Source organism: Cryobacterium sp. TMT3-29-2 (assembly GCF_004564305.1).
In the GTDB taxonomy this organism is placed as follows: Bacteria; Actinomycetota; Actinomycetes; order Actinomycetales; family Microbacteriaceae; genus Cryobacterium; species Cryobacterium sinapicolor.
On the sequence record NZ_SOGK01000074.1, the window covers coordinates 1 to 51,565 of the forward strand.

Annotated in this window: 50 protein-coding genes, 2 tRNA genes and 1 pseudogene; 22 read left to right on the top strand and 31 right to left on the bottom strand. The window is 67.3% G+C overall.

Going from position 1 to position 51,565, the window contains the following annotated elements; translation table 11 throughout:
• From E3O67_RS09145 to E3O67_RS09180, 8 genes are all read right to left on the bottom strand, one after another.
• On the bottom strand, nt 1–2,506 hold a 2,506-nt coding region (locus E3O67_RS09145; protein WP_198418965.1), incomplete at its 3' end, for a non-ribosomal peptide synthetase.
• Nucleotides 2,507–2,627: 121 nt separating this feature from the next.
• Complete coding sequence (locus E3O67_RS09150) at nt 2,628–3,485, bottom strand: Cof-type HAD-IIB family hydrolase (RefSeq protein WP_166786918.1); 858 nt, start codon at nt 3,483–3,485, stop codon at nt 2,628–2,630.
• A gap of 212 nt (nt 3,486–3,697) precedes the next feature.
• Nucleotides 3,698–4,774, bottom strand: coding sequence for a YihY/virulence factor BrkB family protein (locus E3O67_RS09155; protein ID WP_134428347.1), 1,077 nt, complete (start codon nt 4,772–4,774; stop codon nt 3,698–3,700).
• Between the two features lie 260 nt (nt 4,775–5,034).
• A tRNA-Arg gene (locus E3O67_RS09160) sits at nt 5,035–5,109 on the bottom strand.
• A 150-nt stretch (nt 5,110–5,259) separates the two neighbouring features.
• On the bottom strand, nt 5,260–6,096 hold the full coding sequence (locus E3O67_RS09165) for a CHAP domain-containing protein (protein WP_134428345.1): 837 nt from the start codon (nt 6,094–6,096) through the stop codon (nt 5,260–5,262).
• A 293-nt stretch (nt 6,097–6,389) separates the two neighbouring features.
• Nucleotides 6,390–6,887 (bottom strand): HNH endonuclease, encoded by a 498-nt coding sequence (locus E3O67_RS09170; protein WP_134428343.1) that lies wholly within the window; start codon nt 6,885–6,887, stop codon nt 6,390–6,392.
• Between the two features lie 346 nt (nt 6,888–7,233).
• On the bottom strand, nt 7,234–7,926 hold the full coding sequence (locus E3O67_RS09175; RefSeq protein WP_134428341.1) for a C40 family peptidase: 693 nt from the start codon (nt 7,924–7,926) through the stop codon (nt 7,234–7,236).
• Between the two features lie 435 nt (nt 7,927–8,361).
• Nucleotides 8,362–9,069: a metal-dependent transcriptional regulator gene (locus tag E3O67_RS09180; RefSeq protein WP_134428339.1), complete on the bottom strand. Its 708-nt coding sequence runs from the start codon at nt 9,067–9,069 to the stop codon at nt 8,362–8,364.
• 73 nt (nt 9,070–9,142) lie between these two features.
• On the opposite strand from E3O67_RS09180, the gene serC reads away from it, so the two are divergent.
• Nucleotides 9,143–10,261 carry a phosphoserine transaminase gene (serC, locus tag E3O67_RS09185; protein ID WP_134428337.1) on the top strand — a complete coding sequence of 373 codons (1,119 nt, stop codon included), beginning with the start codon at nt 9,143–9,145 and terminating at the stop codon, nt 10,259–10,261.
• An 8-nt stretch (nt 10,262–10,269) separates the two neighbouring features.
• The gene (locus E3O67_RS17155; protein WP_194088563.1) at nt 10,270–10,503 is read left to right on the top strand and encodes a DUF2530 domain-containing protein; all 234 of its coding nucleotides are present in this window, start codon (nt 10,270–10,272) and stop codon (nt 10,501–10,503) included.
• A gap of 273 nt (nt 10,504–10,776) precedes the next feature.
• Here the strand turns inward: E3O67_RS17155 and E3O67_RS17620 are convergent.
• Together E3O67_RS17620 and E3O67_RS09195 are read right to left on the bottom strand one after the other, a co-directional pair.
• Nucleotides 10,777–11,106: pseudogene (locus E3O67_RS17620) on the bottom strand (DUF3027 domain-containing protein); the annotation flags it as partial.
• Nucleotides 11,099–11,479 carry a cold-shock protein gene (locus E3O67_RS09195; RefSeq protein ID WP_134428333.1) on the bottom strand — a complete coding sequence of 127 codons (381 nt, stop codon included), beginning with the start codon at nt 11,477–11,479 and terminating at the stop codon, nt 11,099–11,101. The gene E3O67_RS09195 and the pseudogene E3O67_RS17620, both read right to left, overlap by 8 nt.
• Before the next feature lie 93 nt (nt 11,480–11,572).
• Here E3O67_RS09195 and E3O67_RS09200 point away from each other — a divergent pair, with 93 nt between their 5' ends.
• Genes E3O67_RS09200 through E3O67_RS09210 form a run of 3 tightly spaced genes read left to right on the top strand, consistent with a single transcriptional unit; the run spans nt 11,573 to nt 15,423 of the window.
• On the top strand, nt 11,573–11,848 hold the full coding sequence (locus E3O67_RS09200) for a hypothetical protein (protein WP_134428331.1): 276 nt from the start codon (nt 11,573–11,575) through the stop codon (nt 11,846–11,848).
• Between the two features lie 2 nt (nt 11,849–11,850).
• The gene (locus tag E3O67_RS09205; protein ID WP_134428329.1) at nt 11,851–13,728 is read left to right on the top strand and encodes a helicase-associated domain-containing protein; all 1,878 of its coding nucleotides are present in this window, start codon (nt 11,851–11,853) and stop codon (nt 13,726–13,728) included.
• A gap of 39 nt (nt 13,729–13,767) precedes the next feature.
• Nucleotides 13,768–15,423, top strand: coding sequence for a DNA repair helicase XPB (locus E3O67_RS09210; RefSeq protein ID WP_134428327.1), 1,656 nt, complete (start codon nt 13,768–13,770; stop codon nt 15,421–15,423).
• Between the two features lie 7 nt (nt 15,424–15,430).
• Here the strand turns inward: E3O67_RS09210 and E3O67_RS09215 are convergent, their stop codons facing one another.
• Entirely contained in the window at nt 15,431–16,144 is a 714-nt protein-coding gene (locus E3O67_RS09215; RefSeq protein WP_134428386.1) for a pyrimidine reductase family protein, read from the bottom strand.
• Between the two features lie 2 nt (nt 16,145–16,146).
• Nucleotides 16,147–17,055, bottom strand: a complete 909-nt coding sequence (gene folP, locus E3O67_RS09220; RefSeq protein WP_134428325.1) for a dihydropteroate synthase — start codon at nt 17,053–17,055, stop codon at nt 16,147–16,149.
• A gap of 158 nt (nt 17,056–17,213) precedes the next feature.
• On the opposite strand from folP, the gene E3O67_RS09225 reads away from it, so the two are divergent.
• The 3 genes from E3O67_RS09225 to E3O67_RS09235 all read left to right on the top strand — a co-directional run bounded on the left by E3O67_RS09225 (nt 17,214) and on the right by E3O67_RS09235 (nt 20,087).
• Nucleotides 17,214–17,906 carry a response regulator transcription factor gene (locus E3O67_RS09225; protein ID WP_134369100.1) on the top strand — a complete coding sequence of 231 codons (693 nt, stop codon included), beginning with the start codon at nt 17,214–17,216 and terminating at the stop codon, nt 17,904–17,906.
• A 30-nt stretch (nt 17,907–17,936) separates the two neighbouring features.
• Complete coding sequence (locus E3O67_RS09230) at nt 17,937–19,652, top strand: HAMP domain-containing sensor histidine kinase (RefSeq protein ID WP_134428323.1); 1,716 nt, start codon at nt 17,937–17,939, stop codon at nt 19,650–19,652.
• A gap of 144 nt (nt 19,653–19,796) precedes the next feature.
• Entirely contained in the window at nt 19,797–20,087 is a 291-nt protein-coding gene (locus E3O67_RS09235) for a WXG100 family type VII secretion target (RefSeq protein ID WP_134428321.1), read from the top strand.
• A gap of 162 nt (nt 20,088–20,249) precedes the next feature.
• Here the strand turns inward: E3O67_RS09235 and groL are convergent, their stop codons facing one another.
• From groL to E3O67_RS09260, 5 genes are all read right to left on the bottom strand, one after another.
• Nucleotides 20,250–21,869, bottom strand: coding sequence for a chaperonin GroEL (gene groL, locus E3O67_RS09240; RefSeq protein ID WP_104100131.1), 1,620 nt, complete (start codon nt 21,867–21,869; stop codon nt 20,250–20,252).
• Between the two features lie 131 nt (nt 21,870–22,000).
• The gene (locus E3O67_RS09245) at nt 22,001–23,080 is read right to left on the bottom strand and encodes a DUF3048 domain-containing protein (protein WP_134428319.1); all 1,080 of its coding nucleotides are present in this window, start codon (nt 23,078–23,080) and stop codon (nt 22,001–22,003) included.
• Nucleotides 23,081–23,203: 123 nt separating this feature from the next.
• On the bottom strand, nt 23,204–23,407 hold the full coding sequence (locus E3O67_RS09250; RefSeq protein ID WP_134362230.1) for a cold-shock protein: 204 nt from the start codon (nt 23,405–23,407) through the stop codon (nt 23,204–23,206).
• 211 nt (nt 23,408–23,618) lie between these two features.
• Nucleotides 23,619–24,197: a LytR C-terminal domain-containing protein gene (locus tag E3O67_RS09255; protein ID WP_134428317.1), complete on the bottom strand. Its 579-nt coding sequence runs from the start codon at nt 24,195–24,197 to the stop codon at nt 23,619–23,621.
• Nucleotides 24,198–24,256: 59 nt separating this feature from the next.
• A complete protein-coding gene (locus tag E3O67_RS09260; RefSeq protein WP_134428384.1) occupies nt 24,257–24,553 on the bottom strand; it encodes a DUF3263 domain-containing protein in 297 nt (98 codons plus the stop codon).
• A 199-nt stretch (nt 24,554–24,752) separates the two neighbouring features.
• Here E3O67_RS09260 and msrB point away from each other — a divergent pair, with 199 nt between their 5' ends.
• Together msrB and E3O67_RS09270 are read left to right on the top strand one after the other, a co-directional pair.
• Nucleotides 24,753–25,154: a peptide-methionine (R)-S-oxide reductase MsrB gene (msrB, locus tag E3O67_RS09265; protein ID WP_134428315.1), complete on the top strand. Its 402-nt coding sequence runs from the start codon at nt 24,753–24,755 to the stop codon at nt 25,152–25,154.
• Between the two features lie 3 nt (nt 25,155–25,157).
• On the top strand, nt 25,158–25,715 hold the full coding sequence (locus tag E3O67_RS09270) for a nitroreductase family protein (protein WP_135102518.1): 558 nt from the start codon (nt 25,158–25,160) through the stop codon (nt 25,713–25,715).
• 83 nt (nt 25,716–25,798) lie between these two features.
• Here E3O67_RS09270 and E3O67_RS09275 read toward each other — a convergent pair.
• Nucleotides 25,799–25,871, bottom strand: a tRNA-Thr gene (locus tag E3O67_RS09275).
• 72 nt (nt 25,872–25,943) lie between these two features.
• Complete coding sequence (locus tag E3O67_RS09280; RefSeq protein ID WP_134428311.1) at nt 25,944–26,858, bottom strand: thioredoxin domain-containing protein; 915 nt, start codon at nt 26,856–26,858, stop codon at nt 25,944–25,946.
• Between the two features lie 246 nt (nt 26,859–27,104).
• Here E3O67_RS09280 and E3O67_RS09285 point away from each other — a divergent pair, with 246 nt between their 5' ends.
• Nucleotides 27,105–28,202 carry an ABC transporter ATP-binding protein gene (locus E3O67_RS09285; RefSeq protein ID WP_134428309.1) on the top strand — a complete coding sequence of 366 codons (1,098 nt, stop codon included), beginning with the start codon at nt 27,105–27,107 and terminating at the stop codon, nt 28,200–28,202.
• Between the two features lie 93 nt (nt 28,203–28,295).
• Nucleotides 28,296–29,624 (top strand): DUF4032 domain-containing protein, encoded by a 1,329-nt coding sequence (locus E3O67_RS09290; RefSeq protein WP_134428307.1) that lies wholly within the window; start codon nt 28,296–28,298, stop codon nt 29,622–29,624.
• Between the two features lie 28 nt (nt 29,625–29,652).
• Here E3O67_RS09290 and rlmB read toward each other — a convergent pair whose 3' ends face one another.
• The 4 genes from rlmB to E3O67_RS09310 all read right to left on the bottom strand — a co-directional run bounded on the left by rlmB (nt 29,653) and on the right by E3O67_RS09310 (nt 34,050).
• Nucleotides 29,653–30,759 carry a 23S rRNA (guanosine(2251)-2'-O)-methyltransferase RlmB gene (rlmB, locus tag E3O67_RS09295; protein ID WP_134428305.1) on the bottom strand — a complete coding sequence of 369 codons (1,107 nt, stop codon included), beginning with the start codon at nt 30,757–30,759 and terminating at the stop codon, nt 29,653–29,655.
• The gene (cysS, locus tag E3O67_RS09300) at nt 30,759–32,174 is read right to left on the bottom strand and encodes a cysteine--tRNA ligase (RefSeq protein WP_134428303.1); all 1,416 of its coding nucleotides are present in this window, start codon (nt 32,172–32,174) and stop codon (nt 30,759–30,761) included. The genes rlmB and cysS overlap by 1 nt, the downstream gene beginning before the upstream one ends.
• Nucleotides 32,171–33,409 (bottom strand): 2-C-methyl-D-erythritol 4-phosphate cytidylyltransferase, encoded by a 1,239-nt coding sequence (ispD, locus tag E3O67_RS09305; protein WP_135102519.1) that lies wholly within the window; start codon nt 33,407–33,409, stop codon nt 32,171–32,173. Before ispD ends, cysS begins: the two co-directional genes overlap by 4 nt.
• A 158-nt stretch (nt 33,410–33,567) precedes the next feature.
• Entirely contained in the window at nt 33,568–34,050 is a 483-nt protein-coding gene (locus tag E3O67_RS09310; RefSeq protein WP_104100144.1) for a CarD family transcriptional regulator, read from the bottom strand.
• 163 nt (nt 34,051–34,213) lie between these two features.
• Here E3O67_RS09310 and E3O67_RS09315 point away from each other — a divergent pair, with 163 nt between their 5' ends.
• Nucleotides 34,214–34,690 (top strand): hypothetical protein, encoded by a 477-nt coding sequence (locus tag E3O67_RS09315; RefSeq protein WP_134428299.1) that lies wholly within the window; start codon nt 34,214–34,216, stop codon nt 34,688–34,690.
• A gap of 187 nt (nt 34,691–34,877) precedes the next feature.
• On the opposite strand, the gene E3O67_RS09320 is transcribed toward E3O67_RS09315, so the two are convergent.
• Nucleotides 34,878–35,558, bottom strand: coding sequence for a response regulator transcription factor (locus tag E3O67_RS09320; protein ID WP_134428297.1), 681 nt, complete (start codon nt 35,556–35,558; stop codon nt 34,878–34,880).
• Complete coding sequence (locus E3O67_RS09325; RefSeq protein ID WP_134428295.1) at nt 35,555–36,709, bottom strand: cell wall metabolism sensor histidine kinase WalK; 1,155 nt, start codon at nt 36,707–36,709, stop codon at nt 35,555–35,557. The genes E3O67_RS09320 and E3O67_RS09325 overlap by 4 nt, the downstream gene beginning before the upstream one ends.
• A 181-nt stretch (nt 36,710–36,890) precedes the next feature.
• On the opposite strand from E3O67_RS09325, the gene phoU reads away from it, so the two are divergent.
• Complete coding sequence (gene phoU, locus E3O67_RS09330; protein ID WP_134428293.1) at nt 36,891–37,547, top strand: phosphate signaling complex protein PhoU; 657 nt, start codon at nt 36,891–36,893, stop codon at nt 37,545–37,547.
• Nucleotides 37,548–37,634: 87 nt separating this feature from the next.
• Here the strand turns inward: phoU and E3O67_RS09335 are convergent, their stop codons facing one another.
• From E3O67_RS09335 to E3O67_RS09350, 4 genes are all read right to left on the bottom strand, one after another.
• Complete coding sequence (locus E3O67_RS09335; protein ID WP_134428291.1) at nt 37,635–38,387, bottom strand: phosphoglyceromutase; 753 nt, start codon at nt 38,385–38,387, stop codon at nt 37,635–37,637.
• 41 nt (nt 38,388–38,428) lie between these two features.
• Complete coding sequence (locus E3O67_RS09340) at nt 38,429–39,616, bottom strand: folate-binding protein YgfZ (RefSeq protein ID WP_135102521.1); 1,188 nt, start codon at nt 39,614–39,616, stop codon at nt 38,429–38,431.
• Nucleotides 39,617–39,681: 65 nt separating this feature from the next.
• Nucleotides 39,682–40,296 carry an FABP family protein gene (locus E3O67_RS09345; protein WP_135102523.1) on the bottom strand — a complete coding sequence of 205 codons (615 nt, stop codon included), beginning with the start codon at nt 40,294–40,296 and terminating at the stop codon, nt 39,682–39,684.
• A gap of 216 nt (nt 40,297–40,512) precedes the next feature.
• Nucleotides 40,513–40,776 (bottom strand): hypothetical protein, encoded by a 264-nt coding sequence (locus E3O67_RS09350; RefSeq protein ID WP_134428285.1) that lies wholly within the window; start codon nt 40,774–40,776, stop codon nt 40,513–40,515.
• 74 nt (nt 40,777–40,850) lie between these two features.
• Between E3O67_RS09350 and E3O67_RS09355 the strand changes: the two genes are divergently transcribed.
• From E3O67_RS09355 to pstB, 8 genes are all read left to right on the top strand, one after another.
• Nucleotides 40,851–41,543, top strand: a complete 693-nt coding sequence (locus E3O67_RS09355) for a response regulator transcription factor (protein WP_134428283.1) — start codon at nt 40,851–40,853, stop codon at nt 41,541–41,543.
• Entirely contained in the window at nt 41,518–42,441 is a 924-nt protein-coding gene (mshD, locus tag E3O67_RS09360; protein WP_241982091.1) for a mycothiol synthase, read from the top strand. The genes E3O67_RS09355 and mshD overlap by 26 nt, the downstream gene beginning before the upstream one ends.
• 56 nt (nt 42,442–42,497) lie before the next feature.
• Nucleotides 42,498–44,672 (top strand): RNA degradosome polyphosphate kinase, encoded by a 2,175-nt coding sequence (locus tag E3O67_RS09365; RefSeq protein WP_134428279.1) that lies wholly within the window; start codon nt 42,498–42,500, stop codon nt 44,670–44,672.
• Nucleotides 44,669–45,607 carry an NUDIX hydrolase gene (locus E3O67_RS09370; protein WP_135102526.1) on the top strand — a complete coding sequence of 313 codons (939 nt, stop codon included), beginning with the start codon at nt 44,669–44,671 and terminating at the stop codon, nt 45,605–45,607. Before E3O67_RS09365 ends, E3O67_RS09370 begins: the two co-directional genes overlap by 4 nt.
• 174 nt (nt 45,608–45,781) lie before the next feature.
• Nucleotides 45,782–46,870 carry a phosphate ABC transporter substrate-binding protein PstS gene (pstS, locus tag E3O67_RS09375; RefSeq protein ID WP_134428275.1) on the top strand — a complete coding sequence of 363 codons (1,089 nt, stop codon included), beginning with the start codon at nt 45,782–45,784 and terminating at the stop codon, nt 46,868–46,870.
• Nucleotides 46,871–47,014: 144 nt separating this feature from the next.
• Nucleotides 47,015–47,959: a phosphate ABC transporter permease subunit PstC gene (gene pstC / locus E3O67_RS09380; protein WP_134428273.1), complete on the top strand. Its 945-nt coding sequence runs from the start codon at nt 47,015–47,017 to the stop codon at nt 47,957–47,959.
• Nucleotides 47,959–49,059, top strand: a complete 1,101-nt coding sequence (pstA, locus tag E3O67_RS09385) for a phosphate ABC transporter permease PstA (protein WP_135102527.1) — start codon at nt 47,959–47,961, stop codon at nt 49,057–49,059. Before pstC ends, pstA begins: the two co-directional genes overlap by 1 nt.
• A gap of 42 nt (nt 49,060–49,101) precedes the next feature.
• Nucleotides 49,102–49,881: a phosphate ABC transporter ATP-binding protein PstB gene (pstB, locus tag E3O67_RS09390; protein WP_134428269.1), complete on the top strand. Its 780-nt coding sequence runs from the start codon at nt 49,102–49,104 to the stop codon at nt 49,879–49,881.
• A gap of 239 nt (nt 49,882–50,120) precedes the next feature.
• Here pstB and E3O67_RS09395 read toward each other — a convergent pair whose 3' ends face one another.
• Nucleotides 50,121–51,008 (bottom strand): aminodeoxychorismate lyase, encoded by an 888-nt coding sequence (locus E3O67_RS09395; RefSeq protein WP_134428267.1) that lies wholly within the window; start codon nt 51,006–51,008, stop codon nt 50,121–50,123.
• A gap of 52 nt (nt 51,009–51,060) precedes the next feature.
• The coding region (locus E3O67_RS09400; protein WP_135102529.1) for an anti-sigma factor at nt 51,061–51,565 on the bottom strand (505 nt) is incomplete at its 5' end.

Here is a 51,565-nt window from a genome sequence, read left to right on the forward strand (position 1 = left end):
AGGAGCCTCGGGCTGCGCCCACTCGGGCAGCCGGGGAACCGGCCCAGCGCTCGCCCGGCGGCACCGGCCCGGAGACGGCCGAGCCGGGCTCGATCACGGCGTCACGCCCGATGTCGGCGCCGCCGAGCAGGGCGCTGCGGGAGCCGACCGTGGCGCCCGTGCCGATCCGAACCGGCCCGATCCGCAGCACGTCGCCGTCGATCCAGTAGCCGGACAGGTCGGTCTCGGGTTCGATGGCCGCGCCCGCGCCGATGTCCAGCATCCCGGTGACCGGCGGCAGGGAGTGCAGGTCGACGTCGGTGCCGATGCGGGCGCCGAGGGCCCTGGCGTAATAGCTGATCCACGGAGCGCCGGCCAGGCTCACGGCATCCGAGAGAAGTGCGACCTGCTCGGCGAGCCAGAGCCGCAGGTGCACCGACCCCCCGCGCGGATAATCGCCCGGTTCCACTCCGCGAAGCAGCAGCCGGGCGGCGACGACGGAGATGGCCATCTTGCCGGGCGGGGTGACGAAGAGCACGAACCCGAGCGCCACCCACCACCAGGAGATCGTGGGGGCGAAGGAGGCACCGGCCCAGCCGGCGAGCAGATTGTTCGCCGCCGAGAGGTAGACCAGCCAGCGTGCGCCGACCAGCACGTGCAGCGGCACGCCCAACAGGGTGAGGGCCAGGCGGCTGCGCCGGGGCACCGGCAGAACCTCCCGCACGATGCTCGGCGCCGCGGGCGCGCGGCCGTCGAGCTCGTCGGCGAGGGAACCGATCCGGGGGTAGTCGTAGATGTCGGAGACGCGGGTGTCGGGGAACCGCTCGCGGACGGTGGACACGAACTGGGCCGCGGAGAGCGACCCGCCGCCGTGGGCGAAGAAGTCGGCGTCGGGGCCGCCGGCGGGCACCCCGAGGATGGCGGCCCAGCCGGAGGCGAGCCACGCCGCCGTCGGCGTGAAGGCCTCGGCCTGCTCACCGCCCGTGGCCGGAAGCGGCCAGGGTAGGGCGCCGCGGTCCACCTTGCCGGAAGTACGCGTGGGCAGCTCGTCGACGACGTGCAGCAGAGGCACGAGCGCGGCCGGCAGCTCTTCCCGCAGACGGATGTTGGCAGCCGTCCGATCGAAGACGGTCCCCTCGCCCTGGGAGAGGTAGCCGACCAGGATCTGGTTGCCGGCCGGGGTTCTCTGCACGACCGCGGCCGCTCCGGCCACCCCCGGGAGCGCGCGCAGGGCAGCCTCGACCTCGCCGAGTTCGATGCGGCGACCGCCGAGCTTGACCTGGTCGTCGGCCCGGCCGACGAACACGAGACCCTCCGGTTCGAAGCGCACCAGGTCGCCGCTGCGGTAGGCGCGATGCCAGCCGAGCTCGGTGTGGGGGGCGTACTTCTCGTCGTCCTTGCCGGCGTCGAGGTAGCGGGCCAGTCCGACCCCGCCGATGATCAGTTCCCCGGTCTCGCCGGGGGCCACCCGGACGCCGTCGGCATCCACCACGGCGAGGTTCCAGCCGGCGAGGGGAAGCCCGATCCGCACCGGCCCCCGGCCGTCGAGCAGGGCGGCGCAGGCGACGACGGTGGCCTCGGTCGGGCCGTACGTGTTCCAGACCTCCCGGCCGCGCACGGTGAGGCGGGCGGCGAGCTCGGGCGGGCAGGCCTCGCCGCCGAAGATCAGCAACCGCACCTGCTCCAGCGATTCCTCCGGCCACAGGGCCGCGAGGGTCGGCACGGTCGACACCACGGTCACGCCGTGCTGGATCAGCCACGGGCCGAGGTCGACGCCCGAACGCACCAGTGAGCGCGGCGCCGAGACGAGGCAGGCGCCGTTCCGCCAGGCCAGCCACATCTCCTCGCAGGAGGCGTCGAAGGCCACGGACAGGCCGGCCAGCACCCGGTCCGCGGGCCCGATCGGGTCGGCCCGGAGGAACAGGTCGGCCTCCGCGTCGACGAACGCGGCGGCGGAGCGGTGGGTTACCGCCACACCCTTGGGCACCCCGGTGGACCCGGACGTGAAGATCACCCAGGCATCGTCGTCGGGAGCAGGCATGGCCCCGACCGTGCCGGCGAGGGCCAGGTCGTCGCCGGGCGCCAGCATCCGCTCGGCGAACATCTCGGCGTCGATGCCGCTGCGCACCTCGAACACTCCCTGCGGCCCGATCACACCCACGACACGGGCCTCGCCGAAGACGAGCCGGGCGCGTTCCTCGGGGTCGTCCGCGTCGACCGGCACGTAGGAGGCGCCGACCAGGAGGGTCGCCAGGATGGACAGGTACAGCTCCCGGGTTCCCGACGGGATCCGAATGCCGACGGTGTCGCCGCGGCGCACCCCGCGGTGACTGAGCTGTTCCGCCTGCTCGGTGACCAGGCGCACCAGATCCCGGTAGTTGATCGCCCCGTCGACGTCTTCGAGGGCGAGCGCGCCCGGATGCCGGTCGGCCGTCTCGAGCAGGATGTCGACAAGGGTGCGGGCCGGCGCCGCGCGGTGTCCGGCCTCGAGCACGGCCTGGCCGGGCTGAATCGGGGTCAGGGTCACGGAGGCTCCTCGTCCGGGTCGCGGTGCCAGCCACCGCGCCACCAGTTTAGAACCCGAAGGTAACGGAGAGGTGTCCGGTTATGGGAACCCCGATGCCGCCGCCCCCCGGGGATGCCGTCGGTCAGATCAACCCGTGCCGGCGGAAGGCGTGCCAGACGCCGTCGGCCTGTACCGAGGTGGTGACCTCGTCGGCGTGGGCCTTGACGGCATCCGTGGCGTTGCCCATGGCGATGCCGACCCCGCAGACCTGCAGCATCTCGATGTCGTTGCTGCTGTCCCCGATACCGAGGGCGGATGCCGCGTCGAGGCCGAGCCGGTCAAGCAGCCGCAAGATCGTGGAGCCCTTGTTCACGCCGCTCAGCGTCACCTCGCCGCTGCCGTGACCCATGTGCGGGATGGTGCCGGTGATGACATGGAATTCGCCGCTGAGCGCGTCCGACACCCGATCGTACGCCCGGAGGTCGCCGGCGAGGAACACCGACTTCGCGATTCCCGCGAGACTGTACGGGCGCACATCGGCGAAGGCCTTCAGTGCCGGGTGTGCGACGGCGCCGGTGACGGATGCCCCCTCAGACCCGGCTCCCACCTTCCGTTTCTCGTCGGAGGCGTAGTACTCCGCGAAGCGGTCATGCACGCCCGGGCTCGGGTACAGCTCGTCGAAGGACTGCAGGTAGAAGTCGTACCCGGACTCCTCGTAGAAGCCGATCATCCGGGCCACGGCCGCTTCGGGCATGGTGCGTTCGATCACAAGCTCATCGCCGATCTCGGCGAATCCGCCGCCGGAGCTGATGACACCGTCGAATCCGATGTCGCGGATCGCCGGGTAGATCTCCACCGACGCCCGCCCGGTGCTGAGGTACACCAGGTGCCGGTTGCGCCGTGCGGCGCGCACCGCGTCGATCGCCGACTCCGCGATCGCCGAGCCGGTCTCCATCAGGGTTCCGTCGACGTCGACGAACGCGATGCGGGGGGAAATCATGAGGCACTCCAGTCGAGGTGGTCTCCGGGACGTGTGCATCATCGGAGACGACCGGAGCGATGTGATCGTATACATCGACGCTAGCCGCTGAGGCGTGCACCGCGTGACCGGAAGGCCTCGGCGAACCGGCCGACCGATCCGTCGCCGAGCCTGAAAGGGCCCGGATGATCGTCTGATTGACACCGTCCGAGCCACGGGTCAACAGTGCCGGCCTATTTTCTCTTCGACTTGCTGTCGTCACGCGTTCGTCTGCTCAGCCGCAAACGTCGGCCGAGCGTGACGTCCTCACGGTCCTTAACGGCGGCCTTGTCGCTCTTGCGGGTGTCCCGCGGCGGCAGCTGAAGCTCCTCTTCGGCGACGATGCCCGCCTGCAGCTGACGGCCCCGTTCCAGCTCGGCATCGAATTCGGCGCCGAGAAGCAGGGCGAGGTTGGCTATCCACAGCCACAGCAGGAACACCACGATGCCGGCCAAGGAACCATACGTGCGGTCGTAGCTGGAGAAATTGGTGACGTAGAGGCCGAACAGGACCGAGGAGATCACCAGGGCGAGAAGCGCGAGTAGGGCGCCCAGGCTGACCCAGCGGAACTTGGGCTGCTGAGCGTTGGGGGTCGCGTAATACAGGATGGCGATGATCAGTACGGCGGCTACCGCCAGGATGGGCCACTTGATGACGGACCAGACGAGCTGCACCACCGGCCCCAACCCGAGTGCGCTGCCGAGCGCGTCGGTGACCGGACCCGACACGATCAGAACGACGAGCGCCACCAGGATGAGCAGAATGCACACCACGGTCACGCCTAGCTGCATCGGGCGCAGCTTCCAGAACGGCCGGCCCTCGTCAATCTCGTAAATGCGGTTCATGGCCCGGCTGAACGCGCCCACATACCCGGATGCCGACCACAGTGCCAGCAGGATGCCCGCTACGAGGGCGACGCCCGCGGCCTCCGACGAGCTGAACTGCTCGATCGGGCCGCGCAGGGTGTCGACCGTGCCGCCCGGAGCTATCTCGTCGACGAGTGAGAGGATCGCATTCGTCGAGTTCTCCCCCTGACCGAACACTCCCAGGAGCGAGACGAGGGCGATCAGTGCGGGGAAGATCGACAGCACGGCGTAGTAGGTGAGGGCAGCAGCGAGGTCGGGGCACTGATCGGCCGTGAACTCCCGCAGGGTCTTGCGCAGCACATACTTCCAGGACGGCTTGGCGATCTCGCCCAGCGAATCGGGTTTGCGGGCGTCGTCGGGCGCCGGTGCCCGCTCGCTCTTTTCGCGCGTGCGGTTTGTGAACATGGGTGCTCTCCTCGGCTTCGCCAGCGGTCAATTCGCGCGCGCAGCTATTGCGGCGCCGCTGAGTGAATCCGATCAGTTTCGTTCACTCCGGAACGGAATTCAAGCCGACCGAGCAGATCACGCCAGTCCCACGGATTCCGTGACGAAAAGCGAAATTTCCCGTCTTAAAGTAGGTACGCCGGTCGCCCCGGGAGAACACGTCGAACAACATGTCGACGATAGGGCGAGGCGGTGGTCAGCCGCCATCGGCAGCTGACTCGTGGTGCCCCTGGAGGGATTCGAACCCCCAACCGTTTCCTTAGGACGGAACTGCTCTTCCGTTGAGCTACAGAGGCTGGCCCCACGAGTTTAGCGGTTGCTCGTCGACACCGCAGCGCATCCCGCCTTCTTCCGGCGTACGCTACAGAGCGCTGCGCACGTTCTTGCACGTGCGCCCCTGTCACAGGGTGCGCCGCGACGCCCGCCCCGAGCGAACCCGAACGGGACTACGCCGGCGGGTACAAGAAGAGTGGAACCTCACTGGCCGACACGGTGCGCGTGTGGTAGGCGTGGCTGCTGTTCCAGTTGTATTCCTCGAGGATGACCGAACCGTCGCTGTTGACCGACTGCACATAGGCCACGTGGTTGTAATTGAACCAGGCGACGGCGCCGACGACGGGAGTGTCGCCGGTGGCCCAGCCGTGATCGGCCCAGGCGCTGGCCCAAGCGCTCGCGTTGCCGCCGCCGGGGGTGAGCTTGCTCCAGGTCCAGGTCCACGGGGAGCCGGTGGAGCCGGCGTCGCGGTTGAGCCGCCACGCCACGAAGTCGACACATTCGCGGTAATAGTAGCCGAGCGGAGACAGCCCGCCACCCTGGGTGTCGGTGGCGCGGTCGTACCAGGGATAGTCGTCGCCCTTGGCGCGCACGCTGTAGACGGCGAAGTCCGATGCGGCCGAACGAGCAGCCTCAGCGGACTGCTGAGCAGCCAGCACGCGCTTGGCCTCGGCATCCCGCTCGGCGAGTTCCTCGCTGGTGGTCGCCGAGAAGCCGTCGCGGGCCACGGTGATGGCTGCGGCGCCATTGGCCACCGTGACACCCTGCGCATCGACTTCCCGCGCGGTCGCGGTGACGGTGTCGTCCGCGCCGGGGGCGAACGCATAGGCCGGAAGTCCGGCGGTGAGGAACAGTCCGGGGATGGCCAGCAGGGTTACGGCGATCTTCAACGGGCGCCGGCGGCGCGACCGAGGCACCGGGCGACTGACTGCCGGAACCGCTCGCGGCGGCGCGACCGGATTGAGCCGGTTGCTCCGGGTCACGATGGAGGCCAGGTCGGAATCCGACATCGGAGTTTCTACAATCGCCACCGGAACGGGCACGGCAGCCGACGCGTTCACGCCCACCGGAATGTTCACGGTGACGTCGACTGGGTTCTCTGCCGCCTCGCGCTGCGCACGCAGTTCGCGGCGCGTGGGAACCGAATTCGGGGCCTCTGGCGAACCAGAAGTGCCGGGTGGGCCGGATTGGGGCAAAAGATGATCCTCTAACGCACCAAGATCGGGGTTCGGCGCCCTTCAATCTTAGGCGACGGCGACCAGTAAGTCACTTTCTGGCGTTACATCTCCGTTATATTTCTCACTCAGGCCGCGGGAGCCAGGAACTCGTCCCACTGCGGCAGCGGTCGCTCGGCGCCGCGCACCACCCAGGTCGTACCGACCGGCAACCCTGGGTGGAACAGGAGTTTCCAGCCCATCTCGGCCGGCGTGCGGTCGCTCTTGAGGTTGTTGCAGCGCAGGCAGCAGGCCACGAGGTTGTCCCAGGTGTCCCGCCCTCCTCGCGACCGAGGCTGCACGTGGTCGATCGTGCTGGCCGTCTTGCCGCAGTACCCGCAGCGGTGCTCGTCCCGACGCAGCACGCCCCGCCGGCTGACCGGCACGGCCCGGGACCGCGGGATGCGCACATAGCGCGTGAGCAGGATGACGCTCGGCCGTTCCCAGGAACCGGAGGCGGCGTAGATCGGATGCCCCTGGTCGGACTGCACGATCGTTGCCTTGTGATTCATCACCAGCACGAGTGCTCGTTTGAAAGACACCACGGCGAGGGGCTCATATCCCGCATTGAGGACCAGTGTGCGCATGCGTTCCCTTTCGAAAAGGGCTGGACGGCTTCCAGCCATTCGAACTACGACAATCGGCAAGAAGGAGCGAACAGGCAAACAAAAAGAGCGCCGTCACAATGACAACGCCCTACCGGTCACACCGTGTCCCAGACACGCGCAACTCAGGTTTGCTCGACTGCTCTGCCCCAACGCGGAGCGGCAGCGCACATCCATGGTGTGGATCGTGCGCCGCTCGCGCATGGGCTCTCCCGAAGACTCACAGAACATCAGAGCTATAGGTTAACCCACATTCGGCGCCCCTGCTAAGAGCGGGACGCCGAATGTGCTAGGTGTTACGAAACATTCATCTGGGGATCGGTCGGGCTCAGCCGCCGATCCGCACGATGTAGTACGAGCTGGTCCAAATCGGCTGCACGCGCACGGACGCCCCCTCGTACGGCGCATGCAGGATGTTGCCGTTGCCGGCGTAGAACCCGTCGTGGCCGTCCATGATGACGAGGTCGCCCGGCTGAGCCTCCGATTCGGGGATGCGGGTGCCGGCCGCGCCCTGCCCGGTTGACGAGTGCGGCAGCGAGATGCCGAACTGCGCGTAGACGTACATGACGAACCCGGAGCAGTCGAAGCCGGCCGGGGTGGCCCCGCCGTAGACATACGGAACACCCTGGTAACCCGAGGCGACGCCGTAGACGGATGCCAGGTCGAAACTCGAGTGGGCTGGTGCCGCCAGGTAGTCGGCCGACGACGGACCGGAATACGACGCGGCGTAGGAGGTCATCGCCGCCGCGGCCTCCTGGCGGCGCTCCTCGGCGGCGGCCGCCTCGGCCGAGGCAACCGCGGCAGCGGCGGCCGCCGCTGCCGCGGCCAGCTCCTCAGGAGTGGTGGCCGTGAACCCGTCGCGCGAGACGCTGACGGTATCGGCCGCGGCAGCGACCTCCACGGTCTGCGCACCCGACTCGGTCAGCTCGTTCGAGGCCGTGGACGCGTACTCATCCTCCGTCGGAGCGAACGCATAGGCCGGAATGGCCATGGTCGCGACGAGGCCGCCGGCGAGTGTCATGAAGACGATGTTCGCCACGGCGCCGCGGCGGCGTGACCTCGGGGTGGGACGAGCACGGGCGGCTCGATAGTGGCTGAGCTCAGTATGTTCGTGATCGTTGGTTCTGGAAGCGGTGCTGATGGATGTCGAGTTCGGGGCTCGACGGAACAGTTTCTTACCTAATTCGGCCAAAGTAATTACCTCCGGCGCCTCGACAACACTAGGTAGTTGCCCCGTCCACTGCGCTCATCGCGTGTGTGAGGAACGAAGCAAGAGACGGGAAAGAAAGGCGTCTTGATCCGTGTCCGTCGGCCGGAATTTGACCTGTGGACGCCTCCAAGTTACGTGACGTTCAACTACTTGTCACGCTGAAGACCGACTTTTCTAACAGATTGGTAACAAAATATCCGGTGTCGAGGGTCGAATTTCGACGGCTGAGCCGTGCCGGGAGGGCGGCTACGCGGCGGAGAGCGGCGTGGCGACGAAGATGTGGCCGGCGACCTCGTTGGGCAGTTCGAGACCGCCCTCGAACCCCGGCACCTGCACGAGCACATAGGAACCCACGGCGGAGAAAACCCCCGAGTTGCCGGGGAGCACACCAGAGTTCTTCAGCTGGGCCAGAAGTTCGGGGTCGACCTGCACGGGTTCGCCCAGACGCCGCACCACGGCGGTGACCGGACCCGCGGACGCGGCGACCAGATCGACGAGGCTCGTCACCCCGGACATGAAAGCGACGGCCGGCGAATCGCCCAGCTCATCGAGTCCTGGAATCGGGTTGCCATACGGCGACTCGGTCGGATGGCCGAGCATCTCCAGGATTTTGCGCTCGACCCGCTCGCTCATCACATGCTCCCACCGGCATGCTTCGTCGTGCACGAATTCCCACTCGAGACCGATGACATCGCTCAGCAGTCGTTCCGCCAGGCGATGCTTCCGCATCACGTGCACGGCCTTGCTGCGCCCGTCAACGGTGAGCTCGAGGTGACGGTCACCCGAGACGACCACCAGGCCGTCCCGTTCCATCCGGGCCACGGTCTGCGACACGGTCGGACCGGAGTGCCCGAGGCGCTCGGAGATGCGCGCCCGCAGGGGAACGATGTTCTCCTCTTCGAGGTCGAGAATCGTGCGGAGGTACATTTCGGTGGTGTCGATCAGATCCGTCATGACCAGCTTTCCTCTCGACTCGGTACGTTCTGCTCAACCTTATCGCCGCCAGGGCGGCCATTAGAATCGCCCTATGTCGAACCTCATAATTCCCACGGAACTTCTGCCCGATGATGGACGATTCGGCTGCGGCCCGTCCAAGGTCCGAACGGAACAGCTCGAACACCTAATGAAGTTCGGTGTGAGCGTGATGGGTACTTCCCATCGTCAGGCACCCGTTAAGAATTTGGTCGGGCGCGTGCGCACCGGTCTCGCGGACCTCCTCCGCGCCCCTGACGGTTATGAAGTCATTATCGGCAATGGCGGGTCCACCGCGTTCTGGGACGCCGCCGCGTTCTCCCTTATCCTCCGCCGCAGTCAGAATCTCGTCTTCGGCGAGTTCGGCGGCAAGTTCGCCGCGGCCGCGGCCGCCCCTTTCCTCGAAGCGCCCGATGTGATAGCGGCCCAGGCCGGCTCGCGCAGCGAGTTCGTGGCGACCGAGGGTGTCGACGTCTACGCCTGGCCCCAGAACGAGACCTCGACCGGAGTCATGGCGCCGGTCACCCGCGTGGTCGCCGACCCCGGAGCCCTGACCGTGATCGACGCCACGAGCGCGGCGGCCGGCATCGACTACGAGGCCGACCAGGCGGATGTCTACTACTTCGCCCCGCAGAAGAACCTCGCCTCCGACGGCGGGCTGTGGATGGCCCTCTTCTCCCCCGCCGCGATCGAGCGCGTCGAGCAGATCGCCGCGAGCGGCCGCTACATCCCCGAGTTCCTCAGCCTGAAGAATGCGATCGACAACTCGCGCCTCAATCAGACCCTGAACACGCCGGCCGTGGCCACACTCCTTCTAATCGAGAACCAGCTCGACTGGATCAACGGGAACGGCGGCCTGGCGTGGGCGTCCACGCGCACCCTCGAATCGTCATCCGTTCTCTACGACTGGGCCGAGAGCGTGTCCTACGCGACGCCATATGTCGCCAACCCGGAGCACCGCTCACAGGTGGTCGCAACGATCGACTTCGACGACGCGATCGATGCCGCAGCGATCGCAGCGATCCTGCGCACCAACGGGATCTCCGACACCGAGCCCTACCGCAAGCTCGGCCGCAACCAGTTGCGGGTCGCCACCTTCACCGCGATTGAACCCACTGACGTGCGACAGCTCGTGCGGTCCATCGAGTTCGTGGTGCAGAACTTGGGCAAGTAGGCCTCGAAATGCGGCTCTGGCTGAAAGACAGTGAGCGTCGGCCAGATCCGCTGCCAGCCCGAACGGATGCCCGCAAGGCTCTTCTTGCGGGCTCCGGCGGCTGGTTAGTGGCGCTCGTGCTCGCGGTCGTCCTCCGGGGCGAACTTGCCGCGGCGGGCGTCAACTGGTGGCTCTGGACTGCCATCATCGGCCTCGGCCTCGGCTTGCTCGGGCTCGCCTGGGTGCAGTTCCGGCGCCGGTAGGCCCTCGCCGAAGTCGATCCCGTCGAGCACGTCCTCGCCGCGGTCTTCGTCGTCGTCCGACTCGTCGTCGTCATCGTCGTCGTCGTCGTCGTCGTCGTCGTCGTCATCGTCGTCGTCATCGTCATCGTCATCGTCATCGTCATCGTCATCGTCGTCATCGTCGTCGTCGTCGTCGTCGTCGTCATCGTCGCCGTCGTCATCGTCATCGTCGTCCGATTCGTCGTCCTCCGATGCATCGTCGTCAACGTCCAGCGCTTCAGCCAGGGCCACGGCCGCGGCGAGCTGTTGAGCCGTACGGTAGTCAGCCAGGCGGTCAGACCACGGCACCCACTCGGGTGCGATCAGCGCGTCGTCACCCGGAGTGAGCTCGGCTTCCAGAACCGACACCTCGGCGTCCTCGTCCACGCGGGCGAGGGTCACCGTCCAGCGCCAGCCCGGGTACCCGGACAGGTTGCAGTCGAACAGCAGCGAGAGCACATGCTCGCCCTCGACAATGTGGCCGAGTGGTTCGCCGATGCTGTCGGCCGGTGTGATCTCCAACAGGGCGGTGCGCGCCTGGTCGACCGCGGCCAGAAGGCGCTCGTCCGCGATGGCCTCAGGCATCGAGTTCCTCTGCGACCTTGCGCAGCATGGCCGCGATCTTGTGGCTGTGGGCCTTGTCGGGGTAGCGGCCGCGACGCAGGCTCGATCCGATGCCGTCGAGGAGTTTCACGAGGTCCTCGACGATGATTGCCATGTCGTCAGCCGGCTTGCGGCTGAGCTTGACCATGCTCGGCGGAGCCTCGAGAACGCGAACGGACAGCGCCTGGGCGCCCCGCTTGCCATCGGCGATGCCGAATTCGAGCTTCGTCCCCGCCTTGACCGTGACTCCGGCGGGCAGTGCAGAAGCGTGGAGAAAGACCTCGTGTCCGTCATCAGAGGTGATGAAGCCGAAACCCTTCTCCTCGTCGTAGAACTTGACCTTGCCGGTGGGCATCTGGACCTCGCTGGATTCCGGGCGCGCGGAATGCGCGCCAACCACACCCAGCCTATTCGGTCGGACCGGTTCCCGCCCCGTATCCTTGAGTCTGTGACCAATCAAACTCCACACGCCGCCAGCCGGCTCGAACGCATCCTTGCTTACATGGTTGCGGGTGTGGTGGGTCTGTCCATCCTCGCGTTTCTTGCCGTGATTATCGGCACGGCGGCCGGGGCCGGGGCGGACAACGGTTTCGGCCAGGGGGTCTGGCCGGCGGTGCTTGCTTTGCCGCTGTTTGGATTGCCTCTCGGATTCGTGCTGATCATCGTCCTCATGGTGATGTCCGGCATGCGTCGCGCTCGTGAGGCACGACAGAATAAGGAGTAGCAATGCTCACACTCGCTTCGCGCCTTCGGGCGCTTGATGACGCAACGTTGCGTCGCACGATCGACATCCGCGCGGTCTCGGCCACCGGCATCCGTGATTTCTTCGACTTGGCCGAGGCTCTCCTCGAGCCGGAGGCGATCCAGCGGGTGCTGGCACGGCTCGACCGGGCCACCCTCGCCGTCCTCGCCGTCGCCGGTGAGTTCGGCCAGGGAGCGGAGGTCGGCACTGATGCCGCACCGTCGCTGTTCAATCTCGCCGAGCGCCTCTCCGAGCTGGCGGGTTCGCCCGTCGACGTGGCCGAGGTCGCCGGCCGAGCCGCCGAACTGGATTCGCTCATGCTCGCACGCCTGGCGGACGGACGTTTCAGCCCCTACCCGGCGGTGGCCGCGCAGCTGCTGACCTGGCCGGACCAAGGCCTGCCGACCGCACTCGAGCTGGCCTCGACGCCCGCACCCGCCGCGCTGGCCAGCGTCGACAAGACCGACACCCGGTTCACCGACCGCCTGGCGGCGGAGCGCGCCTTCGCCGCGGTGTCCTCGATCGCCGAACTGGTCACGGAGCTCGCCCGCGAACCGGCCAGGGAACTCAGCCGGGGCGGGCTCGGCCTGCCCGACACCAAACGCCTCGCCGCCGTGATGGGCGTCGACATCGAATCCGTGCCCGCGTTCGTCGCGACCGCGGCCCGAGCCGAGCTCATCGTGCACTCCGACGGCTACTGGAACGAGACCGAGACCGGCGAGGCCTGGTTGCTGGAGAGCACCGCCCGCCGCTGGGCGACCCTCGCCGACGCCTGGCATGCGGCCCTGCCGCCGGATGTGCGCGGTATCCTCGCCCGCCGGCCCGGCGTGTCCTGGGGCGACGTGCTGCGCAGCTTCGTGACCTGGCTCTACCCGGCCGGCGGCCAGTGGATGGACGACCGGGTCACCGAGTTCGCCGAGGACGCGGAACTGATCGGCATCACCGCCCACCAAACCACGAGCCCGGCCGGTGCCGCGGTGCTGGCCGGCGACCTCGAGGCGGCCGTCGCGACCATGGCGGCATCACTGCCACCGACCGGCGGCGCGGTGTACCTGCAGAATGACCTGTCGATCGTGTCTCCCGGCCCGCTCGCCCCCTCGATCGACACCCGCCTGCGCGGGCTCGCCGACGTGGAGAGCCGCGAACTGGCACTGAGCTACCGCATCACCGCCAACTCCGTGAACCGCGCCCTGGCGGCCGGCGAAACCGCGGAGTCACTGCTCGAATTCCTGCGCACCGTATCCCTGACCGGCATCCCACAGCCCGTCGACTACCTGATCCGGGAGTCCGCCGCCCGCTATGGACGCGTGCGCGTCGGGCCGACCGACCCGATGGAGTCCCCGGCACAGGCCTATGTCCAATCCGACGATGCGGCCCTGTTGAGCACCATCGCCGTGGACCAGACGCTCGCCTCGCTCGGTCTCGTGCCCGCCGAGGGCAGCCGGCTGACCAGCCGGTTCCCCGCCGACGTGGTTTTCTGGGCGCTCAGCGATGCGCGCTACCCCGTCGCCGCGGAGGACGCGACACATGAAATCGTGCATCTGCGCCGCCACCAGAGCGGCGCCCGAGCCCTGCCCGTGGACGCCCCCGATCCCGCCGTCGCCCTGGTCGAGAAGCTGCGGGCCGCCGATGGCGGTGAAGGTCAGGCCGCGGATGCCTGGCTCGCCCGCCAGCTCGACTCGGCGATCAAGGCGAAACAGACCGTCGTCGTCAGCATCGCCATGCCCGGCGGCGTGGTGGTCGACTATCTGCTCGAGCCGGCCAGTGTGGGCGGTGGGCGCTTCCGGGCCCGGGACCGACGCGCCGACATCGAGCGTACCCTGCCGCTGTCCAGCATCATCAGCATCACGCCGGCACCGTAGTGCGTGCGTTCACGCTGACCGGGCGTAGGATTGACGGCTATGTCTGATGGCCCTCTGATCGTCCAAAGTGACCGTACGGTTTTGCTCGAAGTCGCCCACCCTCTTGCCGAGGATGCGCGCCACGACCTGGCCGTCTTCGCCGAACTGGAGCGTGCCCCCGAGCACATCCACACCTACCGCATCACCCGGTTGGGTCTGTGGAACGCCCGCGCCGCGGGGCACGACGCATCGAACATGCTGGCCACGCTCGAAAAGTACTCGAAGTTCGCTATCCCGCAGACTGTCAGCGTCGACATCACCGAGACGGTCGGCCGGTACGGCCGGCTCGTCATCGAGCGCGACGCCGAGGGTCAACTCATTTTGCAGAGCAACGACGAGGCCGTGCTCACCGAGATCGCCGGGGCCCGGCGAATCGCACCCCTTCTGATCGGGCATCCGTCGCCGGACTCGTTCCTGGTTGAACCGTGGGCCCGCGGCCAACTCAAGCAAGAACTGGTGAAACTGGGCTGGCCGGCCGAGGACCTCGCCGGCTACACGCCGGGAACGCCGCATCCGATCGGTCTCAAGGAAGACGGCTGGGCGCTCCGCGATTACCAGAACAAGGCCGTCTCCAGCTTCTTCGACGGCGGTTCCGGCGTGGTCGTGCTGCCCTGCGGGGCCGGCAAGACACTGGTCGGGGCCGGGGCCATGGCCACAGCCAAGACCAACACACTCATCCTCGTCACCAATACCGTTTCTGCCCGGCAGTGGCGCGACGAGCTGCTCAAGCGCACTACCCTCACCGCCGACGAGATCGGTGAGTACTCCGGGCAGGTCAAGGAGGTCAAGCCGGTCACGATCGCGACCTACCAGATCCTCACCGCAAAGCGGAAGGGCGAATACGCGCACCTCGAGCTGCTCGACGCCATGGACTGGGGCCTCGTCATCTACGACGAGGTGCACCTGCTGCCCGCCCCCGTGTTCAAGCTGACCGCGGAGCTGCAGGCCCGGCGCCGCCTCGGCCTGACCGCCACCCTGGTGCGCGAGGACGGCCGCGAGGGTGACGTCTTCAGCCTGATCGGGCCCAAGCGGTTCGACGCACCCTGGAAGGAGATCGAGGCCCAGGGCTTCATCTCCCCGGCCTCCTGCTACGAGGTGCGCATCGACCTGCCGCAGTCCGAACGGCTCAGCTATGCGGCCGCCGCCGACGACGAGCGCTACCGGATGGCGGCGACCGCACCCGCGAAGCTCGACGTCGTCAAGCGGCTGGTGGCCAAGCACCCCGGAGAACGCATCCTTGTGATCGGCCAGTACCTCGACCAGATCGACGAACTCGCCGAGGCACTGAACGCCCCCAAGCTCACCGGCGCGACCCCCGTCGACGAACGCGAGCGCCTCTACCAGGCCTTCCGGGTCGGCGAGGAGAATCTGCTCGTGGTGTCGAAGGTCGCGAATTTCTCGGTCGACCTGCCAGAGGCCACCGTCGCCATCCAAGTCTCTGGTTCCTTCGGCTCACGCCAGGAGGAGGCCCAGCGCCTCGGCCGGCTGTTGCGGCCGAAGGAGTCCGGTCTCTCCGCGAACTTCTACACACTCGTGGCCCGCGACACCGTCGACCAGGACTTCGCCCAGAACCGCCAGCGTTTCCTCGCCGAACAGGGCTACTCCTACACGATCCTCGACTCGCAGAACCTGGACGCGCAGGCCGTCGCCGTCTGAGGACGCGTCAGGATGCCGTCCGGCGGGCGTAGCGCAGGAAGAGCATGTCGCCGGCGGTCAGCACGTGCAGCAGGGACATCTCCCGGGTGACGGCCGCGGCGCCGGCGGAGATCCGCCCCGCCGGGCCTCCCTCGAGCACGGGGCTGACGCTCAGGCACAGCTCATCGACGCCGTCAGCCTCGATCATCGCGCCGAACAGGTTCGGCCCGCCCTCGCAGAGCATCTGCCGGAGGCCCCGCCGGGCCAGTTCGGCCCGCATCCGGTGCGGGTCCACGGCGTCCTCCCCGCAGACCAGCACGTCCGCCACCGTGGCGAGTTCCGCGCGTCGCTGCGGCGGCGACGCCGCGTGAGTCACGACCAGCGGCCGCACGGCGGCATCCGCGAACAGCGGATGGGTCAGGTCGAGGTCCAGCCGCGAGGACACGACGGCGACCGGCAGCTGCGCCGGGAGTCCCTGCCCCACCCGCCACTCGGCATCCGCAGCGTCCAGGCGGATGCCACCGTACCCCTCGGCGCGCACCGTGCCCGCGCCGACCACGATCACGTCGGAGAGCATCCGCAGGGTGACGAAAACGAGCTTGTCGTCGGGATTCCCGAGCCCGCCGCTCACGCCCTTGCGGGTGGCGGCGCCGTCGAGGCTCGCGATGAAATTGACCCGCAGGTGCGGCACGGTGCGGTCGGTCACCCGGTAACGGATGATCAGCTCGTCACGATCCAGCATCGTCACGCCAGGTTGTGACGCGCGTAGGCCGGTTCGCGGAAGCCCAGGATCGCCTCAGTCATCCGCACGGCGTCGACCGCGGCGACGACGTCGTGCATCCGCACGATCCGCGCGCCCTGCAGGATGCTGTAAACGGCGGCGGCGAGCGATCCCTCGACCCGGTCGCCCCGCTCCCGGTTCAGCGTTTCCCCGATGAAGTCTTTGTTCGACACCGCCACCAAGGTCGGGTAGCCGAGCGCCGTGATCTCGCCAAGCCTCCGGGTCAGCTCGAGCGAGTGGTAGGTGTTCTTGTTCAGGTCGTGCCCCGGGTCGACGATGATGCGGGAGGCCGGAACACCGCGACCGAGCGCCAGCTCGACCCGTTCCTGCAGGAAGGCCAAGACCTCACCCACCACGTCTCCGTAGGTGGGCACGGGCCACGGCGTGCGCGGCGGCGCGAGGCTGTGGGTGATCACAAGCGTCGCATCGCTGTCCGCGACGACGTCAGCCATGGCCGGATCATGCACCCCGGTGGTGTCGTTGATCACGTGGGCGCCGGCAACCAGGCTGGCGCGCGCCACGGCGGGATGGAAGGTGTCGACGGAGATGATGACGCCCGAGCCGCGCAGGGCCTCGATCACCGGGACGACCCGGTCGATCTCCTCCTCGATCGGGATCGACGGGCCGGGCGCGAATTTCGCCCCACCGATGTCGATCCAGTCGGCGCCGTCCACGATGGCGCGGCGGGCTGCCTTCACGGCCTCATCGAGGGCGAAGGTCGCCCCCCTGTCGTAGAAGGAATCCGGCGTGCGGTTGACAATGGCCATCACGGCCACCTCACGGGAAAAGTCGAACAGTCGCCCGCCTATCAGCCGCAGCGGATGGATCAGGTCGGGCAGCGTCGGGCCAGGTTCAGTGGTCGCGTTGTCCATGTCAGTTCCTTCAGTCGGGTGCGCCGGCGAGCAGTTCGTCCAGTGCCATGCTCTCATCCGGGAGGCGAGCGGTGCGTGATCTGCCCGCCAACGTACCCGCCGGTGCGCATGCCGGGCTTTTTCAGCGAACATCCAGCTAACGCGCAGATACTAAGGTCATGACTGACGGCCCTCGCATTCTTATTGTCGACGACGAACCCAACATCCGGGATCTCCTCACCACCAGCCTGCGCTTCGCGGGCTTCGCCGTGCGAGCCGTCGGAAACGGCGCCCAGGCGATCTCGGCCGTGCTCGAGGAAGAACCCGACCTCATCATCCTGGACGTCATGTTGCCGGACATGAACGGCTTCGGCGTGACGAAGCGCCTGCGCTCCGCCGGCTACACGGCCCCGATCCTCTTCCTCACGGCGAAGGACGACACCGAGGACAAGATCACCGGCCTGACGGTCGGCGGCGACGACTATGTCACCAAGCCGTTCAGCCTCGACGAGATCGTCGCCCGGATCAAGGCGATCTTGCGCCGCACGATGCACGCCGACGAGGACGCGGTCATCCGCGCCGGCGAACTCACCATGGACCAGGACACCCACGAGGTCCTGGTCGGCGAGGCCCCCATTGAACTCAGCCCCACCGAGTTCAAGCTCCTGCGCTACCTGATGCTCAACCCGAACCGGGTCTTGTCGAAGGCTCAGATCCTGGACCACGTCTGGGAGTACGACTTCAACGGCGACGCCGGCATCGTCGAGTCCTACATCTCGTACCTTCGCCGCAAGGTGGATGCGCATTCGACCGAACCTCTCATCCAGACCAAGCGCGGCTTCGGCTACATGCTCAAGGCCGCCAAGGCGTAGTCACAGGCTGCGCCCATACACTGGCGTTCTATGCATCAGTCACTAACGGAGCGATGGAGCCGCGTCTCCCTCCGCTCCAAGATCACGGGCGTCACGGTCCTGATGCTCACGCTCGGACTGCTTGTCTCCGGCATCGGCACGATGGCCATGCTGCGCCAGTACGTGATCCAGCAGGTCGATTCCCAGCTGCAGATCGATGCGCAGTCGGCCTCGAACAGCTACTCGGCCGCCGCTCTCGGCCAGGGAACGACGGCCGTGGTCTCCTCGGACTACTACGTCGCCCTGTACGACGAACACGGCAGCCTCAAGGACCACACCTGGCGGGATGTCCCGCGCAGTGAGATTCCGACCGTGACCGGACCGCTCGACCTGCAAACGGTGATGGAGCTCGACGGCCGGACGATGACGCTGGAAGACTCGGCGCACGACACCGAGTTTCTGGCGGTCGCCGTTCCGCTCGTGATCTCGCCGCAGGGCACCCTGGGTACGCTGGTCATGGCTGTCTCATTGAAGCCGACCGAGAACACGATGGCCACCTACCTGACCATATTCCTGGGCTTCGGGCTCGGCGTCGTGCTGGTGGGAGCCCTGCTCACCCGGCTTCTCGTGACAACCACCTTCGCACCGCTGCGCGAGGTGGAACGCACTGCCGCGGCCATCGCCGACGGTGACTTCAGCCAGCGGCTCGGCGGTGCCACCCCGAACACCGAGGTCGGGCGCCTCAACCGATCGCTCAACACCATGCTGAGCCGCATTGACCGCCTCTTCAAGGACCGGGCGCGCACCATCGACCAGATGCGCCGTTTCGTCGGTGATGCCAGCCACGAGCTGCGCACTCCCCTCGTCTCGGTGCGCGGTTACGCCGAGCTCTACCGGATGGGTGCCCTGCAGACGCCGGAAGAAATCGCACAGGCCATGGAGCGGATCGAAAAGGAAGCGATCCGCATGGGCGGTCTTGTGGAGGACCTGCTGGAACTGGCCCGGCTCGACGAGACGAAGCCGCTGACCCTCGCACCGGTCGACCTGATGCCACTCGCCCGAGACGCGGCGCTCGACGCCATGGCCTCCTCCCCCGGTCGCACCATCACCGTCATCACGCCGATCCCCGCCGAGATCGAGGACACCACCGAACGCCCCGCCATCGATCTCGCCCACTCCACGGGCGAGGTGCCCTCTGACCCCGGACCAGGACCGAAGACCGAAGAGCCGAACCCAGCGGTGGGCGGCTCGGTCTCCTTCGCCGGGGCCACCCTGGCGCGTCTGCGCACCCGCAAACCCAAGAAGACGGATGTCCCGCCGCCGGCGCCGGAACACCCTCCCCTCACCGAGCCGTGCACCGTGCAGGCCGTGGTGATGGCCGAGGAGAACAAGATCCGCCAGGTCATCACGAATCTGATGGGTAACGCCCTGCGCTTCAGCCCCGCGGACAGCCCGGTCGAACTCGAGGTCGCGGTCGACCGCCACAACCAGCGCGCCTCCATCGCCGTCATCGACCATGGCGAGGGCATCCCTCCGCAGATCAGGGACAAGATCTTCCAGAGGTTCTGGCGGGCCGACACCTCCCGTGCTCGGGAGACCGGCGGCAGCGGTCTCGGTCTGGCGATCGTCGCCTCGATCGTCGCCAGCCACAATGGCTCCGTGCAGGTCGTGGAAACCCCCGGCGGCGGTGCGACCTTCCGGGTCTGGTTCCCGTTGGCGTGCTCCCCGAGCGCCCCCCAGCGCGTCGCCCCCGTCATCACTTCCTAGCGCGCCTCACCTCTCGGCGCGCCTCGGTGGCTCCTCCCCCGAGGCTCGGACGGGCGACTTACCCCGCCTGAGCGGCAGTCGGCGGCAGGGGCCGTCAGTCGTTCCGTAGTCTGATCGGCATCTCCCCCTGCCGAAAGGATCCCCATGACCCGTTACCAGGTCGACAGCGAAGCAGTGCTCCACACCACCTCCGTGGCACGAGCCACGATCGGGCGCATCCAGAGCGAGGTTGCCGGGCTCATCGCCCAGCTGACCGCGCTGGAGGGGTCGTGGTCGGGCCAGGCGGCGACCGCGTTCCAGGCCGCGGTCTCGGACTGGCGCGCCACCCAACAGCAGGTCGCGCAGAGCGCGGAGGGGCTGAACCTGGCTCTGAACCAGGCCGGCCACCAGTACGCCGAGATCGAGCAGGCCAACGCGCGTCTCTTCCTGCGCTAGCGCCACCGGTTCACTACACGGGCCTCAGCGACACGGGCCTTACAACACGGGCCATACAACACGGGCCTTCACAACACGGGCTTAAACAACACAGGCTTAAACACCACAGGGCGCCTCCCGGAGGAGACGCCCTGTGCTGTGAAGCGGTGAAGCGGTGTGGACTTAGAAGTCCATTCCGCCGCCCTGGTCGCCGGCCGGAGCAGCGTTTTTCTCCGGCTTGTCGGCGACGACGGCCTCGGTGGTGAGGAACAGCCCGGCGATCGACGCGGCGTTGAGCAGCGCGGAGCGGGTGACCTTCACCGGGTCATTGATTCCGGCGGCGAGCATGTCGACGTACTCACCGGTCGCAGCGTTGAGGCCCCAACCGATCGGCAGGTTGCGCACCTTGTCGGCGACAACGCCCGGCTCCATGCCGGCGTTGAGGGCGATCTGCTTGAGCGGGGCGTCGATGGCAACCTTGACGATGTTCGCGCCCGTTGCCTCGTCGCCGACCAGTTCGAGCTTCTCGAACGCGGTCTTGCCGGCCTGGATCAGGGCGACGCCACCACCGGCGACGATGCCCTCTTCGACGGCAGCCTTCGCGTTGCGAACGGCGTCTTCGATGCGGTGCTTGCGCTCCTTGAGCTCAACCTCCGTCGCAGCGCCGGCCTTGATGACGGCAACTCCGCCGGCGAGCTTGGCGAGACGCTCCTGGAGCTTCTCACGGTCGTAGTCGCTGTCGGTGTTCTCGATCTCGCTGCGGATCTGCTGAACACGTCCGGCGATGGCTTCGGGGTCTCCGGCGCCTTCGACGATGGTGGTCTCGTCCTTGGTGATGACGATCTTGCGGGCGTTGCCGAGGAGGTCGAGCGTGACGTTCTCGAGCTTGAGGCCGACCTCTTCGCTGATGACCTGTCCACCGGTGAGGATGGCGATGTCCTGCAGCTGAGCCTTGCGACGGTCACCGAAGCCGGGAGCCTTGACGGCGACCGACTTGAAGATTCCGCGGATCTTGTTCACAACGAGCGTGGCCAGGGCCTCGCCGTCGACGTCCTCGGCGATGATGAGGAGCTGCTTGCCGGTCTGGATGACCTTGTCCACGATGGGGAGCAGGTCCTTGATGTTGGAGACCTTGGAGTTGACGATCAGGATGTAGGGGTCTTCGAAGACCGCTTCCTGACGGTCGGGGTCGGTCACGAAGTAGGCGGACAGGAAGCCCTTGTCGAAGCGCATGCCCTCAGTGAGCTCGAGCTCGGTGCCGAGAGTGTTCGACTCCTCGACGGTGACAACACCCTCCTTGCCGACCTTGTCGATTGCCTCGGCGATGATGGCGCCGATTTCGGCGTCGCCGGCAGAGATGGACGCGGTGGCCGCGATCTCTTCCTTGGTCTCGACCTCTTTGGCGTTGGCGATGAGCTCGGCGATCACTGCAGCCGTGGCCTTCTCGATGCCGCGCTTGAGGCTGATCGGGTCTGCTCCGGCTGCGACGTTGCGCAGGCCTTCGCGAACGAGCGCCTGAGCCAGGACGGTGGCGGTGGTGGTTCCGTCGCCCGCGACGTCATCGGTCTTCTTGGCGACCTCCTTGACGAGCTCGGCACCGATCTTCTCGTACGGGTCGTCGAGTTCGATCTCCTTGGCGATGGACACGCCGTCGTTGGTGATCGTGGGAGCGCCCCACTTCTTCTCCAGCACCACGTTACGTCCGCGCGGGCCGAGGGTGACCTTGACAGTGTCAGCGAGGATGTTCAGGCCACGCTCAAGGCCGCGACGGGCCTCTTCGTTGAAAGCAATGATCTTTGCCATATGTGTTTCTCGTCCCTCCCGGACGTTACCAAAACGGTGATGGGTTGGCACTCAAACAGAGAGAGTGCCAAGTCGATTCTGGCACTCTGGGGTCGAGAGTGCAAGTGAACGGCAGGGGGCTGCGGCCTCGGCTACGGCACCAGCACGACCGTGCCTCGGTCCGACGGCACCAGCTCGATCCAGGTGTTGCCGGCGGCAAGGCGAATCGTCACGCCGAAGTCATCGACGAGTCGGATGGGCGCGTCCTGGTCGGCCTTGGACCAGACGGCATGCACTGACTTGCCGCCCGCCGAGACCCAGGCCTCACCCGACCCGATCATGGTCGTCTTGGGAACGTCTCCATAGGTAGCGTCGATCATGACCCGCAGCACCACGACATTGATCGCTCGGAGCTGTGCCCCGGTGGCGTCGAGGTCAGGGGCTCCCTCCTGGGAACGCAGATACGCGGCACCGGCCGCGTCCCACGTCCAGCCGGGCCAGCGTGCGGCGGAGAAGGTGGAGTTGATCGCCGATACAGGCGTTCCGTCGACGGCCGCCGACGATCCCTGCACGGTCGCGGTGTAGGCGAACTGCTGCACGGGCGGCGGCAGGGTGTCGTTCCGTTCGACGAGAGCGGCGGCCTCGAGGATGACGTCGTGCGGGGCTTCCCGGTCATCCGAACGCGCAAAGAGACCGGTGTCGTCGGCATCGAAGACGGCACTGACGACGTCGGTGGCGTCCATCAGGTCGATGAATTTCTGCTGGCCGCCGGAGTAGGCCACGATTCCCCCGAACGGCGCGATAATGTCCGGGTCCATGGGCCGGATCGAGCGCACCGGCCCGACGTGTTCCGGCACATCGGACTGCCAAACCGCGACATACCGGGTCAGCCCTCCCTCGACCAGTTCTTCGAAGATGATGTCCGCCCGCTCGAGTGCGAGCTGCGGCCTGGCCGCTTCGTGGTTGTCGATTTTCACCGAGAGCGCCGGATTTTGGAGGCTCTCGGCCGGCACACTCGTACCGCGCAGCGGGGCAACCGCCGGGTCCGCTGCAGAATCGTAGGTGGAGTCCCACGGCGTGGAACTCGCCGACGGCTTCGATGCGTCACCGGTGCCGGCGCAGGCCGACACCAGAAGGAGAGACGGCAGAAGCACGACCCCGAGCATCCGGATGGACCGGATTCCCGGCGTCGTGCTTCGTCGCCGTGCTGGAACCACTGTTTTCACTGTCACGCCCCACACACTAACGCGGCATCAATGCCGCGCCCGTGCCGCTCGGGGCAGAACCCGTAAATACGTCGTGAACCGCCGTTGCCGATGACCTTTCGGTCGACCGCTGGAACACCCCCCGCTGGATCAGACCGGACGAACCGATTCTGCCTGGGGCCCCTTCGCCCCTGTACCCAGTTCGAAGATGACGTGCTGTCCCTCTTCCAGAACCTTGTAGCCGTGCATGTCGATGGCCGAGTAGTGGACAAAGACGTCCTGGCCACCTCCGTCGACCGTGATGAAGCCGAAACCCTTTTCAGCGTTGAACCATTTGACGGTTCCGTTCGCCATGTGTAACTCCCTGTTGCTTTGAATTCGTCGACACGCGCCCGTTGGCCGTACCGGGCCTGGCGCAGTGACTGCGTCCATTGCATTCAACCGGTGGAATACGCCTCGTGGGAGAACGTCCGAACGAACAAATGAGCGACCAACGACCAATTTACGGAAGCTGAGGAAGAACGAAAGGGGGTTGACGCGCAAGCGCGCGGCGTATAAGCGGCGGCTACTCGGCCGGCTCGTAGTCGGTGCCGACGACCACGGTCAGGTCCGCAGCGGAATCGGCGAAATCGCTTGAAAGCAGCACCTCCGCGCCGGGCAGGGACTCCGAGACTCCGCGCGCCGCCCCCTCCAAAGCAGCCTCGGCGTAGTAGACGGTCGTGGTCTCCACATCCTCCGTGCTCGCGTTATCCAGCGCTTCGATCGTCCAGCCCTCCGCTTCGAGGATCTCGCCGACGGACCGGGCAATGCCCTCGCCGGCCGTTCCGTTCAGAACGGTCACGGTCACGTCAGGGTCCACTGTCGCGGCCGGCGTCGGCGTTGCCGCCGCAGCGTCACTCGGGGTGACGCTCGGCTCCGCAGTACTCTCGGCGGTCGGCGTCGTGCCCGGCAATTCAAAACTCAGATTATTGTTCAGCACGGCCAGGCCGACGACTCCCGTGCCGACCAGCACGACGGTTGCTCCAAGAGCCCACCACAACGCGACCCAGCCACGGCCCTTCTTGCCGGGAGCGCGGTGCGCCCCCACCCGCTCCAGAGAGTGCGGGAGGTGGTCGAAGCGGTCTTTCGCGTAGGAGTTCGGCATCGTCGGGCTGGTTCGATCCTCAATGTGCGGTGATGACGGTGGGGGTGAAGGTCAGGGTGTCAATCGGTGGAATGAAGCGATCGGTGCTCCCGCGCCTGCGACCGGGCATCACGCATCCGTTGCAGGCGTTTCACCAGCATCGGATCGTGGGCCACGGCCAGCGGAGAGTCGATCAGGACACCCAGTAGTTGATAGTACCGGGCGGCCGACAGGCCGAACTCGGCCCGGATCGCCTGCTCCTTGGCGCCGGCGTGCTTCCACCACTGACGCTCGAAGGCGAGGATCGACCGGTCACGGGCGGACAGGCCGGCCGGGGACTCCGATTCCGAAGCCGATGGAGTCGGCGAAACGGGCATTCCGTCCACGTGCCACCTCCCTCGTTCTCTGCAATCATATTTGTCGGCGCCTGCGTACAGGCTGGACCGTTCGGCAGCGTTCCGCCTCGGCGCATAACACGGCCTGACTCCTGATCGAGGAATACCGCCGCGGTCCGGCGAGTTTAGTGTTGGTACAGCAGACTTCGGCCTTTCGGGGCCGAGCAGGAAGGAACGGAACATGGACTACGAGGTCGAGAAGTCGGATGCCCAGTGGCGAGCGGAACTGAGCCCCGAGAAGTACGCCGTCCTCCGCGGCGCCGCCACCGAGCGGGCGTGGACCGGCGAGCTCCTCGACGAGGGCCGGTCCGGGATTTACACCTGCGGGGCCTGCAACGCCGAACTGTTCAAGAGCGGCACGAAGTTCGACTCCGGTTGCGGCTGGCCCAGCTTCTACGAGTCGGTGCGCCCCGAGGCCGTTGAACTCCTCGAAGACCGCACCCTCGGCGTCGTGCGCACCGAGGTACGCTGCGCCAATTGCGGCTCACACTTGGGCCATGTCTTCGACGACGGATTCGGGACACCCACCGGTGACCGGTACTGCATGAACTCCATCTCGCTCAACTTCAAGCCGGTCGAGTAAGCGTTGTCCGACCTCCTCGAGGCGGTCGGTCGGCGGCGGTCCCACTCCAAAGTCACCGGCGAGGTGCCGACCCACGCTGAACTGCTGCCGCTGGTGGCTGTCGCGGCGCGCGTGGCCGACCATGGCGCGCTGCGACCGTGGCGGTTGATCGAGCTGCGCGGCGAGGCGCGCCGCCGCCTGGGCGAGGCCATGGTGCGGGCCGCCGGGCTGACCGGCGCAGACCCCGAGGCTGCCAGGCTCGCCGCGAAGCCCCTACGCGCCGAGCTTCTGATCGCCGTGGTCGCGAGCCGTCGCGAGAGCGAAAGCGTGGCGGTCTGGGAACAGGACGCCGTCGCGGCCGGCGTCGCCCACATGCTCAGCCTGCTCTTGTCCGAGCAGGGCTGGGGCGTCATGTGGCGCTCCGGCTCATTGACCCGCACCCGGCCCGTACACGACGCCCATGGGCTCGCCGCTTCGGAAGCACTGCTCGGCTGGCTGTATGTCGGCGGCGTGCCGAACGATGCGAAACCGGGCGTCCGCCAGTCGATCGATCCGGGCGATTTCCTCAGTTCGTTCCAGTGACGAGTCGTTCTGAAGACGCGTAATTGTGGGAACGTGCGAACCGGCGCTGCACGATCGGACGGACCTCAATCCGACGAAAAGAGGGCCGGCCACGGGACTTGAACCCGTAACCCCCACTTTACAAGAGTGGTGCGCTACCAATTGCGCCAGGCCGGCATGAGGTGATTGTCGCCTCGACACACCATCCTAAATGACGAACCTGAGCTGTGGGGCCAGATCGTCGGGAGCTCACCCGGCGGGCACCGGCTCCGGGGTCGGCGTCGATGTGGAGTAGGTCGCACCGGCGGCCTGGAGCACGAAGGCTGCGAACTCCTTCGGGTCGTCGAGGGCGCCGACGTACTGCTTTCCATTCACGAGCACGGTCGGTGTGCCCGTGATGGCCTCCACCTCGGTGTTCGGCAGTGGACCGGATAGAGCTCGGTCCGTCGAGGCGATGACCCAGGACTTGAAGGTCGTGTCGTCGATGCACTCGTTGATCTGCGATACCGCGTCACTCACGCCGGCGTCCTTCACGAGTCCCTTGATGGCCGCGTCGTCGTGACCGGCCGTGCCTTCCTTGGGCTGCTCCCGAAACAGGATGGCGTTGAAATCGTAGAAGTTCTCGGGAGCGAAATTCGCCACGCAGGCGGCGGCGTTCGCGGCCCGTAGTGAATACTTCGTGCCGGAAGATTTGTGGGTCAGGATCGAGACCGGGTGGATTTCGACGGTTGCGGCACCCGACGTGACCCACTGACTGATCTGCTCGCTGTTGGCTGCCTCGAACTCGCTGCAGAACGGGCAGAGGTAATCGGCGTAGACGCGAATGTCGGCGACGGTGCCGGTCCCATCCGGCTTGGACGGAATCGGCTTGGCCTCGGGCTGGAGCGCGGAGGTCGTGACCGGAGTCATTCCTTCGGTGATCAGCACGCCGTCGCTGGCCATGTTCGCCGGGCCGGGGCCGACCGGCGGAATCGAATTGATGATGACCACGACGACGACCGCGGCAATGGCGACGGCCGCGGCGGCTGTCCCGCCGCGCAGGGCGACCCGGTTGCGGCGGTCCTTCTTCTTCTGCTCCTCGCGGATCCGCTTGGCCTTGGTGCGAACCGCGTCACGTCGCTGATTCTTAGAGGGACGGCTATCGCCCGATCCGCCAATAGTCATGAATGCTCGCTCCGAATAGGTAAGTGCAGAGGCAAGCCATTTGCGAATGCCTCCCAAATAGTAGGTCCCCTTTCTGGGAAACGACCAGACGGCACCTGTTGCCGCCCTCCGCGGCACCATTGCCGCCGACGCTGCGTTCCCCCGACATGACATACTGAAAACGTTGACCTGTCGCTCGCGGCAGGCGTAGCAACCCATCACAACGGATCGTCCGGCACGTACCTGCCGGTGAAGGAGAAAACAACCATGGCTTCAGTCACGTTCGACAAGGCGACCCGCCTCTACCCGGGTTCCGCGATCCCTGCCGTCGACAAGCTCGACCTGTCGGTTGCCGACGGCGAGTTCCTCGTGCTGGTCGGTCCGTCCGGCTGCGGCAAGTCCACGTCTCTGCGCATGCTCGCCGGCCTCGAAGAGGTCAACGACGGCAACATCTTCATCGGTGAGCGCAACGTGACGGATGTCCCGCCGAAAGACCGCGACATCGCCATGGTCTTCCAGAACTACGCCCTCTACCCCCACATGACGGTCGCCGAGAACATGGGCTTCGCGCTCAAGATCGCCGGCGTCAACAAGGATGAGCGCGCCACCCGCGTCCTCGAAGCTGCCAAGCTGCTCGACCTCGAGCCGTACCTGAGCCGCAAGCCGAAGGCGCTCTCCGGTGGCCAGCGTCAGCGCGTTGCCATGGGCCGCGCCATCGTGCGTCAGCCCCAGGTGTTCCTCATGGACGAGCCCCTGTCGAACCTCGACGCCAAACTGCGCGTGCAGACCCGCACCCAGATCGCCTCGCTCCAGCGTCGTCTCGGCGTCACGACCGTCTACGTGACCCACGACCAGACCGAAGCCCTCACCATGGGCGACCGCATCGCGGTCCTGAAGGATGGCGTGCTCCAGCAGGTCGGTACCCCCCGCGACCTGTACTCGAAGCCGAACAACGTCTTCGTCGCCGGCTTCATCGGCAGCCCTGCCATGAACCTGTTCCTGGCTGACACCATCGACGGCGGCATCAAGTTCGGCACGGCGACGATCCCCGTGCCCCGCGAGACCCTGGCCGGCTCCACCGGCAAGAAGGTCACCATCGGAGTTCGGCCCGAGGACATCCACCTCTCCACCACGCACGGCGAGGGCCTCGAGGTCGCCGTCGACCTGGTCGAGGAGCTCGGCGCCGACGGTTACCTCTACGGGCACTCCACGGTCGAGGGCAAGCGCACCGACATCGTCGCTCGCGTCGATGGCCGTTCGCACCCGTCCGCCGGGGACACCGTCTACCTCACCCCGACGCCGCACCACATGCACGTGTTCGACGCCGAGACCGGCCTCCGCCTCGGTGGAGCAGTCGCCGACTAGGCACTCGCTCGTCAATGAACGGCCGGATGGAGCTTGCTCCACCCGGCCGTTTTCTCGTTCTCCGACCGCGGAGCACACCGGTAAACTCGTCGGATGAGCGGTTCACTCAACATCACGTCGGCCACTGCCGATCCAGCCCTGCTTGATCTTCCCTGGCACCTCCCGCTGGACGCCTGGCCCAACGAGAACATCGCGGCCCTGCCCAAGGGCATCTCCCGCCACCTCGTTCGTTTCGCGCACCTGAGCGGCCGCGTCGTCGCCATCAAGGAGACCACCAGCGAGATGGCCAAGCGAGAGTACGACATGCTCCGCACCCTGCAGGGCCTGGAGATCCCCTGCGTCGAGCCGCTCGCCGTGATCACGAACCGCACCGATGACGACGCCGAGCCGCTGAACTCGGTGCTCGTCACCCGGCACCTGAAGTTCTCGCTCCCCTACCGAGCCCTCTACTCGCAGACGCTGCGGCCCGACACCGCCACCCGGCTGGTCGACGCCCTCGCCCTGCTCCTGGTGCGCGTGCACATGGCCGGCCTTTTCTGGGGTGACGTGTCACTCTCTAACACCCTCTTCCGTCGTGACGCCGGCGCGTTCGCGGCGTACCTCGTCGACGCCGAGACCGGGCAGTTGTACCCGGGCGGGCTGTCCAATGGCCAGCGTGAGAACGACCTGGAGATCGCGCGCGTCAACATCGCCGGTGAGCTCATGGACCTCGAGGCCGGCGGCCGCGCGGCTGACGAGCTCGACCCCATCCGGGTGAGCAACGGCATCGTCGCCGCCTATCGGCTGCTCTGGAAGGAACTGACCGGATCCGAATCCTTCGCCAGCTCCGAGCGCTGGCGCATCACGGAACGCGTCGAACGCCTCAACGACCTCGGGTTCGACATCGAGGAACTGGCCATCAAGACCGACAACACGGGCACGACCGTGCGCATCCAGCCCAAGGTCGTCGACGCCGGTCACCACCAACGGCGCCTGCTGCGGCTGACCGGGCTCGACGCCGAGGAGAACCAGGCCCGGCGCCTGCTCAATGACCTCGACTCCTACCGGGTCTCCTACGGCGATCCGGAGGCCGACGAGGAAATGCTGGCACACGAGTGGCTGGTGCGCGTCTTCGAACCCGTCATCCGGGCCATCCCCCGCGACCTCAAGGGCAAGCTGGAGCCCGCCGAGATTTTCCACCAAATGCTCGACCACCGCTGGTTCATGGCCCAGAACCAATCCCGGGACATCCCGCTGGCCGAGGCCGTCACCTCCTACGTCCAGAACGTGCTGCGACACCGCCGCGACGAGGCCACCGTGATCGAGCCGGCTACCGGCGAGATCACCATCCCGATCGACGTGACCGACGATGAGAGCGCCGCCCTCGCGGACGCGGCCGAGTCCGCTGCCGACGACGAGGCCGACTGGCGCCTCAAGGTTTAGCCAACGGGCCCTCCTGCCGGGACGAGGGTCAGGAGGCGGGGGCTGCCGCCGCGGCTGAGGCGGCCTGCTTCGCAGCCTTGGCGGCCTTCGCGGCCGCGCGCAGGCGGGAGACCTCGTACAGCGTCACTCCGGCTGCGATTCCCGCATTGAGGGATTCGGTCGAGGCGCTGATCGGGATCGACACGATCGCGTCGCAGGTCTCGGTGACGAGGCGGGACAGCCCCTTGCCCTCGCTGCCGACGACGATCACGATCGGGCGCTCGGCGAACCCGATGCCGAGCTCGGGCAACTGGGTGTCGCCGTCTCCGGCGAGGCCGATCACGAGCACACCGCGCTCCTTGAGCGCCTTGAGCGACTGGGTCAGGTTGGTGGCCATGGCGACGGGCAGGCGGGCCGCGGCGCCGGCCGAGGTCTTCCACGCCGACGCAGTCACGCCGACGGACCGACGCTGCGGCACAATCACGCCGTGTCCGCCGAACGCGGCCGTCGAGCGGATGATGGCACCGAGGTTGCGGGGGTCGGTGATGCCGTCGAGGGCGACGAAGAGCGGCTTGTGGCCGCGGCTGATCGTCAGTTCCAGCAGCTCGAGGGGCTCGGCGTACTCGTAGGCCGGCACCTTCAGCGCGAGGCCCTGGTGCACGGAGTCTCGCCCGGCCAGACGGTCGAGCTCCGGGCGCATGACCTCGAGCACGGGGATGCCGCGGGTCGTCGCCAGGGTGAGGACTTCCTTCACCCGTACGTCCATTTCAATCCGCGTGGCCATGTACAGGGCTGTGGCGGGGATCTTCGCCCGCAACGCTTCCAGCACCGAGTTGCGCCCGGTCACGACCTCATGCTCGTCGATCTGCTTGGCTCGCCGCGTCGACGCTCCGCCGCCGCCGGTGTTGCCGGTGGTGGCGGCGCGAGGCGCGCTCTTGGGTCCCGCGGAGCCCCGGCTGCGGCCGCCGCCGGCCGCGACGAAGCGGTCCTGAGCGAGCTTGCGCTTGCCTGCGGGGTGGTACGGGCGGTCCTCCGCCTTGGGTGTGGGCTTCTTGCCCTCGAGCGCCTGGCGTCCCTGGCCGCCGGAACCGACCTGCGGTCCCCGGCTGCCCTTACGCACGGCCCCGGTGCGTGACTTGCGGTCTGTGTTCTTCATCAGTCAAAACTCCAATGGGCACCCGAGGGGGTGTCTTCGATGGTAATTCCGGCGGCGACGAGCTCGTCCCGGATACGGTCTGCGGCCGCGTAGTCGCGGCCCTGCCTTGCGATCTCGCGGTCGTCGAGCAGGCGCTCGACCAGGGCCGTGAGTGCGATCATGGCCGGTTCATCCGTTGCCACTGACCAGCCCGACGAGAGCGGGTTGATCCCGAGTACCTCGCTCATGGCCAGCACGTGACCCCGCGCGGCGGCCGCCGCATGCAGGTCTTCGGCATCCAGGGCCGCGTTGCCGGTGCGCACAGTGTCGTGCAGAACGGCCAGAGCCTGAGGCACTGCCAGGTCGTCGTCCATGGCCGACGCGAACTCGTCGGGGACGATTTCGACGCCGGATCCGGCGAAACGGGTGTCTGCCAAGCGGCGGTCGGCGCGGTCGAGGAAGCTCTCGATCCGTTCGAGGGCCGCTTCGGCCTCCACCAGGGAACCCTCGTGGTAGTCAATGGTGGACCGGTAGTGGGCCGCCCCCAGGTAGTAACGCACGACGATGGCGCGCGCCTGATCGAGAAGCTCCGCCGCGAAGACCGAGTTGCCCAGCGACTTGGACATTTTCTGCCCGTTCACGTTGACCAGCCCGTTGTGCACCCAGTAGTTCGCGAAGCCGTCGCCGGCGGCGGCGGACTGGGCCAGCTCGTTCTCGTGGTGCGGGAAACGCAGGTCGAGCCCGCCGCCGTGGATGTCGAAGTGGGCGCCGAGGTAGCGGGACGCCATGGCTGAGCACTCGATATGCCAGCCGGGCCGGCCGGCTCCCCACGGGGACGGCCAGGAGGCGGACTCCGGCTCGGCGGCCTTGCGGCCCTTCCAGAGGGCGAAGTCCCGCGGGTCTTTCTTGCCGCGTGGATCGGCATCCGCTGCCGGCTCCATGTCGCCGCGGCGCTGACGGGTGAGGTCGCCGTAGTCGGCCCAGTTCGCCGTGTCGAAGTAGACGTCGCTGGACCCGTCATCGGCAGGATACGCGTGCCCGCGCTCGATCAGACGGGTGATCAGGTCCTGCATCTGCTGGATGCTGGCGGTCGCCCGCGGTTCGTAGCTGGGGGCGAGGATTCCGAGCCGCTGGTATCCGGCCGTGAACTCCAGCTCGTAGCGATAGGCGAGTGCCCACCACTGCTCGGTGCCGCCGGCCGCGTGGTCCAGGATCTTGTCGTCGATGTCGGTGACATTTCGCACGAAGGTGACGTCGAAGCCGCGGTAGGTGAGCCAACGGCGCAACTGGTCATACACGAGAGCGCTGCGCAGGTGGCCGATGTGGGGAGAGGACTGCACGGTGGGTCCGCAGACGTAGATACCCACCGCGCCGGGCGTGACGGGTATGAAGTCGCGGAGGGCCTGGGCCCTGGAATCGTAGAGTCGCATGGTCACACCTCCCAGCTTAGGTCAGGGTCTGCCGGACGTCTCGGGAGAATGAGAGCCGTGGCGATGGCGGCGAGGCCCTCTCCTCGACCGGTGAACCCCAGGGCATCCGTCGTCGTCGCCGAGACGGCGACCGGCGCGTTCAGCAGCGCACCGAGAAGAGCCTCGGCCTCGGCCCGGCGGGGACTGAGTTTGGGTCGGTTGCCGATGATCTGCACCGAGACGTTGCCGACCCGGAACCCGGCGTCCGCCAGCAGGCGCAAGGTCTCGCGCAGGAACACATCGCCGTGGGCGCCGTCGAGGCGCGGATCGGACGTGCCGAAGACGCCGCCGATATCGCCCAGCCCGGCTGCGGAGAGCAGGGCGTCGCAGATTGCGTGCACGGCGGCGTCGCCATCACTGTGCCCTGACAGTCCGCGCTCCCCCGGCCAGTGCAGGCCGGCCAACCACAGTTCGGAGCCGTCGTCGAAGGCGTGCACATCGAGCCCGGTGCCCACGCGGGGCACGGCGTCGGTGCCGGGAGCGGAGTCAGCCGGTCGCCGTGCACCGAGCAGGGCCTCGGCCCGGGCGAGGTCCCACGGGGTTGTGATCTTGAACGCGAGCGGGTCACCGGCGATGACGCTGACCGGGTGGCCGGCCGCGGCCACGACTCCCGCGTCGTCGGTCGTCTCGAGCGACGAACCGGCGGATGCCGCGGCAGCCGCAATGACGAGCATCTGCCTCGGGAAACCCTGCGGGGTCTGCACGGCGGAGAGTCCGGCGCGGTCCACCGTGCCCAGGATCTCGCCGGCCGCGGAAACGCTCTTGATGGTGTCGACCACGGCCAAGCCAGGCACGATGCCGTGGCCGGTGGCCCGCACCGCGTCGACGACTGCGTCGCAGAGCGCGGCCGGGGTGAGGGCGCGCGCGGCGTCGTGCACCAGGACCGTGCGCACTGCCGGGTGCAGCATGGCCAGTCCGCGGTTCACCGACTCCTGCCGGGTCACTCCGCCTGCCACCACGGCGACGGATGCCGCCCCGCCGACTGCCGAGGCGATCCGGCGGGCGTCGGCCAGATGGGTGTCGGGCGCGACGACGATGACCTGCACCGGGTCCCTCATCCCGAACACGGAGAGCAGCGCGCGCTCGAGCAGGGTGCGTCCGGCCAGCGAGACGAACGCCTTCGGCTCGGCGTGGCCGAGGCGACTGCCGCTCCCGGCGGCGACGACGATGACCGCGACCTCTGGCGCAGGGGTTTCAGTCATGTCTGGAGGCTATCTGGTGAGGTCGGCGACGAGTGGACGCGGGACGATGGGTGAAGATGTGGTGCGGGCGGTGGGAGCCCGAAACGCGAAAGGCGGCACCTCGCGGCGCCGCCTTCCAACGAAAGCATTTCTGACTACGTGGGTTCGGGTTGCGTGGGTTAGGACGCCAGGACCTCGTCGAGGACCGTGGAGGCCTTCTCTTCGTCTGTCTTCTCGGCGAGGGCCAGCTCGGAGATCAGAATCTGGCGGGCCTTGGCCAGCATCCGCTTCTCCCCAGCGGACAGGCCGCGGTCCTGATCGCGGCGCCACAGGTCGCGAACAACCTCGGACACCTTGATGACGTCACCGGACGCCAGCTTTTCCAAGTTGGCCTTGTACCGGCGGGACCAGTTGGTGGGTTCTTCGGTGAACGGTGCGCGCAGCACCTCAAACACCTTGTCGAGACCCTCCTGGCCGATCACATCGCGAACGCCGACCAGGTCGACGTTCTCGGCTGGCACCTCGATGGTCAGATCGCCTTGGGTGACGTTGAGCTTCAGGTACAGTTTCTCTTCACCCTTGACCATGCGCGTCTTCACCTCGGTGATCGTCGCGGCACCATGGTGGGGATAAACGACGGTTTCGCCAACCTCAAACAGCATGTGTATATCCCTTCAGCAGCGTCTACAATACCACAGCCATCGATGGTAGGGTTCGCCGCGCTCGGCGCGCACCGTCCGGACCGGCTGGAGCCAGTAGGCTGAAGCGAAAGCTAAATTTGCAGCGTTTGGCCGTCAGGCGGAACGGTGAACTGTTGGAGGCGTTGTGAAAGCTCGAATCATCGTGTCCGTCGTCGTGGCGGCCGGCATCCTATTGGGTACCAGCGGCTGCAACCTGTGGGCACCGCAGTCGACGACCACAATGTACGACGCGAGCGACGGAGTCAGCGGCAACGTCGGCGACCTTGCCATCCGCAACGCCATGCTCCTCTCCAACGACGGCGCCGTCGCAAACCTCGTGGTCACCGTCGTCAACAAGGGGGACTCAGCGCACAGCCTGAGCGTGCAGTATGACGACGGCACCGAGAAGGTCACTCAGGACGTCAACGTGGATGCGAACTCCAGCGTCACGATTGGCACGACGGATGCTCCGTCGGTCACCGTCAGTGCCGACGTCGCACCGGGGTCGCTGTTCCCGGTCTTCTTCCAGTACGGCAACGAGACCGGCGTCGAGGTTCTCGTCCCGGTTCTCGACGGCTCGCTCGAGGAGTACTCGACGCTGCTGCCGACCCCCGCCCCGTAGGGCGAGGCCGACCGCCGGTTCACGGTCGCCCAACACGCTGAGGGTCAGGCCCACGGGGTGCGCCGCCCGCGTCCCTGCTTAAACGTCGAACCAATTCGACGGAGATTCTCCCGCGGAACAGCCTTATCGGGCCGTTCAGGTCCAATTTCGGCAAAATCTCCGTCGAATTCGTTCGGAGGAATGCCGCTCAGGCGTCGAAGCGGTAGCCGAGGCCGCGCACGGTGACCAGCATGGCCGGATCGGACGGCGTGGCCTCAATCCGTGACCTGATTCGCTTGATGTGCACGTCCAGGGTCTTGGTATCGCCGAAGTAGTCGCTGCCCCAGACCCGGTCGATCAGCTGGCCTCGGGTGAGCACCCGGCCGGCGTTGCGGAGCAGGAACTCCAGCAACTCGAATTCCTTCAACGGCAGGTTCACGATCTCGCCGGACACCGTCACGGTGTGCCGCTCGGTGTCCATCCGCACGGTGCCCGCCGACAGCAGGCTCAGGTCCTCGCCGACCTCGTCGGTGCGGCGTCTGGAGACGGCACGGATGCGGGCGAGCAGTTCCCGGGTCGAATACGGCTTGGTGACGTAGTCGTCGGCGCCGAGCTCGAGCCCGACGACGATATCGACCTCGGAGTCCTTGGCGGTCAGCATGATGATCGGCACCGACGACCGCGTGCGGATCTCCCGGCACACCTCCGTGCCCGGGATGCCGGGAAGCATGAGGTCGAGCAGAATCAGGTCCGCGCCGGTGCGGTCGAACTCCGTGATGGCGCTCGGCCCGTCTTCGGCGACGGTGACCTCGTATCCCTCCCGCTCGAGCAGGAAGCTGAGCGGCTCACTGAGCGCGCTCTCGTCTTCGACCAGAAGGATGTGGGTCATGGGGTGTCTCCTATCGCCGCCGGAGCGGGGTGCGGCGCCTCCGGGAGGCGGATGGTGAAGGTCGAACCGCTACCCGGCTGCGACCAGACGCGAATGTCGCCGCCGTGGATCTGAACGATGTGTTTGACGATCGCAAGGCCGAGCCCCGTGCCGCCGGTGTGCCGCGACCGGGCCTGGTCGACGCGGAAGAATCGTTCGAAGATCCGATCGAGATCGGCTTCCTCGATGCCCACGCCCTGGTCGGTCACGCTGATTTCGACGACTCCGGCGTTCTTGCGCACGCCGACCCCGACCCGGGAACCCTCCGCCGAGTAGTTCACGGCGTTGGCCACGAGATTGTGCACGGCCATCACGAGGAGCCGATCGTCGCCGCTGACCTCGGCACCCGATTTCTTGCCCACGGCGATCGTGATCTGGTCCGCCTCCGCCGTGACCCGGCTCTGGTCCACCGCCGCGGCCACGATGGCGTCGACGTTGACGATCTCGGGCTCGGTGAGGGAGTCCTGCGCCTGCAGGCGGGACAGTTCGATGATCTCCTGGGTCAGGCGGGTGAGCCGCCCGGACTCGGTGGTGAGGCGGTTCGCGAAGCGGCGCACCTGCACCGGTTCGTCGGCCGCCTGGTTGAGCGCCTCGGCCAGCAGTCCTACGGCGGCGATGGGCGTCTTCAGCTCATGGCTGATGTTGGCGACGAAGTCGCGGCGAACCTCGTCGAGTCGGAAGGCCTCGGTGCGGTCCTCCGCCAGCACCAGGACATAGCGTGTTCCCAACCGGGCCAGGCGCACCCGCACGCGCATGCTGGCATCGCCGAACGGTCCGCGGGAGAGAACCAGGTTCTCCGAGATCGGCTCACCGGAACGGCGCACCTGGCTGATCAGGTCCAGGAGCTCGGTGTGCACCAGCTGCCGGTTCCAGACCAGCCCCATGGACACCGCGGCCTGGGATGCCTTGATCACGTTGTTGGACGGGTCGACCACGGCCCCGGCCGTCTCGAGAGCGTCGAGCACCTGGTCGATCCCGTCGGGGACGGCCGGGTTCACCACCTCGGCGGCGCGCCGGCCGTGGCGTTCTGCCACGTGCAACAGCGTCATGAATCCGGCACCGACAGTGAGGCCGAGAGCCAGCGCCAGCAGCACAAGCCCTGTGGATTCCATTTATCCAGATTACTGACACTTATTCCGGGCGGGTGACATGGCCGTCGCAACGCGCAGGCTACTTTGGGTAGTGTTCAAGACCACGGCACCTGCCGTTAACCTCGCTCCCCCATGATTCGGTGGAGGCCGGGCAGGTCTCACGTGTCTGCGCGTTACGCGCGCCCAGGAAGGACCACACACCATGCGTGAAGTATTCCAGCAGGAACTCGCCGAAGTGCAGGATCGCCTCGTCGAGATCTCCCGTCTCGTGGCGATCTCCATCGACAAGGCGACGCGCGCCTTCAACGAATCCGACGTCGGCCTGGCCGAGGAAGCGATCACCGAAGACGAGAAGATCGACGAGCTGACCATCGAACTCGATGAACTGGCAATCACGATCCTCGCCCGCCAGCAGCCGGTCGCACGCGACCTGCGGATCGTCGTCAGCGCCCTGCGTATCAGTGCCTCGCTCGAACGGATGGGCGATCTGTCCACCCACATCGCGCAGTTGGCCCGCTACCGGTTCCCCGACAAGGTCGTGCCGAAGAGCCTGCGCGGCACGTTCGCGGAGATGGGCACGCTCGTCACGGCGATCGCGCTCATGCTGACCGAGCTCCTGACCAATGAGGACATGGTTCTGGCCGAGACCATCCGCAACGAAGACGACAAGGTCGATGCGTTGCACCTCAGCGTGTTCGACGCCGTGCTCGGGGCGACGTGGAAGGGCCAGGCGGCCGACACGGTCGACTCCACCCTCGCCAGCCGCTACCACGAGCGCTTCGCCGACCACGCGGTCTCGATCGCGAAGAAGGTGCAGTACCTCGGCACCGGCGCCTGGCAGCAGAACACGAGCGCCTAGGGTCCCGGCGGTCCCGCAGCGCACGAACGAGAAAGCCCCGGAAGCGATCGCTTCCGGGGCTTTCTCGTTCGTGGTGGGTGAGAGGGACTACTTCTTGTTGCCCTGGGCCGCGACCGCTGCGGCACCGGCTGCAGCAGCCTCGGGGTCAAGGTAACGGCCGGGGCCGAGCGGCATCATGTCGGCACCGAGACGGTAGACCAGAGGGATCCCGGTGGGGATGTTCAGCTCGGCGATGTCCGCGTCGCTGATGCCGTCGAGGTGCTTGACCAGCGCACGCAGCGAGTTGCCGTGGGCGGTGACGAGAACCGTCTTGCCCGCACGCAGGTCGGGAGTGATGTCGGATTCCCAGTAGGGCAGCATCCGGTCGACGACGTCGCTAAGGCATTCGGTGCGGGGCAGGTCGTCACCCAGGGCCGCGTACCGTGCGTCGTGAGCCTGAGACCACTGGGAGTCGTCGGCCAGCACGGGCGGCGGCACATCGAACGAGCGACGCCACAGCTGGAACTGCTCGGGACCGAACTTGGCGAGGGTCTCCGCCTTGTCGAGGCCCTGCAGGGCGCCGTAGTGGCGCTCGTTAAGACGCCAGGAACGCTTGACGTCGATCCACAGCCGGTCGGCTTCCTCGAGCGCGATGTTCGCGGTCTGGATGGCGCGGGTAAGTAATGAGGTGTGCAGGATGTCGGGCAGCAGGCCTGACTCGGCGAGAAGCTCGCCGGCACGCTTGGCTTCGCCCGCGCCCTGCTCGCTCAGCCTGACATCCACCCAGCCGGTGAAGAGGTTTTCTTGGTTCCATAGGCTTTGGCCGTGACGGAGAAGGATGAGATTGTATGCATCTGACATGCGTCCAACTCTACCGACGTGGCGGGCGCGCCGGGGCGGAGTCAGCGTCCGGGCGTGCGGATGCCGAGCCGGGGCAGGCGCGGGATTTCGGCGACCGAGCCGGCCGACTGCGGCACGATGACCTCCTGGGCGGCCGCGACGAGGATGCCCTGGGATGCCACGTACAGGGTGACCGTGGCCGGCACGGTGCGCTTGACCGTGGCGAGCGCGATCGGGCCGAGCTCGTAGTGGATGGCGCTGGAGGTGATCTTGCCGATTCCGCGGTGCTCGGTCGTTCCATCGGCCAGCTGCTTCACCGCCTGCACCTCGTCGCCGTGCACGGGGAGCACCGCATCGGAGCCGTCGAGGTGCAGCAGCACCAGCCGGCGCGGCGGATGCCCGAGGTTGTGCACCTTGGCCACGGTCTCCTGGCCGCGGTAGCAGCCCTTGTTCAGGTGCACGGCGCTGCGAAGCCAGTCGAGTTCGTGCGGCAGGCTCTTCTCGTCGACCTCCGTGGCGCGGCGCGGGCGCCAGGCTGCGATCCGCAGGGCCTCGAGGGCGAGAAGCCCGGCGGCGCCGACCTCGCCGTTCCGCACGGCGTCGCGCAGGGTAGGCAGGGACGCGCGCGCAACCAGGGTCTCGGTCCAGTGCCACGCGGCGGCCGGGTGCACGGGTCCCGGCGCGTACTGGTATCCGCCCGTGGCGACCTGGGTCCAGGGGTCGCGCCACACCAGCGGCACTCCGTTCGGCGCCGCCGGGGTCAGCGGCAGCGTCGACGGGTCACCCATCGCCCCGATCACGGCGTAGGCGAGAGTGTGGTCGACGACCTGCACGCGCAGGGTGAAACGCATCTTGTCCAGCCACGCGTGCAGCCCGGGCAATTGCGCCGCCTCGACCAGTAGCCAGGTCTCGACCCCGTCGTCGACAACCCCCATGGCGTATTCGACGTGGCCGTTCGGATCGAGCAGAAGCGTCTCGGTGCACTCCCCCGGCGCTAGGCGGCGCAACTCCTGGCTGGAGATGGAGTTGAGCCAGGTCAGCCGGTCCGGGCCGGCGACGCTCAGCACGCCGTGGTGGGACAGGTCGACGACCGCTCCCCCGGCGAGGAGACGGCGCTGCTCCGTGAGAGGTCCGCCATAGTGCGCGGCCACGCCGGCATCGAGGCTCTCGGCCTGCACGGCGCCGTCGAGTTCGAGCAGCGGGGACGTGAGCTGAGGGGAGGGGCCGGGCGACAGAGGTGCATCGGTCATGGGAACTCTTTCCAACGGACGGTTCGGCGCCGGGCGCCGGGGTGTGGGGCGCCGGAGCGCGCGGGCTATTCGACCCGCTTGAGGCGGCCGGACGCGTGCGTGCGCAGGCTTTGGCCGAGGGCTGCGATGTCCCAGGCCCAGAGCAGGTGGCCGTCGACCAGACCGTAGAGCCTCGTCGCGGCGGAGTAGGGTTTGGCACCCTGGGTGCGCATCACGGCATCCGTCGCCAGGTCGATGCGCGGGCCCTTGACCTGGCCGAGATAGATTTCCGCGACTCCGCCGGGGTGCACGATGGTCACGTCGATGTCGAAGGCGTTGTCCGCGTTGCGGAGGGTTTCGACCGCGGCGGCGGTGACGAACGGATGCTCGCCCACGGCCGGCAGCAGACCCGGACCGGGATCGCCGAGCCCCTGGGTACGGCTCAGCCGCCAATACCCGGTTTCCGTCATCAGCGGAGTCTTCTCGTCGCCGACGGAGCCGGGCGCGGTTTCGAGCCAGGTATAAGAGCTGTAGTTCAGATGCGGCAAGCCGTCGTGGCTGAAGCTCAACCGGTGGCCGAACTCTTGGCTGACCGATTCCTCGCCGACCTGGTAGTCGATGACTCCCGACCCCTCCCACACCCCGAGCAGCCACGACAGCGGCACGAGTTCGGAGGGGAGTTGAGTGGGGAGCTCAAACATCGAAGGCTACCGCTGCCCCCGGTACAGCTTGAACAGGACCAGTCCGGACACCCAGGCGATCGACAGGCTCGCCAGCGCGAGCAGCCCCAGGAAGAAGATTTCGATAGCGAGGATTGACATGCCATCCATTCTAGTCCGCCGGCGCCCGATAACCCCGCGGCAGGCCGAACGGAACCAGGCCGTACCTCGCAGAGGCGGAGCAGAGTCGATTCAGTGTCAGAGAAGCCCGGTCAGAGCGAAGATTCCGGTGGCGGCGGCAAGCACGGCCACGGCTCCGACGAGGCTGGTGGTCACCCGATCCACATAGCCTTCCTTGCGTCCGGTCGCGAGCTGCACGCTCAGCGTTCCGATCGTGCAGCCGGCGAAGGCGAGGCTGATCCAGACCAAGTGTTGGCCGGAAAGGGACAGCCAGCCGGTCAACACGGCGCAGGCGAGCGCGAACGACCACACCACGACGACGCTCTTCCACTGCCAGCTCACCCTCCCATTCTGCCTTGCCTGGGACCCTTTCCGTGGCACGCTAGGATTAGCCGCACAATCCTTGGAGGGTGCGCGTGGCCCAATTGTTGATCCTGACCTCGGCGGTCAACAGTGATGTCCTTCCTGCTCTCGCCTTGCTGTCACACGGTACGCGCGTCATCCCCGCACAGCCGGAACAGCTCGTGACCGCGCCCGACGCCGACCTGATGCTCGTAGACGCCCGTTCCAATCTCATGGCGGCCAAGTCGCTCTGCCAGATTCTGCGCACCACGGGAAGCACGGTCCCGCTGCTCCTCGTGATCACGGAGGGCGGCCTGGCCGCGGTGAGCCCGGACTGGGGCGTCGACGACGTCATCCTCGAGACGGCCGGGCCGGCCGAGGTGGACGCGCGCATCCGTCTCGCCGCCGGGCGCGTGCCCCGCGCGGAGGAGTCCGCCACCATCCGCGTCGCCGGGGTCGTCATCGACGAAGCCAGCTACTCCGCCAAGGTGCACGGCCGGCCGCTGGACCTCACCTACAAGGAATTCGAACTCCTGCGCTTTCTGACCGCCCACCCGTCGCGGGTCTTCACCCGCGAGCAGCTGCTCAGCGAGGTCTGGGGTTACGACTACTTCGGCGGCACCCGCACCGTGGACGTGCACGTGCGGCGGCTGCGGGCGAAACTGGGCGTCCAGGAATCCCTGATCGGCACGGTGCGCAACGTCGGCTACCGGTTCAATGTGCAGGAACAGGACGGTACCCGTGGCATTCATCCGGTTCGCGCCTGATCTGACGGATGCCGCCTTCGCGGCCGAGTTCCACCGGGTCGGCGCCGCCGCCACCCGGGCCGACGGCTACGCGCCGTTCAACGAGCAGTCCCTCTTCGACGTGGCAGCCGGACACCGCACCCCGTTCCTGGTCATGGACAGCGAGGACGCGGGCGAGGACGCCGTCGTCGGCGCGGGCATCCTCGGCGCCGGCGAACTCGACCTCGTGGTCGAACCGTCCCGGCGTCGGCTCGGGCACGGCGCGGCCGCCCTGGCCGCTCTCCTGGCCGACGCCACCGGGGACCTTCAAATCTGGTCGCACGGCGACCACCCCGCCGCCCGGGTGCTCGCCGACCGTTTCGGGTTCACAGCCGAGCGCACCCTGTTGCAGTTGCGAATGGACCTGTCGACGGCGGCGCCGGCCGGCGCCGCGGCCGAGCCCGGAGACCCAGCCCGCGCCGGCATCCGTGCCGATCTTCGGATCGACGCATTCCGGCCCGGCCAGGACGACGGCGAGTGGGTGGCGCTGAACGCTCTGGTGTTTGCCGCGCACCCGGAGCAGGGGGCGCTGACCGTGAGCGATCTGGCCGCCCGCCAGGCCGAACCGTGGTTCTCGGCCGTCGACTTCCTGGTGGCCCGCGAGGCCGGCATTGAACGGATGATCGGCTACAACTGGGTCAAAATCGAGCCGGACTCCCCGGTGGGCGAGATCTACGTCGTCGGCGTGCACCCGGATGCCGCCGGTCGCGGCGTCGGCCGCCGACTGATGCTGGCCGGACTCGACCGCCTCCGCGAACGCGGCTGCCGCACTGCCGACCTCTACGTGGAGGCCGATAGCGCCGCCGCGGTCGCTCTGTACCGTTCGATCGGTTTCACGGAGCGAACCGTTGATGTCCAGTACCGCCGGCGCCCGCGTTAACGAGTGTTCATCCAAGATCGTCGCATTCGCGCGGTCGGCAGTGTCAAGATGGACGAATGGACGGCGACAACATCCAGACCGACTCGGGCCTGGGCAGCGACTTTGACGATGATTTCGATCCCCTGATCGGCGAGAACGATCCGGCGCTCCCCACCGAGCGCTACCTCGACCGGGAACTGAGCTGGCTGGCCTTCAACCAGCGGGTACTCGAGCTCGCGGAGGATCCCGATCTCCCTGTTCTCGAACGGGCGAACTTCCTGGCGATCTTCGCCAGCAACCTCGACGAGTTCTTCATGGTGCGGGTTGCCGGCCTGAAACGACGCATCCTCACCGGGCTGGCCGTGCCGACCAACATCGGGCGCGCCCCGCAGGACGCCCTCTCCGATATCTCTGCCATGGCCCATGTGCTGCAGGACCGGCACGCCCACGCCTTCCAGGACCTCGTCAGCCCGGCCCTCGCCGGGGCCGGGATCGATATCGTCAACTGGGACACCCTCGACGACGCCGACCGCCGTTCGCTGCGCGATTACTTCTCGAACCAGATTTTCCCGGTGCTGATGCCGCTGGCGGTCGACCCGGTGCATCCGTTCCCCTACATCTCCGGGCTCTCGCTCAACCTCGCGGTCCGGGTGCGCAATTCCAAGACCGGCAAGCAGGAGTTCGCCCGGCTCAAGGTGCCCACCATGCTCCCCCGCTTCGTGCGCGTGGACCGCCGCGAGAAGGCCGACAGTGTGCGCTTCATCACGCTGGAGGACCTGATCGCGAACCACCTCGGGGACCTGTTCCCTGGCATGGACATCCTCGAGCACCACATCTTCCGGGTCACCCGCAACGAAGACGTCGAGATCGAAGAGGACGAGACCGAGAACCTGATCAAGGCTCTCGAGAAGGAGCTGCTGCGCCGCCGGTTCGGCCCGCCCATTCGGCTCGAGATCACCGAGGACATGGACGAGGTGACCCTCGGCCTGCTCGTGCGCGAGCTGGACGTCACCGAGCAGGAGGTGTATCGCCTGCCGGCCCCGCTCGACCTGGGCGGCCTGTTCGACCTGCGGATCGACCGGCCGGACCTGCGCTACGTGAAACATGTGCCGACGACGGCCGTGCAGCTGCTGGCCCCGGAGCCGAACGCGGAACCGGACATCTTCAGTGCCATCTCGCGGCGGGACATCCTGCTGCACCACCCGTACGAATCGTTCGCGACCAGCGTGCAGGCGTTCCTCGAGCAGGCGGCGGCCGACCCGGACGTGCTCGCCATCAAGCAGACCCTGTACCGCACCTCCGGCGACAGCCCCATCGTGGAGGCACTCATCGCGGCCGCCGAATCGGGCAAGCAGGTGCTCGCCCTGGTGGAGATCAAGGCCCGCTTCGACGAGCAGGCCAACATCACCTGGGCCCGCAAGCTGGAGAAGGCCGGCGTGCACGTGGTCTACGGACTCGTGGGCCTGAAGACGCACTGCAAGCTCGCCCTCGTGGTGCGGAACGAAAACGGCGTGCTCCGCCACTACAGCCACATCGGCACCGGCAACTACAACCCCAAGACCAGCCGACTCTACGAAGACCTCGGGCTGCTCACAACGGACCCGCAGGTCGGCAAGGACCTCACACGTCTGTTCAACGAACTCTCCGGCTACGCGATCGAGAAGAAGTTCAAGCGCCTGCTGGTCGCTCCCCTGCACCTGCGCCGTGGCCTGCTGAAGAGCATCGCTGCGGAAACCGCGGCCGCCCAGGCCGGCAAACCGTCGGGCATCCGGATCAAGGTGAATTCCATGGTCGACGAGGCCATCATCGACGCGCTCTACCGGGCCAGCCAGGCGCGTGTCCCGATCGAGATCTGGGTGCGCGGCATCTGCAGCCTGAAGCCCGGGGTCCCCGGGATGAGCGAGACCATCAAGGTGCGTTCGATTCTCGGACGGTACCTGGAGCACTCCCGGATCTTCTCGTTCCACACCAATGGCGACACGCAGGTCTACATCGGCAGCGCCGACATGATGCACCGCAACCTCGACCGCCGGGTCGAGGCCCTGGTGCGCCTCGTCGACCCTGACCACCTCGCCGAAATCGACGCCCTCTTCACCCGGGCGATGGACGACCGCACCTCATCGTGGTGGCTGGACAGTTCGGGCGAATGGACGCGCCACCACCTGGACGACTCCGGCCACCCGCTCGACGACATGCAGGACCGGCTCATGCAGCAGATCTCCCACCGCAAGCGCCCGACGGGCCGCCGATGAGCGACCCCGCGGTCTACGCCGCGGGCGCCGTCTGCTGGCGCCTGATCGACGGCAAGATCCACGTTCTCCTGATCCACCGCACCGTGTACGGCGACGTGACCATCCCCAAGGGGAAGGTCGACCCGGGCGAGACCCTGCCGCAGACGGCCGTGCGCGAGATCGAGGAGGAGACCGGCCTGGCCGTGGCCCTCGGAGTGCCACTGGGCGTCTCCACCTATTCGCTGCTCAATGGTCGCGAGAAGATCGTGCATTACTGGGCCGCGGAGATCTCGACCGAGGCCATCCAGCACTCGACCTTCGTGCCCAACGGCGAGGTCGCAGCGATCGAGTGGGTCACCATCAAGAAGGCCCGCACCTATCTCAGCTACACGCCCGACGTGGAGATCATCGACGCGTTCGCCAAGCTCGTGGACACCGGTGTCACGCGCACCTTCGCCCTGATCGCGCTGCGCCACGGCAGGGCCGTGCAGCCCGGCAACTGGGACGGCCCCGACTGCAGCCGCCCGCTGACCGAGCGTGGCGTCAAGCAGGCCGCCGCGATCGTGCCCACGATCACCGCCTGGCAGCCCCTGCGGATCGTGTCGAGCACGGCGACCCGCTGCGTGACCACCGTCGCCCCGCTCGCGGCGGCCACCGGCATCGAGATCAAGCGCACCGACCGCTACAGCCAGGACGCGTTCCAGCAGGGCCTGGCGGATGTCCGTTCGGGCATCGGCAAGCGGGTGCGGTCGCGCAAGTCGGCCGTCATCTGCAGCCACGGGCCGGTTCTCCCCGAGATCCTGCACGAGATCGCGCTGGCCACCGGGACCACCCACGGCGCGTACATCTCCGACGCGGCGGCCCTCGAAACGGGGTCTTTCTCGGTGGTGCACCTGTCCGCCGACAATCCGAGCGCGGGGATTGTCGCGATTGAGACTCATTCGCCTGTCTACTGACCAGGCATTTCACTGAATCACCGGCTGCTTGTCCTGCCCTGCCCCGCCGCGTTCACCCGCCGTTAACCTTTTCGCAGGGGTGTCGTTAACCCGGCGGAATATGGTCATCCCGAGGCCAGCACCGGCCTCGAACTTGCAGTCACTTTTCTGAAAAAACCCTCGAAAGGGATCTCTGTGAATTTCACGCGTTTTGGCCGACCCGCGGTCATCGCCGTCGTCGCCGCTCTTGCTCTGTCTTCCTGCGCCGCGAATGAAGGCGCCGCACCGGAGTCCGACTCCGCCAGCGCCCTCACCGGCACGATCAACGCCGGCGGCGCCTCCTCCCAGGGCTCAGCCCAGGAAGCCTGGATCGCCGCCTTCCAGACTTCGAACCCCGACGTCACCATCAACTACGACCCGTCCGGTTCCGGCGCGGGTCGCGAGGCGTTCATCGCCGGTGGCCTGGACTTCGCAGGCTCCGACTCCTACCTGAGCGATGAAGAACTCGCCGGCACCTTTGCTTCCTGCGCAGCGGACACCACCGCGGTCGACCTGCCCACGTACATTTCCCCGATCGCCGTGATCTTCAACGTCGAAGGGGTCGACGACCTCAATGTCGACGCCGACACGCTGGCCAAGATCTTCGCCGGCACCATCACCACCTGGAACGACCCGGCCCTGGTCGCATTGAACGAGGGCGTCTCGCTCCCGTCGACCGCGATCACCGCCGTGCACCGCTCGGACGACTCGGGCACCACGAAGAACTTCGCGGACTACCTCGGCCAGAACGCGCCGGACGTGTGGACCGAGAAGGCCTCCGACACGTTCCCGTTCCAGACCGGTGAGGGCGCCCAGGGCACCTCGGGTGTCGTCGACGCCGTCACCAACGGCGTGGGCACCATCGGCTACGCCGACGCCTCGCGTGCCGGCGACCTCGGGGTCGCCAAGCTCAAGGTCGGTGACGAGTTCGTCGCGTACACCGCCGAAGCCGCCGCCGCCGTCGTCGACGGTTCGCCCATGGTCGAGGGCCGCGAAGCCAACGACCTCGCGTTCGACCTCAACCGCACGACCACCAACCCGGAAGAGTACCCGCTCGTTCTGGTCAGCTACGCGGTTGTCTGCACCGAGTACGCCGACGCCGCCCAGGCCGAGCTCGTCAAGGCCTACGTCGGCTACATGGCCAGCGCCGAAGGACAGGCCGAGGCTGAGGCATCCGCCGGCGCCGCACCGATGACGACCGAACTGCAGGACAAGGTCGCAGCGGTTCTCGAGACCATCAAGTAGCACCCGCTCCACCGCTTTACAGCTGCCCGACCCTGTGCTCGCATCGCTTGCGAACACCGGGTCGGGCAGACTGGGGTTTGTGCCCCGTTACATGAACCTCTCCCACCCAGTTTTCGCCCCCACCCTCCCAGGGAGTTACACGGCATGACGACCGCAGTCGAGCGCCCCACGCTCAAGGCCAAGGAACGCCCCGGCGACCGCATCTTCTCCACCAGCACGATCGTGTCCGGCAGCCTTATCCTGGCCATCCTCGCCGCCGTCGCCGTGTTCCTGCTCGTGCAGAGTCTGCCGGCCTTCGTGGCCGACCCGGAGAAGTTCAAGGGCGACGCCACCAACTTCTGGCAGTACGTCGGACCGCTCGCCTTCGGCACGCTCTGGTCGGCCTTCCTCGCCCTCCTCATGGCCGTCCCCATCGCCATCGGCATCGCGCTCTTCATTTCGCACTACGCCCCCCGCAAGCTCGCGCAGGGCCTGGGCTACCTGATCGACCTGCTCGCCGCAGTGCCGTCCGTGGTGTTCGGGCTGTGGGGCATCGGCGTGCTCGCCCCGCTCGTGCAGCCGTTCTACACGAACCTGGTCGAGTGGTTCGGCTGGTTCCCTCTCTTCGCCGGCCCGGTCTCCGGCACCGGGCGCACGACGCTCACCGTCGCCATCGTGCTCGCCGTGATGGTGCTACCGATCATCACCGCGCTGTCGCGGGAGATCTTCCTGCAGACCCCCGTGCTCTACGAGGAGGCGTCGCTGGCGCTCGGCGCAACCCGCTGGGAAATGATCACCATGGCCGTGCTGCCCTTCGGCCGCGCCGGCATCATCTCCGCATCGATGCTCGGCCTCGGCCGGGCCCTGGGCGAGACCATGGCCGTCGCCATGGTGCTCTCACCGAGCCGGGACGTCATCTTCCAGTTGTTGACCTCGCAGAACCCCACCACGATCGCCGCCAACATCGCCCTCAACTTTCCGGAGGCGAACGGCGTCGGCGTCAACATCCTGCTCGCGACAGGCCTGATCCTCTTCGTCATCACTCTCGTGGTGAACATGATCGCCCGCGTCATCATCAACCGCCGCAAGGCATTCTCCGGAGCGAACTGATGAGCCTGACGAGAACGACCGCAGCCACGGCCGCGCCGCTGACGAACTCCCTCACCGCGGGCAAGCTCCCCCGGCATTCCCCACTCATCGTGCTGCTGGCCAGCTGGCTGGTCACCGGAGCGTTCTTCTTCGTGCTCATGCTCTCCGGGGCCGCCGAGGGATTCAACATCGTCGGAACGCTCTTCTTCGGCACCGTCGTCTACTGCGTCGCCATCTTCCTCCTCTCGTATTATGTCGAGGGTGTGCGCAAAGCCAAGGACCGCCTGGTCACCGCCCTCGTCACCGTGGCCTTCGTGGTGGCCCTGCTGCCGCTCTTCTCCCTCGTGTTCACGACCCTGGTCAACGGTCTTCCGGCGTTCCTCACGCCGAGCTTCTTCACTCAGTCCCAGCGCAACGTCGTCGGCGAGGGCGGCGGTGCCCTGCACGCGGTCATCGGAACGCTCCTGATCACCGGTGTGGCCACACTCATCTCGGTTCCGATCGGCCTGCTGAGTGCGATCTACCTCACCGAGTACGGCCGTGGCCGGCTCGCCAGGGCGATCACCTTCTTCGTCGACGTCATGACCGGGATCCCGTCGATCGTGGCGGGTCTCTTCGCCTTCGCCCTGTTCTCACTCCTGTTCAACGACCCCGGCATCCGCTTCGGGTTCGGTGGCGCCATCGCGCTCACGGTTCTGATGATCCCGGTCGTCGTCCGCTCCAGCGAGGAAATGCTCAAGCTCGTTCCCAACGAGCTGCGCGAGGCGGCGTACGCCCTGGGTGTGCCGAAATGGCTGACCATTCTCAAGGTGGTGCTGCCGACATCCCTCGCCGGGATCGTGACCGGGATCATGATCTCGATCTCCCGAGTGATCGGGGAGACGGCCCCGCTGCTGATCATCTCCGGGTTCACGGCGAGCATGAACTACGATCTGTTCAACGAGCGCATGATGACCCTGCCCGTGTTCGTCTACACCCAGTACGCCAATCAGGGGGCGGACACCCAGTCGTACCTCGACCGTGCCTGGGCCGGTGCCCTGACGCTCATCCTGATCGTGATGCTGCTGAACCTCGGCGCGCGCGTCATCGCCAGAATCTTCTCCCCCAAGCTCGGCCGCTAGGCTCCACCTCCCGGCCTACGGCCGTCTGAACCAAAGGAATGCATGTCCAAGCGCATTGAAGTCAACGACCTCAACGTCTACTACAGCAAGTTTCTCGCTGTCGAAGAGGTGTCGTTGGTGATCGAGCCTCGCACTGTGACGGCCCTGATCGGGCCCAGCGGATGCGGCAAGTCCACGTTCCTGCGCACGCTGAACCGCATGCATGAGGTCATCCCCGGGGCGTACGTCACGGGCGAGGTGCTCATCGATGGCAACAACCTCTACGGCCCGGGCGTCGACCCCGTGCTCGTGCGCCGCCAAGTGGGCATGGTGTTCCAGCGCCCGAACCCGTTCCCGACCATGTCGATCGGCGACAACGTGCTGGCCGGTGTGAAGCTCAACAACCGCCGAATGGCGAAGTCCGACGCCGACGCCCTGATCGAAAAGTCGCTGATGGGGGCGAACCTTTGGAAAGAGGTCAAGGACCGCCTCGACAAGCCCGGCTCGAGCCTCTCCGGCGGGCAGCAGCAGCGTCTCTGCATTGCCCGCGCGATCGCGGTGGAGCCCGACGTCATCCTGATGGATGAGCCCTGCTCGGCCCTCGACCCTATCTCGACGCTGGCGATCGAGGACCTGATCGAGGAGATGAAGGCCGACTACACAATTGTGATCGTCACTCACAACATGCAGCAGGCATCCCGGGTCTCCGACCGCACCGGATTCTTCAACATCGCCGGAACCGGCAAGCCCGGCAGGCTGATCGAGTACGACGACACGACCACAATCTTCTCCAACCCGGGCGTGCAGGCCACCGAGGACTACGTCTCCGGCCGCTTCGGTTAGGCCTCAGCTCGGCTCCCTGCGCCGACTTCACGGGTTCCGCAGGCCCCAGCTCCGTGCCTGTGGTTCGTGCTTCGTGCTCGTACTTCGTGCTTGTGCTCGTGCTTGTGCTCGTGCTCGTGCTCGTGCTCGTGCTCCGTACCCTGAACGAATTCGACGGAGATTTTGCTCTGAACGTGCCGTTTTCGACTGAAACGGCAACATTCGTGCAGAAACTCCGTCGAATTGGTTAGCGGCGGGTGTCAGACGGTGCGGGCGAGCAGGGCGGCGTTGAGGGCGCGGGTGCGCTCTCGTTCGACGGGCAGCGGCCTGCCGTCGAGTTCGGTGATCTGCGCGGCCAGGCGCAGGCTGGACAGCAGCCAGACGGCATCCGCCGCCCGCAACTCGGCGACACTGACGTCGCGGTACTCCGTGCGCTCCCCTGCCGCCCGCAGGTGCTCGAACGCACTCTGCTGGGTGGTGCCGTGCAGGATGGCCCCGCTCGGCACGGGAGAGACGTAGACCCCGCCCGTGCGGAGCACCACCGTGGAGGTGGGACCCTCCAGCACGAAGCCGTCGTGGGTGAGGAAGATCGCGTCGTCGGCGCCCCGTCGGCGAGCTTCCCGGAGGGCTGCCATGTTGACCGCGTAGCTGAGCGTCTTCGCACCCATCAGAAGCCAAGGCGCCTGCTCGGCCACGCCGTGCGGGTAGCCCCGGTCCAGGGTGACCGCCCGGATGCCGCCCGCGCGGACGGCGGCGAAGTCGGGTGCGGCGGTCGCGTGCAGCCAGGCCGTGGGCGCCGGGCCGGAGTCGACGCCGCGGCTGTAGACGAGCTTGAGCACGATTTCCCCCTCGTGCGGGACACGGTCGACCACGTGCGCGATCGCGGCCTGCCACTGGGCAGTGTTCGGCTCGGGAAGCTCACAGATCGAAGCCGAGTTGGCCAACCGGGCCAGGTGCGGGCCGACCGCCTGCGGGTGGCCGTTGACGACGCCGATCGTCTCGAAGACGCCGTCGCCCCGCTGGGCGCTCAGCTCCCCCACGCGCAGCGCCGGGGCACTCGAGTCGACCTCGTGGAACGTGTCTCCGAAATCCGTCTGCGGCGCATCGGCGGAGACGGGGTCGAGGAGCAGGGTGAAAGGCAGTGTCATTCGCCGATCAGTTATCTTCCGAGCAGTCATTTCCCGATCATAGAGGATCGGGTCAGGAACTCTGGATGGCGAGGATCGGGTCGCTGGTGGGCTGCTCGGAGCCGCCCTTCGGTTCGACCGTGACTCCGATCGTGTCGCCCGCGGTGAGGCTGCCGTCGAGCACACGCCAGGCGGTGCCGGTGCCGGACGAATCGAAGGTTCCGGCCGGAACCGCGCCGGAGCCGCCGATGTACCAGAGCTGGTAGTCCTGATCGGACGGCAAGGCCGGCAGATCATCGACGAGGAGTGCGGAGAGGCCGCTGTCTTCGGACCAGACCAGGGTGGCTTCCTGGCCGTCGGCGGTGGTCGCCGACGCGCGCTGCGTGTCGGCGGCCGCCGTGATCTGCACGAGACGGGCCGCCTGATCCTGTTCGAACTGGCCGGATTCCAAGGACTGGCCGACGAAGGTGCCACCCGCGAACAGGGCGACGGCCGCCGCGGCCGCCGCGAGAACGCCGACGGGCCGCTGGAACCAGCGCAGTCGGGCGCGCTCGGCGGCGGTGTGCGCCGGGGCGCCC

Excerpts from the sequence above, each read along its gene's own strand:
- E3O67_RS09325 (WP_134428295.1), bottom strand. The coding sequence starts at position 36,709 with ATGGAATCCACAGGGCTTGTGCTGCTGGCGCTGGCTCTCGGCCTCACT.
- E3O67_RS09335 (WP_134428291.1), bottom strand. The coding sequence starts at position 38,387 with ATGTCAGATGCATACAATCTCATCCTTCTCCGTCACGGCCAAAGCCTA.
- E3O67_RS09370 (WP_135102526.1), top strand. The coding sequence starts at position 44,669 with ATGAGCGACCCCGCGGTCTACGCCGCGGGCGCCGTCTGCTGGCGCCTG.
- E3O67_RS09195 (WP_134428333.1), bottom strand. The coding sequence starts at position 11,479 with ATGCCCACCGGCAAGGTCAAGTTCTACGACGAGGAGAAGGGTTTCGGC.
- E3O67_RS09290 (WP_134428307.1), top strand. The coding sequence starts at position 28,296 with ATGAGCGGTTCACTCAACATCACGTCGGCCACTGCCGATCCAGCCCTG.
- E3O67_RS09255 (WP_134428317.1), bottom strand. The coding sequence starts at position 24,197 with ATGCCGAACTCCTACGCGAAAGACCGCTTCGACCACCTCCCGCACTCT.
- E3O67_RS09225 (WP_134369100.1), top strand. The coding sequence starts at position 17,214 with ATGACTGACGGCCCTCGCATTCTTATTGTCGACGACGAACCCAACATC.
- phoU (WP_134428293.1), top strand. The coding sequence starts at position 36,891 with ATGCGTGAAGTATTCCAGCAGGAACTCGCCGAAGTGCAGGATCGCCTC.
- E3O67_RS09320 (WP_134428297.1), bottom strand. The coding sequence starts at position 35,558 with ATGACCCACATCCTTCTGGTCGAAGACGAGAGCGCGCTCAGTGAGCCG.
- E3O67_RS09170 (WP_134428343.1), bottom strand. The coding sequence starts at position 6,887 with ATGCGCACACTGGTCCTCAATGCGGGATATGAGCCCCTCGCCGTGGTG.
- serC (WP_134428337.1), top strand. The coding sequence starts at position 9,143 with ATGTCGAACCTCATAATTCCCACGGAACTTCTGCCCGATGATGGACGA.
- E3O67_RS09260 (WP_134428384.1), bottom strand. The coding sequence starts at position 24,553 with ATGCCCGTTTCGCCGACTCCATCGGCTTCGGAATCGGAGTCCCCGGCC.
- E3O67_RS09285 (WP_134428309.1), top strand. The coding sequence starts at position 27,105 with ATGGCTTCAGTCACGTTCGACAAGGCGACCCGCCTCTACCCGGGTTCC.
- E3O67_RS09155 (WP_134428347.1), bottom strand. The coding sequence starts at position 4,774 with ATGTTCACAAACCGCACGCGCGAAAAGAGCGAGCGGGCACCGGCGCCC.
- E3O67_RS09175 (WP_134428341.1), bottom strand. The coding sequence starts at position 7,926 with ATGACACTCGCCGGCGGCCTCGTCGCGACCATGGCCATTCCGGCCTAT.
- msrB (WP_134428315.1), top strand. The coding sequence starts at position 24,753 with ATGGACTACGAGGTCGAGAAGTCGGATGCCCAGTGGCGAGCGGAACTG.
- pstB (WP_134428269.1), top strand. The coding sequence starts at position 49,102 with ATGTCCAAGCGCATTGAAGTCAACGACCTCAACGTCTACTACAGCAAG.
- folP (WP_134428325.1), bottom strand. The coding sequence starts at position 17,055 with ATGGACAACGCGACCACTGAACCTGGCCCGACGCTGCCCGACCTGATC.
- E3O67_RS09340 (WP_135102521.1), bottom strand. The coding sequence starts at position 39,616 with ATGACCGATGCACCTCTGTCGCCCGGCCCCTCCCCTCAGCTCACGTCC.
- E3O67_RS09215 (WP_134428386.1), bottom strand. The coding sequence starts at position 16,144 with ATGCTGGATCGTGACGAGCTGATCATCCGTTACCGGGTGACCGACCGC.
- E3O67_RS09395 (WP_134428267.1), bottom strand. The coding sequence starts at position 51,008 with ATGACACTGCCTTTCACCCTGCTCCTCGACCCCGTCTCCGCCGATGCG.
- E3O67_RS09345 (WP_135102523.1), bottom strand. The coding sequence starts at position 40,296 with ATGTTTGAGCTCCCCACTCAACTCCCCTCCGAACTCGTGCCGCTGTCG.
- E3O67_RS17155 (WP_194088563.1), top strand. The coding sequence starts at position 10,270 with ATGCGGCTCTGGCTGAAAGACAGTGAGCGTCGGCCAGATCCGCTGCCA.
- pstA (WP_135102527.1), top strand. The coding sequence starts at position 47,959 with ATGAGCCTGACGAGAACGACCGCAGCCACGGCCGCGCCGCTGACGAAC.
- ispD (WP_135102519.1), bottom strand. The coding sequence starts at position 33,409 with ATGACTGAAACCCCTGCGCCAGAGGTCGCGGTCATCGTCGTCGCCGCC.
- E3O67_RS09235 (WP_134428321.1), top strand. The coding sequence starts at position 19,797 with ATGACCCGTTACCAGGTCGACAGCGAAGCAGTGCTCCACACCACCTCC.
- E3O67_RS09310 (WP_104100144.1), bottom strand. The coding sequence starts at position 34,050 with ATGCTGTTTGAGGTTGGCGAAACCGTCGTTTATCCCCACCATGGTGCC.
- E3O67_RS09230 (WP_134428323.1), top strand. The coding sequence starts at position 17,937 with ATGCATCAGTCACTAACGGAGCGATGGAGCCGCGTCTCCCTCCGCTCC.
- groL (WP_104100131.1), bottom strand. The coding sequence starts at position 21,869 with ATGGCAAAGATCATTGCTTTCAACGAAGAGGCCCGTCGCGGCCTTGAG.
- E3O67_RS09250 (WP_134362230.1), bottom strand. The coding sequence starts at position 23,407 with ATGGCGAACGGAACCGTCAAATGGTTCAACGCTGAAAAGGGTTTCGGC.
- E3O67_RS09180 (WP_134428339.1), bottom strand. The coding sequence starts at position 9,069 with ATGACGGATCTGATCGACACCACCGAAATGTACCTCCGCACGATTCTC.
- E3O67_RS09365 (WP_134428279.1), top strand. The coding sequence starts at position 42,498 with ATGGACGGCGACAACATCCAGACCGACTCGGGCCTGGGCAGCGACTTT.
- E3O67_RS09210 (WP_134428327.1), top strand. The coding sequence starts at position 13,768 with ATGTCTGATGGCCCTCTGATCGTCCAAAGTGACCGTACGGTTTTGCTC.
- E3O67_RS09150 (WP_166786918.1), bottom strand. The coding sequence starts at position 3,485 with ATGATTTCCCCCCGCATCGCGTTCGTCGACGTCGACGGAACCCTGATG.
- rlmB (WP_134428305.1), bottom strand. The coding sequence starts at position 30,759 with ATGAAGAACACAGACCGCAAGTCACGCACCGGGGCCGTGCGTAAGGGC.
- E3O67_RS09165 (WP_134428345.1), bottom strand. The coding sequence starts at position 6,096 with ATGTCGGATTCCGACCTGGCCTCCATCGTGACCCGGAGCAACCGGCTC.
- E3O67_RS09280 (WP_134428311.1), bottom strand. The coding sequence starts at position 26,858 with ATGACTATTGGCGGATCGGGCGATAGCCGTCCCTCTAAGAATCAGCGA.
- pstC (WP_134428273.1), top strand. The coding sequence starts at position 47,015 with ATGACGACCGCAGTCGAGCGCCCCACGCTCAAGGCCAAGGAACGCCCC.
- E3O67_RS09205 (WP_134428329.1), top strand. The coding sequence starts at position 11,851 with ATGCTCACACTCGCTTCGCGCCTTCGGGCGCTTGATGACGCAACGTTG.